52 protein-coding genes (2 of these 52 cut by a window edge) are annotated in these 57,671 nt (G+C 56.8%); 27 read left to right on the top strand and 25 right to left on the bottom strand.

Translation table 11 applies throughout. The features are described 5' to 3' along the window. The 5 genes from ispC to rpsB form a co-directional block, all read right to left on the bottom strand. Nucleotides 1-1,111: the 5' portion of a 1-deoxy-D-xylulose-5-phosphate reductoisomerase gene (gene ispC / locus ACVKSX_RS22170; RefSeq protein WP_022625453.1), read on the bottom strand. It extends 86 nt beyond the left edge of the window; only the first 1,111 of its 1,197 coding nucleotides appear in the window; its start codon is at nt 1,109-1,111; its stop codon lies off the left edge, out of view. A gap of 111 nt (nt 1,112-1,222) precedes the next feature. Further along, entirely contained in the window at nt 1,223-1,780 is a 558-nt protein-coding gene (frr, locus tag ACVKSX_RS22165; protein WP_010254103.1) for a ribosome recycling factor, read from the bottom strand. Between the two features lie 143 nt (nt 1,781-1,923). After that, nucleotides 1,924-2,649 carry a UMP kinase gene (gene pyrH / locus ACVKSX_RS22160; RefSeq protein ID WP_010254099.1) on the bottom strand — a complete coding sequence of 242 codons (726 nt, stop codon included), beginning with the start codon at nt 2,647-2,649 and terminating at the stop codon, nt 1,924-1,926. 157 nt (nt 2,650-2,806) lie between these two features. Then, a complete protein-coding gene (tsf, locus tag ACVKSX_RS22155) occupies nt 2,807-3,658 on the bottom strand; it encodes a translation elongation factor Ts (protein ID WP_010254097.1) in 852 nt (283 codons plus the stop codon). A gap of 181 nt (nt 3,659-3,839) precedes the next feature. Beyond that, entirely contained in the window at nt 3,840-4,565 is a 726-nt protein-coding gene (gene rpsB / locus ACVKSX_RS22150; protein WP_008925636.1) for a 30S ribosomal protein S2, read from the bottom strand. A gap of 318 nt (nt 4,566-4,883) precedes the next feature. Here rpsB and map point away from each other — a divergent pair, with 318 nt between their 5' ends. The 4 genes from map (at nt 4,884) to ACVKSX_RS22130 (ending at nt 9,924) form a co-directional block, all read left to right on the top strand. Then, the gene (gene map, locus ACVKSX_RS22145; protein ID WP_010254092.1) at nt 4,884-5,678 is read left to right on the top strand and encodes a type I methionyl aminopeptidase; all 795 of its coding nucleotides are present in this window, start codon (nt 4,884-4,886) and stop codon (nt 5,676-5,678) included. A 66-nt stretch (nt 5,679-5,744) separates the two neighbouring features. Next, the gene (gene glnD / locus ACVKSX_RS22140) at nt 5,745-8,399 is read left to right on the top strand and encodes a bifunctional uridylyltransferase/uridylyl-removing protein GlnD (protein WP_010671860.1); all 2,655 of its coding nucleotides are present in this window, start codon (nt 5,745-5,747) and stop codon (nt 8,397-8,399) included. 83 nt (nt 8,400-8,482) lie between these two features. Beyond that, the gene (gene dapD, locus ACVKSX_RS22135) at nt 8,483-9,307 is read left to right on the top strand and encodes a 2,3,4,5-tetrahydropyridine-2,6-dicarboxylate N-succinyltransferase (protein WP_010671859.1); all 825 of its coding nucleotides are present in this window, start codon (nt 8,483-8,485) and stop codon (nt 9,305-9,307) included. A 224-nt stretch (nt 9,308-9,531) separates the two neighbouring features. Next, on the top strand, nt 9,532-9,924 hold the full coding sequence (locus ACVKSX_RS22130) for a DUF3461 family protein (protein ID WP_010254085.1): 393 nt from the start codon (nt 9,532-9,534) through the stop codon (nt 9,922-9,924). A gap of 60 nt (nt 9,925-9,984) precedes the next feature. On the opposite strand, the gene ACVKSX_RS22125 is transcribed toward ACVKSX_RS22130, so the two are convergent. The 3 genes from ACVKSX_RS22125 to dgt form a co-directional block, all read right to left on the bottom strand. Next, the gene (locus ACVKSX_RS22125) at nt 9,985-11,142 is read right to left on the bottom strand and encodes a CdaR family transcriptional regulator (RefSeq protein ID WP_010254083.1); all 1,158 of its coding nucleotides are present in this window, start codon (nt 11,140-11,142) and stop codon (nt 9,985-9,987) included. A 184-nt stretch (nt 11,143-11,326) separates the two neighbouring features. Further along, nucleotides 11,327-12,772: a serine endoprotease DegP gene (gene degP / locus ACVKSX_RS22120; RefSeq protein ID WP_010671858.1), complete on the bottom strand. Its 1,446-nt coding sequence runs from the start codon at nt 12,770-12,772 to the stop codon at nt 11,327-11,329. Nucleotides 12,773-12,906: 134 nt separating this feature from the next. Beyond that, the gene (gene dgt / locus ACVKSX_RS22115) at nt 12,907-14,397 is read right to left on the bottom strand and encodes a dGTPase (RefSeq protein ID WP_354439063.1); all 1,491 of its coding nucleotides are present in this window, start codon (nt 14,395-14,397) and stop codon (nt 12,907-12,909) included. A 92-nt stretch (nt 14,398-14,489) separates the two neighbouring features. On the opposite strand from dgt, the gene mtnN reads away from it, so the two are divergent. The 3 genes from mtnN to ACVKSX_RS22100 all read left to right on the top strand — a co-directional run bounded on the left by mtnN (nt 14,490) and on the right by ACVKSX_RS22100 (nt 16,350). After that, nucleotides 14,490-15,188, top strand: coding sequence for a 5'-methylthioadenosine/S-adenosylhomocysteine nucleosidase (mtnN, locus tag ACVKSX_RS22110; protein ID WP_354439061.1), 699 nt, complete (start codon nt 14,490-14,492; stop codon nt 15,186-15,188). Further along, the gene (gene btuF, locus ACVKSX_RS22105) at nt 15,181-15,975 is read left to right on the top strand and encodes a vitamin B12 ABC transporter substrate-binding protein BtuF (protein ID WP_010671857.1); all 795 of its coding nucleotides are present in this window, start codon (nt 15,181-15,183) and stop codon (nt 15,973-15,975) included. The genes mtnN and btuF overlap by 8 nt, the downstream gene beginning before the upstream one ends. Before the next feature lie 123 nt (nt 15,976-16,098). Next, the gene (locus ACVKSX_RS22100) at nt 16,099-16,350 is read left to right on the top strand and encodes a hypothetical protein (RefSeq protein ID WP_010254068.1); all 252 of its coding nucleotides are present in this window, start codon (nt 16,099-16,101) and stop codon (nt 16,348-16,350) included. A 30-nt stretch (nt 16,351-16,380) separates the two neighbouring features. Here the strand turns inward: ACVKSX_RS22100 and erpA are convergent, their stop codons facing one another. After that, entirely contained in the window at nt 16,381-16,728 is a 348-nt protein-coding gene (gene erpA, locus ACVKSX_RS22095; protein ID WP_010254064.1) for an iron-sulfur cluster insertion protein ErpA, read from the bottom strand. 203 nt (nt 16,729-16,931) lie between these two features. Between erpA and hemL the strand changes: the two genes are divergently transcribed. Then, nucleotides 16,932-18,212: a glutamate-1-semialdehyde 2,1-aminomutase gene (gene hemL / locus ACVKSX_RS22090; RefSeq protein WP_010254062.1), complete on the top strand. Its 1,281-nt coding sequence runs from the start codon at nt 16,932-16,934 to the stop codon at nt 18,210-18,212. A gap of 355 nt (nt 18,213-18,567) precedes the next feature. On the opposite strand, the gene fhuB is transcribed toward hemL, so the two are convergent. The 6 genes from fhuB to hrpB form a co-directional block, all read right to left on the bottom strand. Continuing rightward, entirely contained in the window at nt 18,568-20,547 is a 1,980-nt protein-coding gene (gene fhuB / locus ACVKSX_RS22085) for a Fe(3+)-hydroxamate ABC transporter permease FhuB (protein WP_354439058.1), read from the bottom strand. Continuing rightward, on the bottom strand, nt 20,547-21,425 hold the full coding sequence (gene fhuD, locus ACVKSX_RS22080; protein ID WP_010671855.1) for a Fe(3+)-hydroxamate ABC transporter substrate-binding protein FhuD: 879 nt from the start codon (nt 21,423-21,425) through the stop codon (nt 20,547-20,549). The genes fhuB and fhuD overlap by 1 nt, the downstream gene beginning before the upstream one ends. Before the next feature lie 10 nt (nt 21,426-21,435). Further along, entirely contained in the window at nt 21,436-22,230 is a 795-nt protein-coding gene (fhuC, locus tag ACVKSX_RS22075) for a Fe3+-hydroxamate ABC transporter ATP-binding protein FhuC (protein WP_354439056.1), read from the bottom strand. Nucleotides 22,231-22,269: 39 nt separating this feature from the next. Then, on the bottom strand, nt 22,270-24,477 hold the full coding sequence (gene fhuA, locus ACVKSX_RS22070; protein ID WP_354439054.1) for a ferrichrome porin FhuA: 2,208 nt from the start codon (nt 24,475-24,477) through the stop codon (nt 22,270-22,272). Between the two features lie 199 nt (nt 24,478-24,676). Beyond that, nucleotides 24,677-27,217 (bottom strand): bifunctional glycosyl transferase/transpeptidase, encoded by a 2,541-nt coding sequence (gene mrcB, locus ACVKSX_RS22065; RefSeq protein ID WP_010671853.1) that lies wholly within the window; start codon nt 27,215-27,217, stop codon nt 24,677-24,679. A gap of 98 nt (nt 27,218-27,315) precedes the next feature. Further along, nucleotides 27,316-29,799 (bottom strand): ATP-dependent helicase HrpB, encoded by a 2,484-nt coding sequence (gene hrpB, locus ACVKSX_RS22060; RefSeq protein ID WP_167430610.1) that lies wholly within the window; start codon nt 29,797-29,799, stop codon nt 27,316-27,318. Nucleotides 29,800-29,835: 36 nt separating this feature from the next. Here hrpB and thpR point away from each other — a divergent pair, with 36 nt between their 5' ends. From thpR to panD, 9 genes are all read left to right on the top strand, one after another. Then, nucleotides 29,836-30,393 carry an RNA 2',3'-cyclic phosphodiesterase gene (gene thpR, locus ACVKSX_RS22055; protein WP_010671851.1) on the top strand — a complete coding sequence of 186 codons (558 nt, stop codon included), beginning with the start codon at nt 29,836-29,838 and terminating at the stop codon, nt 30,391-30,393. After that, nucleotides 30,371-31,075 carry a DNA/RNA nuclease SfsA gene (sfsA, locus tag ACVKSX_RS22050; protein WP_033780601.1) on the top strand — a complete coding sequence of 235 codons (705 nt, stop codon included), beginning with the start codon at nt 30,371-30,373 and terminating at the stop codon, nt 31,073-31,075. Before thpR ends, sfsA begins: the two co-directional genes overlap by 23 nt. A gap of 247 nt (nt 31,076-31,322) precedes the next feature. Continuing rightward, the gene (gene dksA, locus ACVKSX_RS22045) at nt 31,323-31,778 is read left to right on the top strand and encodes an RNA polymerase-binding protein DksA (protein ID WP_010254035.1); all 456 of its coding nucleotides are present in this window, start codon (nt 31,323-31,325) and stop codon (nt 31,776-31,778) included. Nucleotides 31,779-31,851: 73 nt separating this feature from the next. Continuing rightward, nucleotides 31,852-32,730: a tRNA glutamyl-Q(34) synthetase GluQRS gene (gluQRS, locus tag ACVKSX_RS22040; protein ID WP_010254032.1), complete on the top strand. Its 879-nt coding sequence runs from the start codon at nt 31,852-31,854 to the stop codon at nt 32,728-32,730. Between the two features lie 86 nt (nt 32,731-32,816). Next, nucleotides 32,817-34,235 (top strand): polynucleotide adenylyltransferase PcnB, encoded by a 1,419-nt coding sequence (gene pcnB, locus ACVKSX_RS22035; RefSeq protein ID WP_203583884.1) that lies wholly within the window; start codon nt 32,817-32,819, stop codon nt 34,233-34,235. After that, nucleotides 34,232-34,717, top strand: coding sequence for a 2-amino-4-hydroxy-6-hydroxymethyldihydropteridine diphosphokinase (gene folK, locus ACVKSX_RS22030; protein WP_045140766.1), 486 nt, complete (start codon nt 34,232-34,234; stop codon nt 34,715-34,717). Before pcnB ends, folK begins: the two co-directional genes overlap by 4 nt. A gap of 83 nt (nt 34,718-34,800) precedes the next feature. Next, complete coding sequence (gene panB, locus ACVKSX_RS22025) at nt 34,801-35,595, top strand: 3-methyl-2-oxobutanoate hydroxymethyltransferase (protein WP_346555596.1); 795 nt, start codon at nt 34,801-34,803, stop codon at nt 35,593-35,595. Between the two features lie 15 nt (nt 35,596-35,610). Next, nucleotides 35,611-36,465: a pantoate--beta-alanine ligase gene (gene panC, locus ACVKSX_RS22020; RefSeq protein WP_045140767.1), complete on the top strand. Its 855-nt coding sequence runs from the start codon at nt 35,611-35,613 to the stop codon at nt 36,463-36,465. A gap of 47 nt (nt 36,466-36,512) precedes the next feature. Next, complete coding sequence (gene panD, locus ACVKSX_RS22015; protein WP_010254022.1) at nt 36,513-36,893, top strand: aspartate 1-decarboxylase; 381 nt, start codon at nt 36,513-36,515, stop codon at nt 36,891-36,893. Nucleotides 36,894-36,958: 65 nt separating this feature from the next. On the opposite strand, the gene ACVKSX_RS22010 is transcribed toward panD, so the two are convergent. The 3 genes from ACVKSX_RS22010 to ACVKSX_RS22000 all read right to left on the bottom strand — a co-directional run bounded on the left by ACVKSX_RS22010 (nt 36,959) and on the right by ACVKSX_RS22000 (nt 40,093). After that, nucleotides 36,959-37,972, bottom strand: a complete 1,014-nt coding sequence (locus tag ACVKSX_RS22010) for an acyltransferase family protein (RefSeq protein WP_010671846.1) — start codon at nt 37,970-37,972, stop codon at nt 36,959-36,961. 424 nt (nt 37,973-38,396) lie between these two features. Further along, nucleotides 38,397-39,167 carry an ABC transporter permease gene (locus ACVKSX_RS22005; protein WP_010254018.1) on the bottom strand — a complete coding sequence of 257 codons (771 nt, stop codon included), beginning with the start codon at nt 39,165-39,167 and terminating at the stop codon, nt 38,397-38,399. Then, nucleotides 39,164-40,093 carry an ABC transporter ATP-binding protein gene (locus ACVKSX_RS22000; protein ID WP_010671845.1) on the bottom strand — a complete coding sequence of 310 codons (930 nt, stop codon included), beginning with the start codon at nt 40,091-40,093 and terminating at the stop codon, nt 39,164-39,166. Before ACVKSX_RS22000 ends, ACVKSX_RS22005 begins: the two co-directional genes overlap by 4 nt. 108 nt (nt 40,094-40,201) lie before the next feature. Between ACVKSX_RS22000 and can the strand changes: the two genes are divergently transcribed. Next, complete coding sequence (can, locus tag ACVKSX_RS21995; RefSeq protein WP_029519477.1) at nt 40,202-40,858, top strand: carbonate dehydratase; 657 nt, start codon at nt 40,202-40,204, stop codon at nt 40,856-40,858. A gap of 80 nt (nt 40,859-40,938) precedes the next feature. Here the strand turns inward: can and hpt are convergent, their stop codons facing one another. Continuing rightward, nucleotides 40,939-41,475 carry a hypoxanthine phosphoribosyltransferase gene (hpt, locus tag ACVKSX_RS21990; protein WP_010254010.1) on the bottom strand — a complete coding sequence of 179 codons (537 nt, stop codon included), beginning with the start codon at nt 41,473-41,475 and terminating at the stop codon, nt 40,939-40,941. Nucleotides 41,476-41,710: 235 nt separating this feature from the next. Between hpt and ACVKSX_RS21985 the strand changes: the two genes are divergently transcribed. Continuing rightward, on the top strand, nt 41,711-42,994 hold the full coding sequence (locus ACVKSX_RS21985) for a cystathionine gamma-synthase family protein (RefSeq protein ID WP_022625436.1): 1,284 nt from the start codon (nt 41,711-41,713) through the stop codon (nt 42,992-42,994). Here ACVKSX_RS21985 and cueO read toward each other — a convergent pair whose 3' ends face one another. Continuing rightward, nucleotides 42,995-44,593 carry a multicopper oxidase CueO gene (gene cueO / locus ACVKSX_RS21980; protein WP_346555597.1) on the bottom strand — a complete coding sequence of 533 codons (1,599 nt, stop codon included), beginning with the start codon at nt 44,591-44,593 and terminating at the stop codon, nt 42,995-42,997. A gap of 181 nt (nt 44,594-44,774) precedes the next feature. Here cueO and ACVKSX_RS21975 point away from each other — a divergent pair, with 181 nt between their 5' ends. The 3 genes from ACVKSX_RS21975 to speD all read left to right on the top strand — a co-directional run bounded on the left by ACVKSX_RS21975 (nt 44,775) and on the right by speD (nt 46,926). Then, complete coding sequence (locus tag ACVKSX_RS21975; protein WP_003854673.1) at nt 44,775-45,122, top strand: YacC family pilotin-like protein; 348 nt, start codon at nt 44,775-44,777, stop codon at nt 45,120-45,122. A gap of 102 nt (nt 45,123-45,224) precedes the next feature. Continuing rightward, nucleotides 45,225-46,088, top strand: a complete 864-nt coding sequence (gene speE / locus ACVKSX_RS21970; protein WP_191918796.1) for a polyamine aminopropyltransferase — start codon at nt 45,225-45,227, stop codon at nt 46,086-46,088. Nucleotides 46,089-46,116: 28 nt separating this feature from the next. Next, nucleotides 46,117-46,926: an adenosylmethionine decarboxylase gene (speD, locus tag ACVKSX_RS21965; protein WP_010253978.1), complete on the top strand. Its 810-nt coding sequence runs from the start codon at nt 46,117-46,119 to the stop codon at nt 46,924-46,926. Between the two features lie 248 nt (nt 46,927-47,174). Here speD and ACVKSX_RS21960 read toward each other — a convergent pair whose 3' ends face one another. From ACVKSX_RS21960 to dtnK, 3 genes are read right to left on the bottom strand one after another with little or no spacing between them, the layout of a single operon-like run. Beyond that, complete coding sequence (locus ACVKSX_RS21960) at nt 47,175-47,939, bottom strand: DeoR/GlpR family DNA-binding transcription regulator (protein WP_031292877.1); 765 nt, start codon at nt 47,937-47,939, stop codon at nt 47,175-47,177. Nucleotides 47,940-47,945: 6 nt separating this feature from the next. Then, on the bottom strand, nt 47,946-48,926 hold the full coding sequence (locus ACVKSX_RS21955) for a D-threonate 4-phosphate dehydrogenase (RefSeq protein ID WP_022625433.1): 981 nt from the start codon (nt 48,924-48,926) through the stop codon (nt 47,946-47,948). Next, complete coding sequence (dtnK, locus tag ACVKSX_RS21950; RefSeq protein ID WP_033780596.1) at nt 48,919-50,178, bottom strand: D-threonate kinase; 1,260 nt, start codon at nt 50,176-50,178, stop codon at nt 48,919-48,921. Before dtnK ends, ACVKSX_RS21955 begins: the two co-directional genes overlap by 8 nt. A gap of 187 nt (nt 50,179-50,365) precedes the next feature. Here dtnK and ACVKSX_RS21945 point away from each other — a divergent pair, with 187 nt between their 5' ends. From ACVKSX_RS21945 to ACVKSX_RS21925, 5 genes are all read left to right on the top strand, one after another. Beyond that, the gene (locus ACVKSX_RS21945) at nt 50,366-51,514 is read left to right on the top strand and encodes an iron-containing alcohol dehydrogenase (protein ID WP_354439044.1); all 1,149 of its coding nucleotides are present in this window, start codon (nt 50,366-50,368) and stop codon (nt 51,512-51,514) included. Nucleotides 51,515-51,525: 11 nt separating this feature from the next. Further along, complete coding sequence (locus ACVKSX_RS21940; RefSeq protein ID WP_187507808.1) at nt 51,526-52,410, top strand: dihydrodipicolinate synthase family protein; 885 nt, start codon at nt 51,526-51,528, stop codon at nt 52,408-52,410. 79 nt (nt 52,411-52,489) lie between these two features. Continuing rightward, on the top strand, nt 52,490-53,905 hold the full coding sequence (locus ACVKSX_RS21935) for a sodium:solute symporter family protein (protein ID WP_031292876.1): 1,416 nt from the start codon (nt 52,490-52,492) through the stop codon (nt 53,903-53,905). Nucleotide 53,906: 1 nt separating this feature from the next. Beyond that, nucleotides 53,907-55,103, top strand: a complete 1,197-nt coding sequence (locus ACVKSX_RS21930; RefSeq protein ID WP_354439042.1) for a sialidase family protein — start codon at nt 53,907-53,909, stop codon at nt 55,101-55,103. A gap of 8 nt (nt 55,104-55,111) precedes the next feature. After that, the gene (locus ACVKSX_RS21925; RefSeq protein ID WP_354439092.1) at nt 55,112-55,783 is read left to right on the top strand and encodes an SDR family NAD(P)-dependent oxidoreductase; all 672 of its coding nucleotides are present in this window, start codon (nt 55,112-55,114) and stop codon (nt 55,781-55,783) included. Nucleotides 55,784-55,844: 61 nt separating this feature from the next. Here ACVKSX_RS21925 and yacL read toward each other — a convergent pair whose 3' ends face one another. Together yacL and acnB are read right to left on the bottom strand one after the other, a co-directional pair. Continuing rightward, complete coding sequence (gene yacL, locus ACVKSX_RS21920) at nt 55,845-56,222, bottom strand: protein YacL (protein WP_010253973.1); 378 nt, start codon at nt 56,220-56,222, stop codon at nt 55,845-55,847. Nucleotides 56,223-56,412: 190 nt separating this feature from the next. Further along, nucleotides 56,413-57,671: the 3' portion of a bifunctional aconitate hydratase 2/2-methylisocitrate dehydratase gene (acnB, locus tag ACVKSX_RS21915; RefSeq protein WP_159226634.1), read on the bottom strand. Its footprint extends 1,339 nt past the window's final position; only the last 1,259 of its 2,598 coding nucleotides appear in the window; its start codon lies beyond the right edge, outside the window — the gene reads right to left on this strand; it ends in the stop codon at nt 56,413-56,415.

Below are 57,671 nucleotides of genomic sequence, written 5' to 3'. Positions count from 1 at the left end.
CCGGACACACTTGTGCCGCCATCACCTCACTATTAAGCGCGGCAATGTCGGTGAAGCGGATCTGGTGATTCAGGAAAGCCGCGACGGCAACCTCGTTGGCTGCATTCAGCGTGGTGGTCGCCGCCTGCCCTGCATCACAGGCATCAATGGCCAGTTTCAGACAGGGGTAGCGACTAAAATCAGGTTCTGCAAAGGAGAGCGCCGACATGCGGGTAAAATCCAGCGGCGTCACGCCTGCATTGATGCGCGAAGGCCAGGCCATGCTGTGGGCAATCGGCGTACGCATATCAGGAGAACCTAATTGAGCCAGCACGCTGCCATCGCAGTATCGCACCATGGAGTGAATCACCGACTGTGGGTGGAGTATCACTTCCATCTGCGCTGCGCTGGCATTAAACAACCAACGGGCTTCAATGTACTCAAGACCTTTATTCATCATGGTGGCCGAATCGACAGAGATTTTTCTCCCCATCGACCAGTTCGGATGTGCACAGGCCTGATCTGGCGACATGGCGCTGAGATCCGCTAAATCTGTGTCACGAAAAGGACCACCCGATCCCGTAAGGATAATCGACTCAATGCCATTATCCCGCAGGTCAGCGTAACCTAACTGATGCTGGATGGTAGCCGGTAAACTCTGAAAAATGGCGTTATGCTCGCTGTCGACCGGTAGTAACTGTGCGTTATGATGACGCACGGCCTCCATAAACAAACGGCCGCAGGTGACAAGCGATTCTTTGTTGGCCAGCAGCACCGTTTTTCCGGCGCGAATGGCCGCCAGCGTCGGCAGCAAACCCGATGCGCCAACGATCGCCGCCATCACCTGATCCACCTCATCCAGCGCGGCCAGCTCACAGGCTGCCTGAACGCCGGAGAGCACTTCAGTATTGACCCTGATTGCTCTCAGTCGCTCACGCAACGCAGCGGCGGATGCCTCGTCTGCCATGCAGGCGTAGCGCGGTGTAAAGGCCGCACACTGCTCGGCCATCAGCGCCACGTTATGGCCGGCAACCAGCGCCGTAATCTGATAAAGCGCCGGGTTGGCGCGCACCACCGCCAGCGTACTGGTGCCGATAGAGCCGGTGGATCCCAGCAGAGTTAATCGCTTCATGAAGCTATCCGTGTGAAGTCAGCGTGCCCACAGGCACAATGTAAAACGCCGCCAGATGTCGCATTCATACGAATACCTCTCTGTACGGCGTTTTGTCCGGCAGTGATGGGATTAGAAATCCATCAGCTCCGTCTCTTTTTCTGACAGTGCAGCATCAACTTTCTTGATGTACGCATCGGTCATTTTTTGCACTTCATCCTGCGCACGACGTTCGTCGTCTTCGCTGATCTCTTTATCTTTCAGCAGAGCTTTGATTTTATCGTTGGCATCGCGACGGACGTTACGTACCGACACACGGCCCTGCTCGGCTTCGCCGCGCACGATTTTAATCAGATCTTTACGACGCTCTTCTGTCAGCGCAGGCAGCGGAACACGGATGTCGGTACCGGCTGAACTTGGGTTCAGACCGAGATCGGACTTCATGATCGCTTTTTCGACTGCCGGACTCAGTGAACGATCAAACACGTTGATTTTCAGCGTGCGTGAATCTTCCACAGTGACAGAAGCCAGCTGACGCAGTGGCGTCGGCGTGCCGTAATATTCGACGACGATGCCGTCGAGCAGCGAAGGTGAAGCACGACCGGTGCGCACTTTGCTGATGGTGGTTTTGAATGCTTCAACGCATTTTTCCATGCGCGTGTCAGCATCTTTTTTGATGTCGTTAATCACGTTGAAACCCTTGGATTCGGTTTGACCTGGCCAGTTCCGGCGTAACCGGAAGCGGGATCGATAATCATCGATAATCCTGACTGGTGCGCGATGCATTATCATCGCGCTGACAGAATATACCTTATTTTATCTCGCCTCGGGTATTAATGCGTAATCAGGGTGCCTTCTTTTTCACCCATCACTACGCGACGCAGTGCGCCAGGCTTATTCATGTTGAAAACACGGATAGGTAATTTGTGGTCACGCGCCAGGGTAAAGGCCGCAAGATCCATCACTTTCAGCTCCTGATCCAGCACTTCAGCATAGGTCAGTTGCTCATACAGCGTTGCGTCCGGGCTTTTCACCGGATCCGCAGAGTAGACGCCGTCCACTTTGGTCGCTTTCAGCACGACGTCCGCTTCAATCTCAATGCCGCGCAGACACGCTGCAGAGTCAGTGGTGAAGAACGGGTTACCGGTACCGGCGGAGAAGATCACCACGCGGTTGTTACGCAGCAGGCTGATTGCTTCTGCCCAGCTGTAGTTGTCACAGACGCCATTCAGTGGAATCGCTGACATCAGGCGTGCATTCACATAGGCGCGGTGCAGTGCATCACGCATCGCCAGGCCGTTCATCACGGTTGCCAGCATACCCATGTGGTCACCCACAACGCGGTTCATGCCGGCCTGCTGCAGGCTCGCTCCACGGAACAGGTTCCCTCCGCCAATCACCACGCCAACCTGGATGCCCAGTTCAACCAGCTCTTTTACCTCTTGTGCCATGCGGTCAAGCACACTCGCGTCGATACCAAAACCTTCAGCGCCTTGCAGGGCTTCGCCGCTGAGTTTAAGCAGGATACGTTGATAAACAGGTTTTGCGTTGGTCGCCATGGTCAGTTCTTCCTGGAAGATTGGGTGTAAAGGAGAAGTAAATTCTGATCGATCATCCGCTTACCGCAATGAAATTGCTATTGGGATGAAACTGAAAACGTATCTGTTGCGATTCACAGACAAAAAAGAACCGCCATCTGGCGGTTCTTTCAAAGCATTAAGACTGTTTGGACATTGCTGCAACTTCTGCAGCGAAGTCAGACTCAACTTTCTCGATGCCTTCACCAACTTCGAAGCGGATGAAGTTGATAACGTCAGCGCCCTGCTCTTTCAGAGCCTGGCCAACGGTTTTGCTTGGGTCGATAACGAAAGCCTGACCAGTCAGAGAGACTTCGCCGGTGAATTTCTTCATACGGCCTTCAACCATCTTCTCTGCGATCTCTTTTGGCTTGCCAGACTGCATCGCGATGTCCAGCTGAACCTGGTACTCTTTATCAACTACGTCAGCAGAAACGTCTTCTGGCTTAACGAACTCAGGCTTGCTTGCCGCAACGTGCATCGCGATCTGTTTGATCAGATCTTCGTTAGCGCCTTTGGTTGAAACCAGAACGCCGATACGTGCGCCGTGCAGGTAGCTGCCCAGCTCTGCGCCTTCCAGGATAGCAACGCGACGGATGTTGATGTTCTCACCGATTTTAGCAACCAGTGCAACGCGCTCTTCTTCGAACTGCGCTTTCAGAACTTCAACGTCGGTAACGCGATCAGCTGCAGCCACATCCAGAACTTTGTCTGCGAACGCCTGGAAACCGCCATCTTTTGCAACGAAGTCAGTCTGGCAGTTTACTTCCAGAATCACGCCGTAGTCGCCAACGATCTTGGTTTTGATTACGCCATCAGCAGCAACGTTGCCTGCTTTTTTCGCTGCTTTGATTGCGCCAGACTTACGCATGTTCTCAATCGCCAGCTCAATGTCGCCATTCGCTTCAGTCAGCGCTTTTTTGCAATCCATCATGCCAGCGCCAGTACGCTCACGCAGTTCTTTTACCAATGCAGCGGTAATGTCAGCCATTCCAGAATCCTCGGTTCGTGCCTGTGTACGTTTGCACCAGCAGACACTTATTTGCGGAAAATTTACTCTGTCCCGCCGTCCGGTTGGGGGCGTAACAGACTTAGATAAAATAAAGGGGCCAGTATAGGCCCCTTACAGATCACATCTGAATGCTAAGGGCTCTTATGCAGAGCAAACCTTATTAAGCGTTTTCTAAAGACGCTTCTTCAGCTTGCTCAGCCAGGTCCTGAGAGCGGCCTTCGCGAACGGTGGTCGCAACGGCAGTCAGGTACAGGTTTACAGCACGGATCGCATCGTCGTTACCTGGGATAACGAAATCAACGCCATCTGGATCTGAGTTGGTATCAACGATAGCAAATACCGGGATACCCAGGTTGTTTGCTTCTTTGATTGCGATGTGTTCGTGGTCAGCATCGACAACAAACAGCGCGTCTGGCAGACCGCCCATATCTTTGATACCGCCCAGGCTGTTTTCCAGCTTGGCCAGCTCACGCGCACGCATCAGAGCTTCTTTTTTGGTCAGTTTGTCGAAAGTACCATCCTGAGACTGAATCTCCAGATCTTTCAGACGCTTGATTGACTGACGCACGGTTTTCCAGTTAGTCAGCATGCCACCCAACCAGCGGTGGTTTACGAAGAACTGGTCGCAGCTCAGTGCAGACTCTTTTACCGCCTGAGCAGCAGCACGCTTAGTACCTACGATCAGGATCTTACCTTTACGGGAAGAGATCTTGTTCAGTTCAGCCAGAGCTTCGTTGAACATAGGTACAGTTTTTTCCAGGTTGATGATGTGAACCTTGTTACGAGCACCAAAGATGAATGGCTTCATTTTTGGGTTCCAGTAACGGGTCTGGTGACCGAAGTGAACACCAGCCTGGAGCATGTCGCGCATGGAAACAGTTGCCATGATAAAACCTCTAAAGTTTGATTGGGGTTGGGCCTCCATGTATCCCATACGACCGACCTCTTTCAAGGCACCCCGGCGTATGTGTCGATACATGTGTGTTTTATTACACATAATGAGAGTTATGCGTTTCCTGCTGACCGAAACGGCCATACAGAGAATCGTCGGCGCGCTTTATACCACAACCAGCCCAGGGACGCCAATAAATGATCGCTGACGGAGGTCAGCGCGTTCTCTATTTGGCAGCCCATTTGCTGGCTGCTAACATGACAGCACAGAACTTATTATTGTCGAAAATTTCGACAACTGCGGATTAATTTAATGGCAATTTCAATTAAAACCCCTGAAGAAATCGAAAAAATGCGCGTCGCGGGCCGACTGGCCGCCGAAGTGCTGGAGATGATCGAGCCTTACGTAAAACCGGGTGTGACCACCGGTGAACTGGACCGCATCTGCCACGATCACATTACTCAAAAGCAACAGGCTGTATCCGCCTGCCTCGGCTATCACGGCTTTCCGAAGTCAGTCTGCATCTCGGTGAATGAAGTGGTGTGCCACGGGATCCCCAGCGATGATCGTCCGTTAAAAGATGGCGATGTAGTGAATATCGATGTCACCGTAATTAAAGATGAATACCACGGCGATACCTCAAAGATGTTTATCGTCGGTAAGCCGACCATTCAGGGCGAACGCCTGTGCCGTGTCACGCAGGAGAGCCTCTATCTCTCACTGCGTCTGATCAAGCCCGGCATCCGCCTGCGCGAACTGGGCCGCGCCATCCAGAAATATGTTGAAGCCAACGACTTCTCTGTGGTGCGCGAATATTGCGGCCACGGTATCGGCAAGGGTTTCCATGAAGAGCCTCAGGTGCTGCATTACGATGCCGATGATGGCGGCGTGGTACTCCAGGCGGGTATGACCTTTACGGTAGAACCGATGGTCAACGCCGGGGATTACCGCATCCGCACCATGAAAGATGGCTGGACGGTAAAAACCAAAGATCGCAGCTTGTCCGCGCAGTATGAGCATACTATTGTGGTGACGGAGAACGGCTGTGAGATTTTAACCCTGCGCAAAGACGACACGCTGCCCGCTGTGCTCGTCGCCGAAGGGTAATTCCCCCATTACAGATCAAGCCGGCGCTGAGCCGGCTTTTTTTTGGCTAAAAAAGAGAAGAGCTGCATGAGCGTGAGTCTGTCAGAAGATGTGAAAAACGGTCTGGTCGATTCGCCAGCCGAATGGGGTGACGACCAGCTGACGCGTGACATTCTGAAGCCGCGGCTGGAGCAGTTTCAGCAACATCTGGCCGCCGCTTTTGATGCCGGTGAACCCGTTGAGCCGCTGATTGATGCCCGCACGCTGTTTATCGATCGGCTGCTGCGTCGCCTGTGGCGCTTTTTTGGCTTTGATGAGATGCCGGCTATCGCGCTGGTCGCCGTTGGCGGCTATGGCCGTGCCGAGCTGCATCCACTCTCTGATATTGACGTCCTGATCCTGAGCCGCCAGCCGCTGAATGAACAGGCTGCGCAGCGCACCAGCGACCTGTTAACGCTGATGTGGGACCTTAAGCTGGAAGTGGGTCACAGCGTCCGCACGCTGGAAGAGTGCCTGCTGGAGGGGTTATCTGACCTGACCGTTGCCACCAATCTGATTGAGTCACGCATGCTGACCGGCGATGTGGCGCTGTTTCTGGAATTACAGAAAAACATCTTCAGCGATGGTTTCTGGCCCTCATCCTGCTTTTTCGCCGCCAAAATTGAAGAGCAGCAGGAGCGCCACAAGCGTTATCACGGCACCAGCTATAACCTCGAACCGGACATTAAAAGCAGCCCAGGTGGCCTGCGGGACATTCATACGCTGCAGTGGGTCGCCCGACGCCATTTTGGCGCCACCACGCTGGATGAGATGGTCGGCTTTGGTTTCCTCACCGACGCGGAGCGCAGCGAACTCAACGAATGTCAGGCATTTCTCTGGCGCATCCGCTTTGCCCTGCATCTCTCCCTGCCCCGTTACGATAATCGCCTGCTGTTTGATCGCCAGCTCAGCGTGGCACAACGCCTGAATTATCAGGGCGAGGGCAATGAGCCGGTCGAGCGGATGATGAAAGATTTCTATCGGGTCACGCGGCGTATCGGCGAACTGAATCAGATGCTGCTGCAGCTGTTTGATGAGGCGATTCTGGCGCTCTCCACCAGCGAAAAGCCCAGGCCTATTGATGACGATTTCCAGCTGCGTGGCGATTTGATCGACCTGCGCGACGAAACGCTGTTCCGGCGAGAGCCGCAGGCGATTCTGCGCATGTTCTACGTCATGGTGCGTAACGACAGCATCAAAGGGATCTACTCCACCACTCTGCGTCACCTGCGCCATGCGCGTCGTCATCTTAAACAGCCGCTGTGTCAGATCCCGGAAGCGCGCCGCACCTTTATGTCGATTCTGCGACATCCCGGCGCGGTCAGCCGGGCGCTGGTGCCGATGCATCGCTACAGCGTGTTGTGGGCTTATACGCCGCTGTGGGGCCATATCGTCGGACAGATGCAGTTCGATCTGTTTCACGCCTACACCGTGGATGAGCACACCATTCGGGTGTTGCAGAAGCTGGAAAGTTTTGCCAATGAAAGCACTCGTCCGCAGCATCCACTGTGCGTCGAGTTATGGCCGCGCCTGCCGCAGCAGGAGCTGTTGCTGATGGCCGCGCTGCTGCATGACATCGCCAAAGGGCGCGGCGGCGATCACTCTATTCTCGGCGCGCAGGATGCGCTCGACTTTGCTGAAATGCACGGCCTCAACTCACGTGAAACCCAGCTGGTGGCCTGGCTGGTGCGTCATCATCTGCTGATGTCGGTGACAGCACAGCGGCGCGATATTCAGGACCCGACGGTGATACAGCAGTTCGCCGAGGTGATGCAGAATGAGAACCGGCTGCGCTATCTGGTTTGCCTGACCGTAGCCGATATCTGCGCCACCAATGAAAGTCTGTGGAACAGCTGGAAGCAGAGCCTGTTACGCGAGCTCTTTTTCGCCACCGAGAAGCAGTTGCGACGCGGCATGGAAAACAGTCCGGATCTGCGTGAGCGGGTGCGTCATCATCGCCTGCAGGCGCTGGCGCTGCTGCGGATGGACAACATCGATGAAGAGCGTCTGCACCAGATCTGGAATCGCTGCCGCGCTGACTACTTCCTGCGCCATACGCCGAATCAGATCGCCTGGCATGCCCGTCACCTGCTGGTTCACGACCTGAAAAAACCGCTGGTGCTGGTCAGTCCGCAGGCCACGCGCGGCGGGACCGAAATCTTTATCTGGAGTCCCGATCGCCCGCACCTGTTTGCCGCCGTGGCAGGTGAACTCGATCGCCGTAATCTCAGCGTGCACGATGCGCAAATCTTTACCAGCCGCGACGGCATGGCGATGGATACCTTTATTGTGCTGGAGCCGGATGGCAGCCCGCTCTCTCCGGATCGCCATCCGATGATCATTCAGGCGCTGGAGCAGGCGATAACCCAGTCAGAGTGGGCGCCGCCGCGTACCCGCCGTCCGTCGGCCAAACTCAGGCATTTCAGCGTCGATACCGAGGTCAATTTCCTGCCGACGCATACCGATCGTCGCAGCTATCTGGAACTGGTGGCGCTGGATCAGCCAGGCCTGCTGGCGCGGGTTGGTGAAGTCTTTGCCGATCTCGGGGTTTCACTGCATGGCGCACGCATCAGCACCATCGGCGAGCGGGTCGAAGATTTGTTTATTCTGGCCAACAGTGAACGTCAGGCACTGGACGAAGAAATGCGAAAAGCGTTGCGACAACGGTTGACAGAGGCCCTTAATCCAAACGATAAAGTGTGACCAGACTCGATTTGTAAACATTAATCTCTTTACTTGTGTCGGGATATTGCCCGGCATCGCACATGACAGATCAGGAAAAAAATATGCAACAGTTACAGAGCGTTATTGAATCCGCCTTCGAACGTCGCGCTGACATCACACCCGCCAGCGTCGACAGCGAAACCCGTGATGCCATCAACCAGGTGATCGCCCTGCTGGACAGCGGTGCACTGCGCGTTTCTGAGAAGATCGACGGCGAGTGGGTAACGCATCAGTGGCTGAAGAAAGCCGTACTGCTCTCTTTCCGCATCAATGACAATCAGGTGATGGAAGGTGCAGAAACCCGCTTTTACGACAAAGTGCCGATGAAGTTTGCAGGCTGGGATGAAGCGCGTTTCAAAGAAGCCGGTTTCCGCGTCGTGCCGCCTGCGGCTGTGCGTCAGGGTGCCTATATCGCCCGCAACACGGTGCTGATGCCTTCTTACGTCAACATTGGCGCCTTTGTGGATGAAGGCACCATGGTGGACACCTGGGCGACCGTTGGCTCCTGTGCACAGATTGGTAAAAACGTTCACCTTTCTGGCGGCGTGGGTATCGGTGGCGTGCTGGAGCCGCTGCAGGCGAACCCGACCATCATCGAAGATAACTGCTTCATTGGCGCGCGCTCTGAAATCGTTGAAGGCGTGATTGTTGAAGAAGGTTCCGTGATCTCAATGGGCGTTTACATCGGTCAGAGCACCAAAATCTATGACCGCGAGACCGGCGAAGTGCATTACGGCCGTGTTCCTGCGGGATCCGTGGTGGTCTCAGGTAACCTGCCCTCTAAAGATGGCAGCTACAGCCTCTACTGTGCCGTAATCGTGAAGAAAGTGGATGCGAAAACGCTGGGCAAAACCGGCATCAACGAACTGCTGCGCACCATCGACTGATTTAAGTGACGGGCTGGTTTCCAGCCCGTCATCTTTTCTTTACAGTGATTCCCAAATAACATGCTTCGCGTCGCGAATTAACTGGTGCGTTTAGTTTTTATCCAGGTCATAATCCGCGCCAGTTAAATCCTGTCGCGCAATGTTCATCCCGCTTATTTATGTCTACAGTTGACGGACGTCATGAACAAGTCTGCGCGCTTCTCACTTTTGATGGAAACAACGCTATGTATGACAATCTGAAAAGCTTAGGTATCAGTAACCCGGACGACATTGACCGCTATAGCCTGCGTCAGGAAGCCAATAACGACATTCTGAAAATCTACTTCCGCAAAGATAAAGGTGAGTTTTTCGCGAAGAGCGTCAAATTTAAATATCCGCGCCAGCGCAAAACGGTTGTTGCCGATCACGCGACCCAGGGCTACAAAGAAGTTCAGGAAATCAGCCCGAATCTGCGTTATGTCATCGATGAACTGGACCAGATTTGCCAGCGCGATCAGGTTGAAGTGGATCTGAAACGCAAAATTCTGGATGACCTGCGTCACCTGGAAAGCGTGGTTTCTCACAAGATCACTGAAATTGAATCGGATCTGGAAAAATTAACCCGTAACGGTCGTTAATTCCCTGCCCGACCAGAGAGGCCAGCATTGCTGGCCTTTTTTATGCCGCAAATCTGCACTTCAGCCCTGCTCATCCAGTTGCAAAGCGACATAGAGCAACAGCCTGTCATCAAAATGGCCAAGATTCAGTCCGGTCAGTTCAGAAATCCGGTTCAGGCGGTATTCCAGCGTATTACGATGAATGAACAGCGCACGCGCGGTGGCGCTCGGCTGGACGTTGTGGGTGAACCAGGCGATCAGCGTACGGCGCAGCAAGCCGTTGTTATCCATGCTCTTGAGCTTCGCCAGTGGCCGGGCGAGCTCATTGGCCTGCCAGCCACCCCGCAGGCTGTCGAGCAGCACGGGCAGCACCAGATCCTGATAAAAATAGCTGCGCACCTCGGGCATACGTTGCTTGCCCACCATCATGGTGGTGCGCGCCGTCCGGTAAGATCGTGCGATGCTGCCGGGTCCGGTAAAGAAGTTGCCCAGCGCGATACGCATCCGAAGATGACCGCTCTCTTTCATCCGCTGTAGTAACTGCTCTACGCGGCGGCGATGATCTTCCTGATCGTGACGCCCATGCCCATTAAGGGCCGGTTTCAGCACCACCATTTCGGTCAGTGACACAATCGCGATCAGATTGTCCCGCTCCGGCGTGGTCAGCAGCGTTTGCAGCTGCTGTAACTCTGACATCGCGCTGTCTACCCCGAGCTGACCACTATCCACTTCCACCACGGCGACCACACGCGGCTGATTGAGATCGATACCGAGCCGCTGCGCCCATTCGGTCAGCTGTGGCGACAGGGTATCGCTGCGGATCAGGTTCAGCACCAGCTCTTCACGCAGACGGCTGTCCTGCGCCAGCATATGCAGCAGCCGGGCTTGCTCCAGCATCATCTCCGCGGTCATGCAGACCAGCTCGCCATAATGCCGCAGCGCCAGCGGCTCGCCGGTCAGGCCGATCACCCCGACGATGTCACCATCAATGCGCAGCGGCAGGTTAATGCCAGGCCGCACGCCATGAAGATGTTTAGCCACGGCCTCATCGATGTCGACAACGCGCCCCTGAGAGAGCACCAGCAATGCACCTTCGTGCAACTCCCCAATACGTTCCCGGTCACCGCTGCCGATAATCCGGCCCCGCGCATCCATCACGTTGACATTGCTGTCAATAATTTTCATGGTGCGCGCCACGATATCCTGTGCCAGCCGGGCATCAAGGTGATAGGTAGCCATCCATTACTCCTGAAAAAGAGGGGGAGAAACAGAATACGCATGCACAGCACGCAGAACATTGTGCAATTGCACAGAGCCAGGCCGTCATTTGCCGGATTTGCGGTGAGCATCACACTCTGAGGAGGCAGAGAGTGGACATAAAAAAGGCGGACCGCAGTCCGCCTCTTCATCCGTTGCTGTTCGCTTACTGCATCAGCAGATAGATACTACTGTCGCCGCGTTTCACATTCAGCGCCAGAACGGACGGCTTGCTGTCGAGAACTTTGCGCAGCTCACCCAGGTTGGTTACCACCTGCTGGTTAACGCCCTGAATCACATCGCCCTTTTTCAGGCCGATACGCGCCGCAGCACTGCCCGGTTTCACGTTATCAACCCGGACACCTTTGGTACCCGCTTCGATATTGCTGAGATCGGCGCCTTCAATACCGGTGTAGATGGTCGCGGACTGCACTTTTGACTGGCTGCTCTGCTGCAACTTAACAGAGACATCGACCGGTTTGCCGTCACGCAGCAGCCCCAGTTTCAGGGTGGTGCCAACCGGAAGTGAGCCCACTTCCGCACGCAGCGAAGCAAAGCTGCTCAGCGGTTTACCGTTCATCGAGACAATGACGTCGCCCGCCTTAATACCGGCTTTGGCGGCCGCTGAGTCTGGCAGCACCTGGCTTACAAAGGCACCACGTTGTGCGTCGACCTTCATCGCTTTTGCCAGCTCGGAGTTCAGCTCAGTCCCCTGCACGCCCAGCTCGCCGCGTTTCACCTGACCAAACTCGACCATCTGTGCCGTCAGGTTTTTCACCATGTTGCTGGGGATAGCAAAGCCGATACCGATGTTGCCGCCATCGGGCGCCAGAATGGCGGTGTTAATCCCAATCAGTTCACCGTTGAGGTTAACCAGCGCACCACCGGAGTTGCCCCGGTTAATGGCCGCATCCGTCTGGATAAAGTTTTCGTAGTTTTCCACGTTCAGACCACTGCGTCCCAGCGCGGAGACGATACCAGAGGTGACCGTTTCACCCAGACCATAAGGGTTGCCAATCGCCACGGTATAATCGCCGACGCGCAGGTTGTCAGAGTCAGCGATTTTGACTGCGGTAAGATTTTTGGCTTCCTGCAGCTGAATCAGGGCAATGTCAGAGCTGGGATCTTTACCGATGACTTTGGCGTCATAGCGACGACCGTCGCTGAGCTGTACCTGAATTTTGGTGGCATTATTCACGACGTGGTTATTAGTTACTACATAGCCTTTGTCAGCGTTAATAATGACGCCCGATCCCAGAGCACGGAATTTTTCCTGCTGGGTATCAGGCACTGGCGCGCCGCCGTTACCGCCTGCACCGTCGCCGTTCTGGCACATCGGTGAACCCTGGAACGGGGAACCATCCTGGCAGAATGGCGAATTGTCGCCAAAGAATTGCTGAAATTGCTGCGGCATACGCGGGGTTTTCACCGTGGTGGTCCCCTCGACGCTGATACTGACCACAGACGGCATCACCTTCTCCAGCATCGGTGCCAGACTTGGCTGTTGCAGGCTATCGGAAGAGGCCGTTTGCGCAGCAGAAACAGTAACAGGGGCGAGCGCCATGCTCAGGCTCAACGCCAGCGCACTTAACATTAAGGTCTTTTTTTTCATTTTTCGTTTCTCAATAAGATTACTGTTCAGACCATTGCTGTGGTCGAAAGGTGAGATAAATGTTTTAGCGCGAAGTTCCTTTAAAAGTTTAAGGCAAAAGTAAAAATTTATTCGCGCTCTTTACAATTGGCGGCTTATTCTACCGCCATCAGTCGTCGGTACTCATCCCAGGCATAGAGATCGGTCATACCACTGATATAATCCTGAATGAGCCGGAAGCGATAATAACGTTCCCACAACAGACGCTGATATTTATGTTCTACAACCAGATTACGCATCTTATGCAAATAGGCTTTACGGTGTTTACCCGAGAGCTTATGAAAAAGCCGGGTTTCGATCGGATGCTGACGCAGGAAATCTTCATTTATCAGCGTGGTAAAGGCTTCGTAATTAAGGCGCATCAGCGGCTGATAGATCTCCAGCAGCCCTTTAATCACCCGGTAACCCTGCAACTCCAGCTGCTCTACTTCAGAATGATTAAAGACCTGCTGGCGCGCAACGGTTTTAAACAATTGCAGTAAGCGGCCCTCTTCACCCTCATCTTCCAGTAGTGCATGGTTAAAACTTCCATCGAATATAGCAGGGAGATTATCAACAAAACGTTTCACCGCATAGCTTACCAGCACGCTCTGAACATTTACGCGGAGTGACATAAAAAATTGATCGCTGCGGCTTCGGCGTTTTTTACTGCAGGCTTCACGCCAGGCTTCGCCAATAGTCCGGCTGAAAGCGTCATTATTTTTAAACGGCCCCCAGGCTTTATTGAGAAACTCATACAAACTTTCAACATTAAAGATATCTTTTTCTACAGCGTCGTCCAAATCGGCAATACAATAGGAGATATCATCCGCAGCTTCCATTATATAAGTCAGCGGAAAACGGTGGTGTTCTTCCATATTGGTGGCAGCACGCAGGTCGGCAATATAATCCTGCTCAGAGAGATAAAACCCAGGCTTTTTCATGAGTACGCTAAATTCGGCGGGCTTTTCCCCCTGCCACCAGGCAGGCGCGGTATATTTCAGGATGCAGGCGACCTGAGAATAACTGAGATTCAGTTGCAGCAGCGTATGCACCATCCGGATCGCCTGCGCATTGCCTTCAAAGTGACAGAGATCCTGGCGGATCATGGCGTTGAGTTGATCAAAGGCTTTACGCTGTGCTTCTCCTTCCACGCCGGCCACCAGCGGATCCACCAGCTCGGCAGAGAGGTTCTCTTCAAACCAGTCGTTAATCGCCGCCTCGCCAAAATGGCCAAAAGGTGGATTACCGACATCATGCATCAGACAGGCCATCTCAATCAGACTTTCAAACGCGCCTTCCAGCTCATCAAGACCATACTGCGCCAGCCCGCCCTGCATCTTCAGGGTTTGCAGGATCTCTTTGGTGATGTAACGCCCGGTCTGCTGCACCTCCAGCGAATGCGTCAGGCGGGAACGAACGGCAGCGTTACGCTCCAGCGGAAACACCTGCGTTTTTTGCTGCAAACGCCGGATTGCGGCGGAGTTTATAATCCGTCCGCGATCGCTCTCAAAATGGCGCGTAATGTAATATTCGCCTTCCGGTTCCTTGCCGCTGTTATAAGGGCGCGAGAAGCTGATCTTCTTCCTGAAATTGATCGCTGACATGGATTACCCCTTATTTTTTCGTGAATTAATCCCCTGAATGCCATGGTAGACTATGCCCTAAATTTTGATTCTTTACATTAGCGGAACTCACTATGAAAGCAGGCATTATTGGCGCGATGGAGCAGGAAGTCACACTGCTGCGCGACAAAATTGAAAACCGTCAAACGCTGTCGCTGGCGGGTTGTGAAATTTATACCGGCACCCTGCAGGGCGTTGAGGTGGCTCTGCTGAAATCTGGCATCGGTAAAACCTCTGCCGCGCTGGGTACCACGCTGCTGCTGCAGCTCTGCAAGCCGGATGTGGTGATCAACACCGGTTCGGCTGGCGGTTTAGCGCCGTCGCTCAGCGTCGGTGATATCGTGGTGTCAGAAGAAGTGCGTTATCACGATGCTGACGTCACCGCTTTTGGTTATGAGCCGGGTCAGATGGCGGGTTGTCCGGCCGCGTTTGTGGCAGACAGCAAGCTTATCGCCGCTGCAGAAGCCTGTATTAAGCAGCTGGATCTGAATGCCGTACGCGGTCTGGTGGTCAGCGGTGATGCCTTTATCAATGGTGCCGAACCGCTGGCGCGCATTCGTAATCTGTTCCCGCAGGCGATTGCCGTTGAGATGGAAGCCACCGCTATCGGCCATGTCTGTCATCAGTTCCAGGTGCCTTTTGTGGTCGTTCGCGCCATTTCCGACGTGGCCGATAAGCAATCTCACCTCAGCTTTGATGAGTTCTTAAGCGTTGCGGCGAAGCAATCTTCGCTGATGGTGAAGAACCTGCTGGCGCATCTGGCGCGTGGCTAAAACGCTACTCCTCTGCTGGCTGCTGCTGCTGAGCGGCAGCCTGCTGGCTTCACCGCCACGCGTGATTACCCTCTCCCCTCACCTTACCGAACTCGCCTTTGCTGCCGGGATTACCCCGATTGCGGTCAGCGCCTGGTCCGACTATCCGCCGCAGGCGAAACAGATTGAGCAGGTCGCAAACTGGCAGGGCATCAAGGCTGAACGTATTCTGCAGCTTAAGCCGGATCTGGTATTAGCCTGGCGAGGCGGTAATCCGCAGCGGCAGATTGACCAGCTACAGCAGCTCGGCGTGCCGGTTAAATGGATTGATCCGCTGACGCTGGATGAGATGTTCACGGCGCTGGCCGATCTGGGCCACTGGAGTCCCAGACCGGAGCAGGCAACTCGCGCTGCCCGCCAGTTACGTCAGCAGGAAGCCGCGCTGCGTCAGCGCTATGCTCATCTGACTGCGGTTCCGCTTTTTTTGCAATTTGGTCAGCAGCCCCTGTTTACCGCCGCCAGAGCCACGCTGCAGAATGAAATTATTACGTTATGTGGTGGCAGGAACATCTTTGCTGACAGCCGCGTCAGCTGGCCGCAGGTCAGCCGTGAGCAGGTGCTGATGCGCCATCCTCAGGCCGTTGTGACGGGTGGCAGTGCGCAGCAGGCGGAAAACATCCGGGTGTTCTGGCGACCGCAGCTGGATGTACCGGTGATTGCCATCAACGAGGACTGGCTTAGCCGGCCAGGCCCGCGACTGCTGCTGGCCGCGCAGCAACTCTGTGCGGCCCTGCATCCCGATGAATAAATCAGCGAATTGATTAAAGTCACTGCGATTTTTGCCGTTGATCAATACCAGAGACGAACGCGCCACGTATGCTCGCCGTCCTTTTAGCGCTCCGGCGCTTTTTTAAAACACCAGGAACCTTATATGACCAGAGCACTGCTGCTGGCCATAGGGCTGTCGATCGCCGGTTCTGCCTTTGCAGGATCGATAAATGGCTCTATTGGCGCCAGACTTGTCATCTATTCACGCTGTGAAATCAACACGGCTAACGGCCAGCCCGCACCGCAGATCAACTGCGGCAGACAGGCAAGCGCGCAGCCGCGCGTAACAAACGGCCAGATTCAATCGCAGGGAAGTGTGAAGCAAAGTAACCGGCTGGTCACAATAGAATGGTAAACGAGGCCGTCTGTATGACGGCCTGCATTATCAGATACTGAAGGAAGAGCCACAGCCACAGGTGGTTTTGGCATTCGGGTTGGTCACGATAAAGCGTGAGCCTTCCAGACCTTCCGTGTAATCCACTGAACCGCCCACCAGATATTGCAGGCTCATCGGATCAACCACCAGTGAGACGCCCTGCTTTTCAATCGTCATGTCGCCATCATTCATCTGGTCATCAAAGGTGAAGCCGTACTGGAAACCACTGCAACCGCCACCGGTGATATAGACGCGAAGTTTCAGCGCCGGGTTCTCTTCGTCGGCAATCAGGTTCTTCACCTTGGTGGCTGCGGCGTCGGTAAACTGCAACGGCAGTGCTACTACTTCATCACTCATGTTTTACTCCGGTAAACGCCCAGGTCAGAAAACGACCTTAATTACGCTATTATCAGCCAGCACCTCAGCGCAATCAAGCTCTGCCCTTCGCACTCTGTGCCGCTTTCGCTCCTGTTAAGGGCACAGGGGGTGAATCCACCTTTCGTCTGCTGCCCCTCTTCCGTAGAATGGCGCAATATTTTTATGAACCGCTGGAGCCGAAAATGAGTAAGTCCGAACAACTGTTTGCCGAGGCACAACGCCTGATCCCGGGTGGGGTAAACTCGCCAGTACGCGCATTTACCGGTGTGGGCGGCGTTCCGCTGTTTATTGAACACGCTGATGGCGCCTATCTCTATGACGCTGACGGCAAAGCCTATATCGACTATGTCGGCTCATGGGGTCCGATGGTGCTGGGTCATAACAACGCGGCGATCCGTAACGCCGTGATTGAAGCGGCACAGCGCGGCCTAAGTTTTGGCGCACCGACCGAAATGGAAGTGACCATGGCGCAGCTGGTGTGTGAGCTGGTGCCGAGCATGGAGATGGTGCGGATGGTCAACTCCGGCACCGAAGCGACTATGAGCGCTATCCGTCTGGCGCGTGGCTTTACCGGCCGCGATAAAATCATCAAGTTTGAAGGCTGCTACCACGGCCACGCCGATCATCTGCTGGTGAAAGCCGGCTCCGGTGCGTTAACACTGGGTCAGCCGAACTCGCCGGGCGTACCGGCCGATTTCGCTAAACATACCCTGACCTGCACCTTTAACGATCTCGACTCAGTGCGCAGCGCTTTTGAGCAATATCCCGAGTCGATTGCGGCCATCATCGTTGAGCCGGTGGCTGGCAACATGAACTGCATCCCACCGCAGCCAGAGTTCCTGCCGGGTCTGCGTTCACTGTGTGATGAGTTCGGCGCACTGCTGATTATTGATGAAGTGATGACCGGTTTCCGTGTCGCGCTGGGTGGCGCGCAGGCTCATTACAATGTGCGCCCTGATTTGACCTGTCTCGGGAAAATCATTGGTGGCGGCATGCCAGTCGGTGCATTCGGTGGGCGTCGCGAAGTGATGGCAGCGCTGGCCCCGACCGGTCCGGTTTATCAGGCGGGAACGCTCTCTGGTAACCCAATCGCCATGGCGGCGGGTTTCGCCTGCCTGACGCAGATCGCGCAGCCGGGTACCCATGAGAAGCTGGATGCCCTGACCCGCAAGCTGGCAGAGGGTCTGCGTGAAGCAGCACAACAGCAAAATATCCCGCTGGTGATTAACCATGTTGGCGGGATGTTCGGTCTCTTCTTCACCGATGCTGACAGTGTGACCTGTTACGCCGATGTGACCCGCTGCGATGTGGAGCGCTTTAAAACCTTCTTCCACCTGATGCTTGAAGAGGGCGTTTACTTTGCGCCTTCAGCCTATGAAGCGGGCTTTATGTCGCTGGCGCACAGCGAAGAGGATATTCAGCGCACTGTCGACGCCGCGCGTCGTTGTTTCGCGAAGCTGTAATTGCGGCAGCGTTAAAGATGAAGACCGGCAGCAGCCGGTCTTTTGTTATTGATGAGGCTTGCCCCGCTCTGTTGTGAGAGGGTGCACGCACAGGAAACAGGGTCAGATCGGAAAGGCGCGAAAGCCGTCATCCATGACTCGCTCGGCCCGCGCGATTACGCACCTCATCCATGAGGTGCGCCCGTTGCCGGGCCAACGCTTCGCGTTGTTCAAAAACGCTCCCGGCGTTTTTGTCCCTGGCGCGGGACGCTTTCCTCCTCTGACCCAATTTCCTGCGCATTGAGCTTCTTCGTTGTTGTCAGATTCACCCTACTTTGGATCTGGCCGGCGTCTGAAACCAGCCTGCTTTTTCCTCTTAACCTGAACGCCGCAGCAGCCAGATAAAGTAAGGCGCGCCTAAAAAGGTCGCCATCAGCCCGGCTGGGATCTGATCCGGGAATGCCAGCATTCGTCCGCACCAGTCAGCCAGCACCATCAATCCCGCCCCCAGTAATCCTGACAGCAGCAGTTGCGGCAACGCCCGCCGGAATCCCAGCATGCGTGCCATATGGGGTGCCATTAGTCCGACAAAACTCAGCGGGCCGATAGTCAGTGTCGCGCTGGCGGTCAGCGCGGCCGCCAGCAGCAGCAGACTCAGCCGCGCAGGCGTCAACGCCATACCGGCCGAGCGTGCGGTAGCGCTTCCCAGCGGCAGCAACGTCAGCCAGCGACTGGCCAGCGGTGCCAGCGACACCAGCACCAGCGCGCAGACTGCGCTCTGAATCGCCTGAGTGCCGCTGATGTTATAGGTCGAGCCGGAGATCCAGCTCAGCAGCCCGCCCATACGCGGATCGCCACTCGCCAGCAGTAGCATCAGCAGGGTGACAAAGGCGCTGTTAAGCGCCATGCCCGCCAGCAGCATTCGTTCAGGTGAAAAGCCACCCCGACTGGCTACCGCCATGATCACCAGCAACGTCAGCGCCGCGCCCAGCGCACCGGCGGGCAGCAGCCAGGCCAGCGCATCGCCCGGCACAAAGAACATCATCATCACCACGCCAAAAGCGGCACCCGAACTGATGCCCAGCACTTCCGGGCTGGCCATGGGATTGCCGGTCAGCCGCTGAATCAGACTCCCCGCCACGCCCAGCATCAGGCCGGTCACCAGCGCGGCCAGCACGCGCGGTGCGCGCCACGGCAGCAGCGATTGCAGCATCTCACCCGCAGACCAGACCCAGCCCTGCGCATCACGGCCAAACGCCAGACCACCCCACCCCAGCAGCGCCAGGATGGCAAGTCCGGTCAGCGCCCAGCGCAGCAGGTTCTGTCGCTCGGCGGGCACCTTATCACCCTGATTCAGCGCGGGCGGCACCGAACCGGTGCGCAGTCGCGGCAGCAGCCACAGCAGAATCGGGACGCCGAGCAGCGCCGTGGCGGTGCCGGTCGGGATATCGCGCCAGTGAGTGCTGAGCCACAACACGCAATTGTCCGCCAGCCACAGCAGCAGCGCGCCAGTCAGCGGAGCCAGCAGCATCCGGGTGATGAGCCGTCGTCCACCCAGCATCTTCGCCAGCAGCGGCGCAAACAGCCCGATAAAGCCGATGATACCGGCGACGTTGACCAGCTGTGCGCTGAGCAGGATCGCCAGCCCGAGGCCACCGACACGCGCCACGGAGAGCGCAAGGCCAAGGTTTTTCGCTACGCCATCATCCAGCCCCATCAGCGTCAGCGGACGCAGCAGCGCCAGCGCCAGCACAAACGCCAGCAGCAGGCGCGGCCAGAGTTGCTGCACATTTTCCCAGCTCATCTGATTCAGCGCGCCGGTGCTCCACAGAAACATGTTCTGCAGCTGATCGTGATTGAAGATAGCGAAGATTTGATTCACCGCGCCGCTGTAGAGGCTCAGCACCAGCCCGGCCAGAATCAGCGTTACCGGCGACAGACGTTTGCCCCAGGCCACACCAAACACCAGCGCGCCCACCAGCAGCGCGCCACTGAGCGCGGCAAACTGCTGTGTCAGCGCCCCGCCCGGCAGATGCCACAGCGTCGCCACGGTAATGCCCAGCTGTGCGCCGGAAGAGACGCCCAGCGTGGTTGGCTCCGCCAGCGGATTACGCAATATCTGCTGAAACAGCAGACCGGCTAAGCCCAGACCACTCCCCACCAGCAGCGCCAGCACGATACGCGGCAGCAGGCTGTGGTGAAACACCATCTGCGGCAGGCTATCGACCGCCGGTGACCAGAGTGCCTGCCACCATTCAGCCTGTGGCAACGCCTGATGCAGATTGACCAGCGTCAGGCTGAGCGCCAGCAGAAACAGCAGGCTGAGGAGGCCTGAGGGAAACAGAGCATGGCGCATCAGTGCGTCTCCAGCGCGCGTTCCAGCACGCGAACAAAGTGCAGCGCCGAGAGCGTCGCACCGTAATACCAGACGGCCGGGACGCGCTGAAAGCGTCCGGTGCGTACAAACGGCAGCGACTGCCACAGCGGGCTGCGCATCAGTTGCTGCATCTCCGCATCGTTATCATGATCAAAGCAGATGACATCCACTTCCCCGACCTGCGCCAGCTTTTCAATGCCGATCACCGCGCTGCCCCAGAAATTTGTTTCGCCCTGCCAGCCATTTTTCAGGCCAAGCAGAGTCATCACTTCCAGAAACAGACTGTTTTTGCCGAAGGTAATGGCGTGACGACTGTCGAGCAGCGACATCAGCAGGATAGTGCGTCCGGCATAGGGCGCCAGCCGCTGGCGCGCCGCCGCCAGCTGATCATCGACCTCGCGCAGATGCTGTTCCGCTCGCGCGCTTAATCCAAGGCGCGCCGCCAGCTGACGCAGCGATGCGCGCGCGGCAGTGAGAGGTTTCCCGTCGCCGCTGTGGAGGTCGAAGCCCATAATGGGCGCGATGCGCGTCAGTTTCTCTTTAGGCGGGCCGTAGCCGTTGGAGCAGAGGATCAGCGACGGCTGCATTTGCGCCATCAGCTCAAGATTGGGTTCAGTGCGCAGACCTACATCGATCACGCCTTCAGGCAGCGGCGGCTCCCCTACCCAGATGTTGTAGTTGTGCAGATCGGCCACGCCCCAGGGCGTGACGCCTAGTGCTATCAGCAGTTCGGTGGGTAACCACTCCAGTGCAATAATCCGACCCGGATTTGGCGTGGCGGCACGCAGGGGAAGCGCACAAAACAGCGGAGAGACTGCCAGCGCCAGCATCAGTCGGCGGCGATTAAGATCGGGCATCATCCTCTCCTTAACAGACAAAACTGACCGGCGCGCCGCCCTGCGGGTGCGGTAAAATGCCCATCGGAATGCCATAAATCGCACCGAGCACCTCAGGCTGCATAATCGCCTCTGCGTCACCTTCGGCAATCATCGCGCCCTGACGCAGCGCCACCAGATGATCGCAGTAGCGTGCTGCCATATTAATATCGTGCAGCACCGCAATCACGGTTAAGCCGCGCTGCTGGCTCAGCGCTTTTATCAACGCCAGCACCTCAACCTGATGGGCAATATCCAGCGCCGACGTCGGTTCATCCAGCAGCAGACAGCGGCTGTTCTGCGCCACCATCATCGCCAGCCAGGCGCGCTGACGCTCGCCGCCCGACAGGCTATCTACCAGCCGTCCGGCAAAGGCATTAAGCCCGACCTGGGCAATCGCATCCTCTACCCGGTCGCGATCTTCCTGACCAAAGCGCCCCAGCGCGCCGTGCCAGGGATAGCGGCCAATCGCCACCAGTTCACGCACCGTCATCCCTTCGGCTGCCGGTAACTGCTGCGGCAGATAGGCCACCTGACGGGCAAAGGCTTTGCTGTTCCAGCGTCCGACGGGCTGCTGATTCAACAGCACCTCTCCGCTGCTGGCCGCGTGGTGACGACCCAGCATTTTTAACAGTGTTGATTTGCCCGAGCCGTTGTGACCGATCAGCCCGGTCACTTTTCCCGGCGGAAAGGTCAGCGACAGTGGCTGAAGGAGCGTCCGGCCCGGCACTTCAAAACTGGCGTTTTTCAGCGTAAAGGTCACCTCTTCTGCGTGCGGATACGGCATGGTTATCCCTGTGAACGGGCGCCGAAGCGCCCGGTTAAATCAGAATCTGAAGGTTGCGGTGCCGACAATCTGGCGCTCCGCACCCCAGTAGCAGGCGTATTCACGATAGCAGCTGGCGACGTAGTCGCGGTCAAACAGATTGTTGACGTTGACGCCCACAGTCGAACCCGGCAAACCGAAACGACCCAGATCATATTTCAGCGCCGCATCCACCGTGGTGTAACCGGCAACTTTAAAGTTCTGGTTCTGCTCAGTGCCAGTGCTGTAAAGGCCCTGACTCTCACCGACATAACGCACACCCGCGCCCAGCGTTACGCCCGAAAGGGCTGTCTCGTGGAAGGTGTAGTCGCTCCACAGTGAGGCCATGTGCTTCGGCACCTGCACCGGCGTTTTGCCTTTGAGCTGGGTGTCTTCGGTATATTCCGCATCGGTGTAGGTGTAGGACGCCGTCAGGTTAACGTTGGCATTCAGCGCCGCTTTAGCTTCCAGCTCTACGCCCCGTGACCGGATTTCACCGCTCTGCACGCTGGCAAACGGATGATTAAACGTATCAGGGTCCGCGGTCAGGTTTTTGGTTTTGGTCAGCTGATAAAGCGCGGCGGTGAGCACCACCGGACGATCTTTCGGTACATATTTCACGCCCGCTTCATACTGCTTAGCGCGTGACGGATCAAATGCCTGACCCTCATAGGTCGAACCTGCATTCGGAATAAAGGCTTCGCTGTAGCTGAAGTAAGGCGCGATGCCGTTATCAAACACATAGTTCAGGCCGCCGCGCCAGGTAAAGGCCTGATCGTTCTGACGATCAACGCTATCCGCTACCCGATCGTAAACCGAGTTCATGGCATAGTCGTAGCGGCCACCCAGCGTCAGCACCCAGCGGTTCCACTCCATCTGATCCTGAGCATAGAGGCCGGTCTGACGCTGCTTGTTGAGATGCTGATAGGGATCGGCAAATGGCGTTACGCTGTTATCGCCATATTGCGGATTAACCGCATTCAGGCTGGAGGCAGTGCCAAACTGTGCATCGATATCATTGCGGGTACGCTGGAAGTCCACGCCCAGCAGCAGCGTATGATCAACCTGGCCGGTGGCGAATTTCGCCTGCGCCTGGGTATCGACCGCCAGTTGGTTGAGTTTCTCTTCTGAAACCGCCGAACCGCGCGTGATTTCCTGAGTCGCCGGCAGGAAACCATTGCCATAAATGCTGCGGTAATCGGTGCGCAGATCGGCATAACGCAGGTTCTGGCGCAGCGTCCAGGTGTCGTTAAAGCTGTGCTCGGCGTTATAACCGACCATTTTGGTGTTGCGTGAAATCTTGTTGCTCTGCTCGCCTTCATCGAAGTTGGTCGGCAGTTTGTACTGGCTGCCATCAGCGCGGGTGATCGGTACCACCGTGCCCTGACGCGGCAGCCAGCCGTAATAACCGGTTTCTGGCTCGTTCTGGAAATAGGTCAGCAGGTCAATGCGGGTGCGATCGTCGGGACGCCAGCTGAAAGCCGGTGCGATGGTGTAGCGCTTCTCTTTGTTCATCGCCTGCTGCGCATCCTGACTGCGCGCCTGGCCGGTCAGGCGATAGCTGTAGACGCCGTCGTCGTCCAGCGCGCCGCCAAAGTCAAAGCCGGTCGAGAAGAGGTTGTCGTTGCCCATCTGGAACTGCACTTCGCGCAGGGTTTCCTGGGTCGGACGCTTACTCACCAGCGAGACCACGCCGCCGGGATTGCTCTTACCGTAGAGCACCGAAACCGGGCCGCGCAGCAGTTCAGCGCGTTCCAGGAAGTAAGGATCGATGGCAAACTCAGAGTAGTTATCACCCTGCAGTTTCAGACCATCCAGATACTGATTGGTGTTGGTTTCGCTGAAACCGCGAATCGACAGCGCATCAATCACGTCTGAGCTGCCCCGGTTACCGGTCAGCACGCCAGGCGTGTAGTTAAACGCCCCTTTCACGCTGGTTACGTTACGCATCTCCATCTCTTCACGGGTGACCACGGAGATGGACTGCGGATTTTTTTCAATGGGGGTATCAGTTTTGGTCCCGGTGGCGCTGCGTTTCGCTGCCACGGTGGGTGCTGGTCCCCAGGCGCTTTCCGCCTCGACGCCGCTGCCGCCCTCAGCCGAGACGACCATCGTCTCCGCCTGCGCGGCGTAAAGAGAGGAGCTCAGGCTCAGTGAGATCATGATACCCAGAAGCGGTCGGGAAAATGTTTTTTTGGTGTTGTCAGAAAAAGTCGTTCGCGCATTCATAAAAGTGTCTCTTAACAATAGGCTCAGGCAGGCGAATCGAAACGATAATGATTATTATAACGCTTAGATAATATGCGAAATTCAGCAGGCACTGCAAGAAGAAATCCCAGTAGTGACGCCGTTTGCAGGCCGATTGACGCGTATTGATCAGGAACAAAAAAAGGGCGCCGAAGCGCCCTTTTTAACCTGTCTGACTGATTTATTTGCCAAACATATCTTTTATCCACCCTGCTACGCCGTCGCTATCTTTCTGCTCCTGCTGTTGCTGGGCCGGTTGTTGCGGCTGCTGCTGTTGCTGTTGTTGCTGCTGCTGATCGAAGAGCTGTTGTTGCTGCTGAACCTGCTGTTGCTGTTGCTGACACAGCGCATTCGGATCCAGCGCCCACACCGGCAGAGAACGCCAGGTGCTGCTGCCCGTGCCGCAGACAAAGTTACCGGCAGAATCCACATTCATCAGCGACACATCTTCCGGCGGCGTCAGCTGTAACGGCATCGGGGCCTGAATGTCCAGGTAGCGACGGTAGAGCTGCATCGCGCCGCTGGCACCATAGAGTTTGGTCGGCTGGTTGTTATCGCGTCCCACCCAGGTGATCGCCACTTCTTTGCCATCAATACCGGCAAACCAGCTGTCCACCAGATCGTTGGTAGTACCGGTTTTGCCCGCCAGATGCGCATTCGGGAAACGCGCGCCCAGCGCACGGGCGGTACCGTGGTCAGCTACCTGTTGCATGGTGTAGAGCGTCAGATAAGCGGCCTGCGCCGGCTCAACACGCTGCGCCTGCGGATAGCTCTGATAGAGCACGCTGCCATCTTCCGCAATCACCGAACGCACCGCTGACAGCGACGCGCGGTTGCCGCCGCTGGCAATCGACTGGAACGCCTGAGCCACTTCAACCGGCGTCAGGTTTAAGGCACCCAGCAGCATCGATGGCACCGGATGCAGCTGCTCTTTCGGCACGCCCAGTTTGTTCCAGGTATCCACCACCGCATCCAGCCCCAGCGTCATGCCGAGGTTTACGGTCGGCACGTTCATTGAGTTGGTCAGCGCATCCACCAGCATCACTTTGCCGCTGAAGCGACGATCGTCGTTCATCGGTTTCCAGATGCTGCCGTTTGGCTGTTTCAGCGCAATCGGCTCATCGGCGATCCAGCTGTTCAGCCGGTAGCTGTTTGGCTGGCTCAGCGCGGTCAGGTAAGTCGCCGGTTTCGCCAGTGAGCCGATAGAGCGGCGTGCCTGCAGCGCGCGGTTGTAACCGGCATACTGCGGATCGGCACCGCCGACCATAGCGCGGACTTCGCCGCTGAAACGGTCAACCACCACCATCGCGGTTTCCAGATCTTTCAGACCACGCTGTTTTTTCAGCGTCGGAATGCCATCGATCACCGCCTTTTCGGCCGCATCCTGCGACACCGGATCCAGCGTGGTGAAGATTTTCACCCCGGAGAGATCTTTCACCTTGTCGCCCAGTTTTGCCTGAAGCTCGTTACGCACCATCTGCATAAAGGCCGGCTGCGGCGTAATCACGCCGCCTTTCGGCTGCACGCCCAGCGGACGGGCCGACAGCATGTCATACAGCTCCTGGTCGATTACTTTCTGCTGCTGCAACAGGCGCAGCACGAGGTTGCGTCGTTCCAGCGCCAGTTTCGGGTTACGCCACGGATTATAGAGCGACGCACCTTTCACCATGCCGACCAGCATCGCCTGCTGATCCAGACTCAGCTCATCAACCGGACGGCCAAAGTAGTAGAGGCTGGCCAGCGGGAAACCGCGGATCTGATCGCTGCCAGCCTGACCGAGATAGACCTCGTTCAGGTAGAGCTCCAGGATGCGATCTTTGCTGTAGCGCGCATCCATGATCACCGCCATGTAGGCTTCACGCGCTTTACGCCACAGCGAACGCTCGTTGGTGAGGAACAGGTTCTTCACCAGCTGCTGCGTCAGCGTACTGCCGCCCTGCACCGCTTTCCCGGCCGTGATGTTCGCCAGGAAGGCGCGGCCAATGGAGTAAGGGCTGATGCCATCATGCTCATAGAAATGGCGATCTTCGGTGGCGATCAGCGTATCGACCAGCAGATCCGGGAAACCGGCGCGCGGTACGAAGAGTCGCTGTTCACCGTTCGGCGACTGCAGCATGGTGATCAGGCGCGGATCGAGGCGGAAAAAGCCAAAATCACGACCGGTTTCAAGGTTTTTAATCTCGCTCAGCTCATCTTTACTGAAGCTCATGCGCGCGTGGATCTGCCCCTCTTTACTGTCGGGGAAATCAAACGGGCGACGCAGCAGATCGATGGTGTTGCCCTTCACCGAAAACTCGCCAGGGCGGGTAATACGGGAGACTTCGCGATACTGAGTACCTTCCAGCAGCGCCACCATTTCACTTTTGTTGTAGGCCATGCCGGGTTCCAGGCTGACCATGCGGCCATAGACGGTGGCGGGCAGTTGCCACACTTTACCGTCAATCCGGCTGCGAATTTCCGAGTCGAGGTAGATGCCCCACGCGGCCATGACCACCACAAACACCAGGAACAGTTTGATTACCCATCCCAGCCAACGGCGTTTGCCGCGCGGCGGTTTTCCACCTTTACCTTTACGTGGCACCGGCGCTTCCTCCTCGTCATCATTAAAATCGTCCTGATCGATATCCTGTTCGATATCCCTGCGTCGTCCCCGGCCCGCACTGCTGCGCGGCGGCAACGGTTTACCTTTGCGCCCTATTGGTTCGCGATCGTTCCCAGACATTACTTTTCTTCTCCAGGCAGTGCTTACGGCAGCGCCGCTACTCTAACTGCTTTCTCGCGTGCCGCATGGCAGAACCCTCTGAATTCGATCCAGCGGACTCAACCCTGCGGGGACATTTTTTTGGTTCGCCTTGTTGGCAAGGCGGTGGCCGGATCCTCGGGCCAGGGATGTTTAGGATAACGTCCCTTCATCTCTTTCCTGACCTCCGGCCAGGCACCGCGCCAGAACGCCGCCAGATCGCGGGTGATCTGCAACGGGCGCTGGGCGGGCGATAACAGCTCCAGCACCAGCGGAATTCGTCCTTCCGCCACGGTGGGATTCTGCGCCTCGCCAAACATCTCCTGAATCCTTACCGCCAGCGCGGGCGGCTTCTCCGCATCGTAGCGGATTGGCAGCCGGCTTCCGGTGGGCACAGTGTAATGAGTTGGCAGCACAGTATCCAGCCGCTGACGCTGTGACCATGTGAGTAAATGTAAGAGTGCCGTGGTCAGGTTCACCGCCTGCAGGCTGCGGAGATCGCGTACCGCTGACATCTGCGGCAACAGCCACTGCGACAGGCTCTCAAGCAGCGTTTCATCGTCGGTCGCGGGCCAGCTCTCTTCCGGCAGCCACCGGGCCGCACACTGGATTCGCAGACGCAGCTGTTCGGCCTCCGGCGTCCAGCCCAGTACCGACAGACCTTTTTCGACGATCCAGCGCAGCATGGCCGCGTGCAGCACCTCCGGTTCCGGGCGCGCCATCGGCTGGGTTTTCAGTATCAGCGCGCCAATCTGCTCACGTCTGAAAGCACGCAGCGTGCCTTTCTCTTCGTCCCACTCTACTTCGGTCCGGCGCTCAATCAGGGCGGGCTGCTGCTGGCACAGCGTTTCAATATCGACCGGCAGTGCCAGCAACATCCGGGCATCCGGTGTGGCACTGCCCTGCAACAGAGCAGGCGCAATCAGCCACTCATTACGCGTCAGGCCATCCTGCTCATCGAGTCTGGCGCCCAGCCCGTTGGCCAGCTGATAGCGACCGCTCTGATCGCGTCGCCGCGCCAGCCGATCGCCAAAGCCCACCGCCAGCAATCCGGCGAAACGATCTTCATCGATGCGCCCGCCACGGATTTTAAGCCGCTGCTGCCACTGCTGCGCCCGCCGCTGCCATTGCGCCTGCGGCCGATGCAGCGCATCACGCAGGTCGGTGCTGCCGCTGCGGGGAGGATCTTCCAGAATCGCCACCAGCAGCGCGGCGCTGGCGACCGCATCCGGCTCATCGCTTGCGGCACACAGTATGGCGGCGAGTCGGGGATCGCATCCCAGCTGCGCCATGCGCCGTCCCAGCGTGTTGAGCAGGCCGTTGTTGTCCAGTGCTCCCAGTCGGGTCAGCTGCTGCTGCGCCGCATCCAGATTTCTGGCGGGCGGCTGGTCCAGCCACTGCAGCTGTTGCGGCTGGGTACAGCCCCACTGCAGCAGATCCAGCCACAGTGACGAGAGATCGCTGTTAACGATTTCCGGTTCGCTCTGCGCCGCCGCTCGTGATGCCTGCTCCTGCGGCACCAGATGCAGGCAGAGTCCCGGCATCAGTCGCCCGGCGCGACCCGCTCGCTGGATCATCGATGCCTGGCTGATTCGCTGGGTCTGCAGACGCGTCACGCCGCTGCGGGCGTCAAACAGAGCGCTGCGTTCCAGCGCACTGTCGACCACCAGCCGAATCCCCTCAATGGTCAGGCTGGTTTCGGCGATATTGGTGGCAAGCACCACTTTGCGGCGGCCGTCGGCGGCAGGCAGAATTGCCCGGCGCTGCGCCGCCAGCGGCAGTGCGCCATAGAGCGGCGTCAGATCAACGTCGTCACTGATGCGTGATTCCAGCTCGCGCTTCACCCGTTCGATCTCCGCCACACCCGGCAGAAACAGCAGCAGCGAACCGCTCTCATCCCGCAGCAGCTGGGCGACTTCACGCGCGACCGCCTCTTCAAAACGCACATTCTGATTCAGTGACGCGTAACGCCGCTCAACCGGATAGCTGCGCCCTTCTGAGACGATCAGTGGCGCATCCGGCAGCAGCGCCGCCAGCCGGGCGTTGTCCAGTGTGGCGGACATCAGCATGATTTTAAGGTCGTCGCGCAGCCCCTGCTGTACATCAAGCAGCAGCGCCAGCGCCAGATCGGCCTGCAGGCTGCGCTCGTGAAATTCATCGAGGATCACCAGCGACACGCCTTCCAGCATCGGGTCGTGCTGAAGCATGCGCGTGAGCATGCCTTCGGTCACCACTTCCAGCCGGGTCTGCGGCCCGACGCAGCTTTCGCCACGCATCCGGAATCCCACCGTGCCACCCGGCTGCTCGCCGAGTTGCTCCGCCAGCCGCTGCGCCACATTACGCGCCGCCAGCCGACGTGGCTCCAGCATGATGATCCGTCCTGGCAGCGCCGCCTGCTGTAACAACTGCAGCGGCAGCCAGGTCGATTTGCCCGCGCCGGTTGGTGCAGCCAGCAGGATTTGTGGGGCGTCACTCAGCGCCGCCAGGATGTCAGGCAGCACCGCGCTGACCGGTAAATCGCTCACAGCAAACTCCGCTTCTGCCTGTGCTAAGATGGCGCGCATTGTAGCATCCATCCGTGATATTTGCCGGAGAGCGCCATGGCGACACAACGCTTATTTTTTGCCATCAGCCTGCCTGACGAGATGCAGCAAGAGCTGGTGCGCTGGCGGGCCGATACCTTTCCTGCGGAGGCGGGCCAGCCGGTGGTCGCGGCGAATCTGCACCTGACGCTGGCGTTTCTGGGTGAAGTTGCGCCGGAAACCTCACAGCGCCTGCAGACGCTGGCCTCCCGTATTGTGCAGCCCGGTTTTGATCTCGACCTGGATGATGCCGGACACTGGCCGCGCCCCGGCGTGGTCTGGCTCGGCTGCCAGCGCGCGCCACGCGGTCTGTTGCAGCTCGCCAGCCTGCTGCGGGCCCAGGCCGCCCGGCATGGCTGTTACCAGAGCCCCCAGCCGTTTCATCCGCACATCACGCTGTTACGCCACGCCACGCAGCCGGTGACGTTACCGCCGCGCGGCTTTCACTGGCGTTTTCGCGTCTCTACCTTTTCTCTGTTCGCCTCTGAATATGCCCGGGGCCGCACCCGCTATCGCGCCCTGGCTAGCTGGCCATTACATTCTCAGGATCCACATGCACTTCTCTCCGCCCCTTAAACCCGCCCGTCTGATTGCCCGTTACAAACGTTTTTTGGCCGATGTGGTGACGCCAGAGGGCGACGTTCTGACGATTCACTGCGCCAATACCGGCGCCATGACCGGCTGCGCCACGCCGGGCGATCGGGTCTGGTATTCGACGTCCGACAGCCTGACGCGCAAATACCCCCACAGCTGGGAGCTGACCGAAACACAACAGGGCCACTGGATCTGCGTGAATACGCTGCGCGCCAACCAGCTGGTGGCTGAGGCGCTGGAGCAGGATCGGCTGCCGGCGCTGGCCGGTTATACGCATCGTCAGGCGGAAGTGAGATATGGCACTGAAAAAAGCAGAATTGATTTCCTGCTCAAAGCAGAGGCCCGGCGCAACTGCTATATTGAGGTGAAATCCGTAACCCTTCTGCATGAAGGAAAAGGGTATTTTCCGGATGCGGTGACGATTCGAGGACAGAAACACCTGCGTGAACTGGCAACAGTTGCGGCAGAGGGTCATCGGGCCGTTTTGTTGTTTGCCGTTTTGCACTCGGGGATTGAGGACGTTTCTCCGGCACGTCACATTGATGTGGCGTATGCAGAACAACTGGCTCAGGCGCAGCAGGAGGGCGTAGAGGTTTTAGCGTATCAGGCAGACTTATCGGCGGAGGGAATGTTTCTTAAATCGCCGATCAACGTAACCTTGTAATATCTTTTGCAATTTTATGTGTTAAGAATGTTCTGAGCTAAGGGCCAATTACGCTGTTCCTCACAGGCTTGTCAAGGTGTGTTCATGAAGAATTGCCAACCCTGACTGCTTCTGTTATTTATAGCGGCCTGTTTTTTTCCCCAATGGGGGATCGATGTACCCCGCAGACGTCAAATGCAGGCTGGCAGCAAGGCCCCTGCGAGACGAAATTCGAAGGGTATAGTGCGTGTTATCCAGGAGAAGCAACATGCAAGAAGGTCAAAACCGTAAAACATCGTCCCTGAGTATTCTCTCTATTGCTGGCGTCGAACCTTATCAGGTGAAGCCTGGCGAAGAGTATATGAATGATGCGCAGCTGACCCATTTTCGCAAGATTCTGGAAGCCTGGCGTAATCAATTACGGGACGAAGTCGATCGTACCGTTTCTCATATGCAGGATGAAGCCGCTAACTTCCCGGACCCGGTTGACCGTGCCGCGCAGGAAGAGGAGTTCAGCCTGGAGCTGCGTAACCGCGATCGCGAACGTAAACTGATCAAAAAGATCGAGAAGACGCTGAAGAAAGTTGAAGATGACGACTTCGGCTATTGCGATTCCTGTGGCGTTGAGATTGGTATCCGCCGTCTCGAAGCCCGTCCTACTGCCGATCTCTGCATCGACTGTAAGACGTTAGCAGAAATTCGTGAGAAACAAATGGCCGGCTGATGCCGCGTCCAGCCTGTTACCACGCAGTGGAACAACTGCTGTTTTGTCCGCTGCGTGGTCACTTCTGAAACCTATGTCATCCTCCTGTATCGGTCGCTTCGCCCCTTCTCCCTCTGGTGAACTCCACTTCGGATCGCTGATTGCTGCCCTGGGCAGTTACCTGAGCGCGCGTGCGCAAAACGGCGTCTGGCGGGTGAGAATTGAAGATATCGATCCGCCACGGGAAGTACCGGGTGCCGCCAGCCGTATCCTGCATCAGCTGGAGCACTACGGTTTAGAGTGGGATGGCGAGGTTCTGTGGCAGTCACAACGTCATGAGGCCTACCGTGACGCGCTGGCCTGGCTGCAGCAGCATCGTCAAAGCTATTACTGCACCTGCCCCCGGCGTCGCATTCAGCAGATTGGCGGTTTCTATGATGGTTACTGCCGTGAACGGCAACGCGGACCGGAGAATGCCGCGCTGCGTTTACGCCAGCATGCGCCGGTCTTTGCGTTTGACGATCGTCTGCGTGGCCGTGTGGAGGCGGACAGGCGTCTGGCACAGGAAGATTTTATTATTCACCGCCGTGATGGCCTGTTTGCCTATAACCTGGCGGTCGTTGTCGATGATCATTTTCAGGGCATTACCGAAGTGGTTCGCGGCGCAGATTTGATTGAGCCGACGGTGCGACAGATTGCGCTCTGCCAGCAATTTGGCTGGCCGGTGCCTGACTGGCTGCATCTGCCGCTGGCGCTTAACCACGATGGTCATAAGTTGTCGAAGCAGAATCATGCACCTGCGCTGCCGGATGGCGATGCCAGACCCCTGTTGGTGGCGGCGTTACGCTTCCTCGGACAGCCGGTTTCAGGCGGCTGGCAGGACTTAACGCAGGACAAACTGCTGTCTGATGCGGTGTCGCAGTGGAATATCGCTTTGATGCCGCAAGAGAACGCCCTGAAACCGGATGCATAGACAACAGCATTCTCAAACGGTTCTCAACAGGCTATGATTAGCCGCTGATTTTACCTACACCCTAATTGCCACTGTCGAGGTGTCCCATTTTTACCCGAGTAGCTAATTTTTGCCGGAAAGTCCTGAAGCGTGATGAAGAGGAAGCCCCAGCAGAGGTTGAACCAGAGCGTCTGATGACCATCATTCCTCGTGAAAGCCATACCATCTCACGTAAAGACATCAGCGAAAATGCCCTCAAAGTGCTCTATCGCCTGAACAAAGCCGGTTATGAAGCCTATCTGGTAGGCGGTGGCGTGCGCGATTTGCTACTGGGGCAAAAACCCAAAGATTTCGACGTGACCACCAATGCCACGCCTGAGCAGATGCGTAAGTTGTTCCGCAACTGTCGCCTGGTTGGCCGTCGTTTCCGTCTGGCGCACGTGATGTTTGGCCCGGAAGTGATCGAAGTCGCCACCTTCCGTGGACATCATCAGGCGGAAGAGCCGGAAGAGGATCGCAACAGCTCGCAGCGCGCCCAGAGCGGCATGCTGCTGCGCGACAATATCTTCGGCTCTATCGAAGATGATGCCCAGCGACGCGATCTCACCATCAACAGCCTCTACTACAGCGTGGCTGATTTCAGCGTGCGTGACTATGTCGGCGGCATAAGCGATCTCGAACAGGGCATCATTCGCCTGATTGGCGATCCGGAAACTCGCTACCGCGAAGATCCGGTCCGCATGCTGCGCGTCGCGCGCTTTGCCGCCAAACTCAATATGAGCATTGCGCCGGAAACCGCCGAGCCGATTCCACGTCTGGCCTCGCTGTTGCGTGATATTCCGCCTGCTCGCCTGTTTGAAGAGTCGCTGAAGATGTTGCAGGCTGGCTACGGCTACAGCACATATCTCAAGCTGTGTGAATATCAGCTGTTCCAGCCACTGTTCCCGACGCTGGCGCGTAACTTCACGGAAAACAGCGACAGTCACATGGAGCGGATGCTGGCGCAGGTGCTGAAAAACACAGATAACCGCATTCACAACGACATGCGCGTTAACCCGGCGTTCCTGTTTGCCGCGATGTTCTGGTATCCGCAGCTTGAAACGGCAGAACGCATTGCGCAGGAGAGTGGCCTGACCTACTTCGAAGCTTTTGCGATGGCGATGAATGATACGCTGGACGAAGCCTGCCGTGCGCTGGCGATTCCGAAACGTATTACGTCGCTAATCCGCGATATCTGGCTGCTGCAGTTACGCATGTCCCGCCGTCACGGTAAACGCGCCTGGAAACTGATGGAGCATCCGAAATTCCGCGCCGCTTACGATCTGCTGGCACTGCGTGCAGAAGTGGAAAATAACCCGGAACTGCTGCGCCTGAGCCAGTGGTGGGGTGAATTCCAGGTGGCTGCGCCGCCGCATCAGAAAAACATGCTCAATAACCTGGGTGACGATCCGGTGCCGCGTAATAAATCGCGTCGTCCGCGCCGCCGTCCTTCCGCACCGCGTCGTGACAACCAGAACGTCTCATGACACGGGTTTACCTCGCGTTAGGCAGTAACCTGGCCGATCCGCTGCATCAGGTTGATGCAGCGCTGACCGCACTGGATGCGTTGCCGCAGACGCAACGCATCGCTACCTCGCCGTTCTACCGCACGCCGCCTTATGGCCCGCCCGATCAGCCCGATTTTCTCAATGCCGCCGTGGCGCTGGAGACCGATCTCAGTGCAGAAGCGCTGCTTGACCATACCCAGCGGATCGAGCAGGAGCATGGCCGGGTGCGCAAGGCAGAACGCTGGGGTCCGCGCACGCTGGATATCGATCTGATGCTGTTTGGCGAGGCGCACATCAACACGGAGCGGCTGATCGTGCCGCACTATGATCTGCTGAATCGCGCGTTTATGCTGGTGCCCCTGCTGGCGATTGCGCCAGACGCCCGCCTGCCCGACGGTCGCGCACTCAGCACAATCCTGGCTGCCCTCGACAGTAGCAGCATCGTGCTGTGGCACGGCTGAGCAGACAAACGCACATCTCTGATTCCGCTCTTTCACGCTATCCAGTAAACTGCGCCCATCAGAATTCCTGAGTTGAGAGCGCCATGAAACCCACCACGATTTCACATCTGCGTCAGGCGAAAGCCAGCGGTAAAAAATTCGCGACCCTGACCGCCTACGATTTCAGTTTCGCCCGCTTGTTTGCCGATGAAGGCATTCAGATGCTGCTGGTTGGTGATTCTTTAGGGATGACGGTGCAGGGGCATGATTCCACCCTGCCGGTCACGGTCAGCGACATCGCCTATCACACCGCCGCCGTGCGCCGTGGCGCACCACAGGCACTGCTGCTCGCCGACCTGCCGTTTATGAGTTATGCCACGCCACAGCAGACCTTTGACAACGCCGCGCAGCTGATGCGTGCCGGTGCTAACATGGTGAAGCTGGAAGGCGGCAGCTGGCTGGCTGAGACCGTGCAGATGCTGACCGAGCGGGCCGTTCCGGTATGTGGTCATCTGGGCCTGACACCGCAGTCGGTCAATATCTTTGGCGGCTATAAAGTACAGGGCCGGGATGAAGCCGGTGCAGAGCAGTTGCTGGCCGATGCGCTGGCGCTGGAAGCCGCAGGTGCACAGCTGATGGTGCTGGAGTGTGTGCCGGTGTCGGTAGCGCAGCGGATTACCGACGCGCTCACCATCCCGGTGATCGGTATCGGTGCCGGCAATGTCACCGATGGTCAGATTCTGGTGATGCATGACGCGCTGGGCGTGACCGGCGGCCACATTCCCAAATTTGCCAAAAATTTCCTGGCGGAGACCGGCGATGTTCGCGCGGCGATTCGCCACTATATCGCCGAAGTCGAGGCCGGAACCTATCCGGCGGCAGAGCACAGTTTCCAGTAATCCAGGAGAGTCACCGTGTTGATCATTGAAACGCTGCTGATGCTGCGCCAGGAAGTCCGACGCTGGCGCCAGCAGGGTAAACGCATTGCGCTGGTCCCGACCATGGGCAACCTGCATGAAGGTCACCTGACGCTGGTGGATGAAGCACGGGCGCGCGGCGACATCGTGATTGTCTCGATCTTTGTCAATCCGATGCAGTTCGATCGCGCCGATGATTTAGCGCGCTACCCGCGCACGCTGCAGGAAGATTGTGAAAAGCTGAATCGCCACCAGGTTGACGTGGTCTTCGCCCCCTCACCTGCTGAAGTCTATCCGCAGGGCGCGCAGAATCAGACCTTTGTTGAGGTGCCGGTGCTCTCTTCCCTGCTGGAAGGGGCCACACGTCCAGGTCATTTTCGCGGTGTGGCCACTATCGTCAGCAAACTGTTTAATCTGGTACAGCCCGATATTGCCTGTTTCGGTGAAAAGGATTTTCAGCAGCTGGCTATCATTCGTAAGATGGTGGCCGATATGGGCTTCGACATTGAGATTGTTGGTGTGCCTACGGTGCGCGCTAAAGATGGCCTGGCGCTGAGTTCGCGCAACGGCTACCTGACGGCAGATGAGCGTAAGCTGGCACCGGTCCTGAGCCAGGTGATGCATCAGATGGCGACGCAGCTGGAGAATGGCGAGCGTCATATTGACGAGATCATTGAGGCAGCCAGTGAGGCTCTGCTGGCGCAGGGATTACGCCCTGATGGCCTGGCGATCTGTGATGCGGAAACGCTGCAACCGCTGACGGTGGACAGCCAGCGCGCGGTGGTGCTGATGGCCGCCTGGCTGGGCAAGGCCCGCCTGATTGATAATCAAACCGTTGACCTGACGCAGTAATTAATCCCGCTGCAGGTTATTTTATTTCTCTGACAAGGTTTCTGGCTATGATTCGCACAGTTCTGCAAGGCAAATTGCACCGCGTGAAGGTGACGCAGGCGGACCTCAATTATGAAGGTTCCTGCGCTATCGATCAGGATTTCCTGGATGCTTCCGGCATTCTGCAATATGAAGCGATCGATATTTATAACGTCACCAACGGTCAGCGCTTTTCCACCTACGCTATCGCGGCTGAGCGTGGCTCGAAAATCATCTCGGTCAACGGTGCGGCCGCCCGCTGCGCCTGCGAAGGCGATATTTTAATTATCTGCTCCTATGTGCAGGTAGACGATGCCGAAGCGCGTCAGTGGCAGCCTAAGGTCGCCTATTTTGAAGGTGACAACCAGATGAAGCGTCTGGCGAAAGCGCTGCCGGTGCAGATCGCCTGATTAAAACCTGATTAAAAAAGGGCCGCCGGTAAAACGGGCGGCCCTTTTTATTTCTGCTGCAGTAATTAAACCGGTTTGGTTGTCATCGGCTTCGATGACTTTTTCATCGTAAAGAGGAAATTAAACCAGCCGCGTTTTCTCATCAGACATAATGTCCACGGTAACGCCAGCGCCACCAGGAACGCCGAAATAAACTTCAGGTCATTTACCCAGGCTGACGGGCTTTCAAACTTCACAATCTTACTGAAGAACTGAATCGCCAGATAATGCGACAGATAGAAGACGATAGAATTGACGCCTATGTAGTAGACCAGTTCAGACTTCAGTTTCAGCGCAATCCAGACAAAGAACGGAACCGATAATAGTGCCAGCGGTGACAATAACGCTTGGGAATGACGCTCCAGTACAAAGATATTCAGGCAGGAGAGCAGCACAAAACTAATTACCGAGATAAACAGCGTTGGGCCATGCTGCACTTTCTCCGCGATATCCACCTGCTTCCTCACGACGTAATCGCCGAGATAGAAGAATACAAACAGATAAAGCGATTTATTGATGTGGGTATTGTCGAAGCTGGCAAACACCCCATCCGCCTCAATCGCTGGCAGCGCCCAGCTCAGCGTCATACAGATGGCAAACACCAGCAGGAACGGCAAGTGACGGGCAAAGATAATCACAATAAAGAAGATAAACAGCGAATGCAGGAACCAGGTCATATCACCGCCACCGGTCAGGTGGGAGAGAATAATATTCATCGGTGATTGCGGCGTATTAGCCATTGAGCTGAACAGGATTTTCAACCCGCCGTAGACTGCAACCCAGACCACAAATGGATAGAGAATACTGCGCACCTTGTTATTAAAAAAAGGACCCAGGCCTTTTCTTAACCCGGCATCGACAAATAAACCCGAAACAAAGAACATCAGCCCCAGCCTTACCGGTGCCAGCATCTCATTTAACAGGCCGCTGAAGGCGGTAAAATGTCCGGCGTTGTTATGTACGGCAATAGTGCTGTGCAAAAAAATGATTGCGAGAATACTCAATCCCCGCAGGTTATCGATCCACGTTATACGATTCATCTTTTCCTGCCTTTGATTAAAAACTGGCCCTGATTCGGTTGCCATTTTTCTTATTAAGAAGACTCTTAGCCTACTCATTCGTCCCTGAGCAGAGGAATGACCTTATTCCGGCGCTATTCTGATAATTCATAATCAAATAAACAACAGCCAGACTTTAAGGCTATTCTTAAAAAATATTTAATAGTTAAGAATCATTCAGATAGCGAAAGATGTCAGAGTATTATCAGATAATACTTAGGGTTATTTTTTGTGAGTAAGGATGTAAGCGAGGCGTCAGGCGGCTTCAGAGGCAAAATATAACGAATGAGGCGGGTTTTAAGGTGATTTTTAAGGCCAGGCAGAACCGTAGTCAGCGTGATTTGCTCTCCACCCAAAAAAAAGCCACGCCCTTATCGCAGCGTGGCCCTTACCATTCAGCTTAACGTCAGGTGCGTAATCCGCGCCCGCGCTGTATCAGCGCATAGACCAGCCAGTAGAACACCAGAATAAAGGCCACCAGCACCGAGAGGGTAAACACCAGCGGCACATCATTAATGCCGAGGAAGCCATAACGGAATCCGCTAATCATATAAACGATTGGATTGAGTTTAGAGACAGCCTGCCAGATCGGCGGCAGCAAACTCAATGAATAGAATACGCCGCCCAGATAAGTCAGTGGCGTCAGCACAAAGGTCGGGATCAGGCTGATATCGTCAAAGGTGCGCGCAAAGACAGCGTTCAGCAAACCTGCCAGTGAAAACAGAATCGCGGTCAGCAGCAGCGTGACCGCCACCATCGTCCAGGAATGCACGTGGAACGGCACAAAGAACAGCGAGATGGCCGTCACCAGAATACCCACGCAGACACCACGCGCCACGCCGCCGCCAACATAGCCGGCAATGATGATGTGGGTCGGCACCGGCGCGACCAGCAGCTCTTCAATGTTGCGCTGGAACTTGGCGCTGAAGAACGACGACGCCACGTTGGCATAGGCGTTAGTGATGACCGCCATCATGATCAATCCCGGCACGATGAACTGCATATAGCTGAAGCCGTGCATTTCACCGATGCGCGACCCGATCAGGTTGCCAAAAATGATGAAATAGAGCGTCATGGTGATGACCGGCGGCACCAGCGTCTGGATCCAGATGCGGGCGAAACGGTTAACCTCTTTGGCCCAGATGCTCTTCAGCGCCACCCAGTAGAGATGTGTCATGCTTTTGCTCCTGTTTTTCCCTGCGTCGTCAGACCCACAAACAGCTCTTCAAGACGGTTGGCTTTATTGCGCATACTCAGCACCTGCACACCCTGCGCGCTAAGCTGGCTGAAGACGCTGTTGAGCCCCTGCTCACGCAGCACTTCCACTTCGAGCGTTGAGGTATCGGTCAGCCGGTACTGGAACCCTTCCAGCGAGGGCAGCGGACTGCGGGGTGCCAGATCCAGGATAAAGGTTTCTGATTTGAGCTTGGAGAGCAGCCCTTTCATTGAGGTGTTCTCCACCAGCTCACCGCTCTGGATGATGCCGATGTTGCGGCACAGCATCTCCGCCTCTTCCAGATAGTGGGTAGTGAGAATAATGGTCGTGCCTTTGGCATTGAGATCTTTCAGGAACACCCACATTGAGCGTCGCAGTTCGATATCCACGCCAGCGGTGGGTTCATCCAGAATCAGCAGCTTAGGCTCATGCATCAGCGCACGGGCGATCATCAGGCGACGCTTCATCCCGCCGGAAAGCATGCGTGCACGTTCAGCGCGTTTTCCCCACAGATCGAGCTGCTTCAGATACTTTTCTGCCCGCTCATTGGCTTCACGACGCTCAACGCCATAGTAACCCGCCTGATTAACGACGATTTGCATCACCGTCTCAAACGGGTTGAAGTTAAACTCCTGCGGCACCAGGCCGAGCTGGCGCTTGGCATTCACCACATCTTTTTCAAGATCGTAGCCAAACACCCGCACGCTGCCCTCGGATTTATTAACCAGCGAACTGATAATTCCGATGGTGGTCGATTTACCGGCACCGTTTGGCCCCAGCAGCGCATAAAAGTCACCCGCTTCAACGTTAAGATCGATGCCCTTCAGCGCCTGCACGCCGCCGGGATAGGTCTTGGTCAGCCGGGAAAGTTCCAGTGCATAAGTCATTCTGCATCCATACCCTGTTTTGATGGCATTGCAATGCCGTTTAAATTTATCAGGCCCTGTCATATAGTACGCGCGCGCACTCTGCGCAGTAACCGGTCGCTCAACACCATGACAGATATCAACACCCTGATCAGAAACAACCGCGAATGGTCAAAATTACTGGTTGAAGAAGATCCCAGCTTTTTTGAGCGGCTCGCCCAGGCACAAAAACCGCGCTTCCTGTGGATTGGCTGTTCTGACAGCCGTGTTCCTGCCGAACGTCTGACCGGACTGGAACCCGGCGAACTCTTTGTTCACCGCAACGTGGCCAATCTGGTGATCCACACCGACCTGAACTGTCTGTCCGTGGTGCAGTACGCTATCGAAGTGCTGGAAGTGGAACACGTTATCGTCTGCGGCCATTACGGCTGCGGCGGCGTGCAGGCGGCGATGGATAACCCGGAACTGGGATTAATCGACAACTGGCTGCTGCACATCCGCGACCTCTGGTACAAGCATAGCGTGTTGCTGGGGGAACTCCCGCCGGATAAGCGCCTGGACAAACTGTGCGAAATCAACGTTATTGAACAAGTCTATAACCTGGGACACTCCACCGTACTGCAATCTGCCTGGAAACGCGGAAAGGATGTCTCCCTGCACGGCTGGGTATACGGCATTCAGGACGGCTGTCTGCGTAACCTTGATGTGACGGCAAACAGCCGGGAGATCCTCGAACAGCGCTACCGCCACGGCATTGCTAATCTGCGGAAGAACGGCGAGGCCTGAGCCGATCGCAGCGTAAAGCGCGGCATAGCCTACACCAGGCAACAGGTGCAGGCCTTGGAAGAATGTGCGGTAGAGCGGTATCAGGATTCCAGCGGCACCACTTTGCCAATATAAGGCAGATGGCGATAGTGCTGAGCATAGTCGATACCAAAGCCCACCACGAACTCATCCGGAATCGCAAAGCCGACATATTCGACGTTCACTTCGACTTCACGGCGCTCTGGCTTATCCAGCAGCGTACAGATCGCCAGGGATTTTGGCTGACGCAGTTGCAGAATCTCTCGCACTTTGCTCAGGGTGTTGCCGGAGTCGATGATATCTTCGACGATTAGCACATCCTTGCCACGAATGTCTTCATCCAGATCTTTCAGGATTTTCACATCACGCGTGCTGGACATCCCGCTGCCGTAACTGGAAGCCGTCATAAAGTCGACTTCATGCGGCACATCGATGGCGCGACAGAGATCAGCCATGAACATAAAGGAGCCGCGCAGCAGCCCCACCAGCACCATATCGCTGCCGCTGTCGCGGTAGTGGTCGTTAATCTCTTTGCCCAGTTCAGCGATGCGCGTGGCGATTGCCTGTTCAGGGATCATCACTTCAACAGTGTGTTTCATTGCGTTCAGCCCGGTTACGTCAGAAAAGCCCCGGAGTCTATCACAGACGCAGCAGCGACGGCTGCGCGGCCCCATAAGCAAACGATTACGTCGCGAAAATTATTACCCGCCGCCTGCGGCTCGCTGAAATGCGCATTACCTTAGAACATTCTGGCATTTACCAGCATGATTCGCTGCATGGTAGCCTTTATCCAACAGATCGTTACCCTACTCGCGCCGCTGGCCGGAGATCACAATGACTTCATCTTCAAGCAAAAAAACGCATATCGGCGACAGGCCGCTGCACCCTGAAACCCAGATGCTGAACTATGGCTACGATCCCCGCCTCTCTGAGGGTGCGGTGAAGCCGCCGGTATTTCTGACCTCGACCTTTGTCTTTGACAGCGCCGAAGAGGGACGGGATTTCTTTGATTACGTCTCTGGCCGACGTGAGCCGCCGGAAGGCAAATCGGGTGGGCTGGTCTATTCCCGCTTTAACCACCCTAACAGCGAAATTGTAGAAGATCGGCTGGCGGTCTATGAGCAGGCGGAGAGCTGTTCGCTCTTCTCTTCCGGTATGGCCGCCATCTCCACTGCCCTGCTGACGTTTGCCCGTCCGGGCGAGGTGATCCTGCATTCCCAGCCGCTGTATGGCGGCACCGAAACCCTGCTTAGCAAGACGCTGCACAATCTGGACATCAAAGCAGTGGGTTTCAGCGACGGCAATGATGAAGTCAAAGTGCGTGAAGCCGCTCAGCAGGCGATGGCCCAGGGCCGGGTAGCGGTGATCCTGATTGAAACGCCAGCGAATCCCACCAACAGCCTGGTTAATATCCGTCTGATGGCGCGTATCGCTGATGAGATTGATCAGCAGCAGGGTTCACGACCGATTATCGCCTGTGACAACACGCTGCTCGGCCCGCTGTTCCAGCAGCCGCTGACGCTGGGCGCTGATCTGTCGCTCTACTCGCTGACCAAGTATGTTGGCGGTCACTCTGACCTGATTGCAGGCGCGGCGATGGGCAGTAAAGCGCTGATGGCGAAAGTACGCGCCCTGCGCAGCGCTATCGGCACGCAACTGGATCCACACTCAAGCTGGATGCTCAGCCGCTCGCTGGAAACGCTGTCGCTACGTATGGAGAAAGCCTGGCAGAATGCGGAAGCGGTCGCGGCGTTTCTGCGCGATCACCCGAAAGTGGCGAAGCTGCACTGGCTGCCCTATCTGGATGCGGAGAGCGCCGAAGGGAAAACTTATCGCGAGCAGTGCAGCGGTGCCGGTTCGACCTTCTCATTTGATATCGTCGGCGATCAGCCCGCTGCGTTCCGTTTTCTTAATGCGCTGTCGCTGTTTAAGCAGGCGGTAAGCCTGGGCGGGACCGAGTCGCTGGCCAGCCATCCTGGCAGCACCACCCACTCCGGTGTTCCGCAGGCGGTGCGTCAGCGTATTGGGATCACTGACGCCACGGTGCGGCTATCGATTGGCATCGAAAACGCCGGCGACCTGATTGAAGATGTGAAGCTGGCGCTGGATCAGGCGTAATCAACTGACGGTAAAGCCCAGCATCATGCCGGTGTCTTCATGCTCCAGCAGATGGCAGTGGGCCATGTAAGCGTGTTCTGCGGCGGCGACATAGTTGAAGCGTACCAGCACTTCACTGCGCCAGCCGTCGACATTCACTATATCTTTCCAGCCCTGCCGGTGCGGGGCTGGCGGTTTGCCGTTTTCTGAAAGAATACGGAACTGGGTGCCGTGAATGTGGAACGGGTGCAGCATCGCATCGCCTTCACCTGAAATCGTCCACTTCTCGTAATCACCCAGCTTCACCGCAAACGACGGCTTCGTCATATCAAAGGCCTGGCCATTAATCTTATTGCCGTTGCGGAAATCGTAACCGGCGGGCGGCGTATTGCCGTGCATGCTGTGATCCATGCTTTCCATAGGCGGCATCGGCTCTGCCGTCGTTTTCTCCTCCGGCGTCTGCGACATCGTGTGATGACCGCCCTTGCCCATCGCTTTCTCGCCGTAGCGCTGCATCAGCGCCTGCATGCCCTGCTGGTCCAGCTGCGGGTCCATCATCAGCTGCAGCCAGCGTGTCGTCAGGCCGTCTGTTGAGGGTAGCGCTGGCAGCGTCGCCAGCTGATCCGGCAGCGTGGCGCTGGCCATCACCCGCAGCGGCAGGATCTGCACCAGCGGCAGCGGCTGGTCAAACGGCGGCAGCGTCATGCCCATCTGCTCTGTCGGCAGCGTCACCAGATCGAAGCTCTTACCGTCAGAAGTATCGATCATCACCTCAAAACGCTCGCCCGGCAGGATCGGCAGCGAGTCGAGCTTTACCGGCTCGGCCAGCAGGCCACCATCGCTGGCGATCACGTAGAGAGGACGTTTATCACTGGCGGCAACATGCAGCGAACGGGCATTGCAGCCGTTGAGCAGGCGCAGACGCAGCCAGCCGCGCGGCACCGCATGCTGCGGATAGTGCATGCCGTTGGTCAGCATCATGTCGCCAAACCAGCCCACCGCGGCGCGCATCACGTCGAGCTGATAATCAATGCGGCTGCCATCTTTGGTCAGTTGCTTATCCTGAAAAATCAGCGGCACATCATCCACACCCCACTGCGAGGGCAAACGCAGCGTTCCGCTCTCTTTATCTTCCAGCAGGATCAGTCCCGCCAGCCCCTGAGCCACCTGATGCCCGGTCTTGCCATGCAGATGCGGGTGATACCAGCAGGTTGCGGCGGGTTGATCGGGCGTAAAAGAGACCTGACGCGAGCCGCCAGGCGCAATCACCGCCTGCGGGCCGCCATCCACTGCGCCGGGGATTTCCAGCCCGTGCCAGTGCAGGGTGGTCGCTTCGCTGAGCCGGTTATGGATGTTCACCGTCACCGGTTTACCACTCTGCATCTTCAGCACCGGCCCCAGCAGGCTGCCGTTATAGCCCCAGGTCGGCACCGCTTTGCCGTTCCACTGGGTGGTACCCTGCATCGCGGTGAGGCTGTAGCTGCCCCTGGCATCGGGTTCCAGCAGAGACGGAATCGGCAGCAGCGGACGGGTGGCTGCCATCAGCGAACGGCTCCAGAGCGGTAATGCTCCGGCTGCACTCAGTGCGGCAGTGAGTTTCAGGAAATGGCGACGTTGCATGGTGATCATCCTTGTGGCATCAGAGCGCACAGCCTAAACCCTGACCTTATGGGAAGGTCAAGTCCTGACCGCGCGAATCTGACGAAAAAAGGCGGTGCAGCGGCCCACAGCGGCAAATTAATCGAAAACCTGAGAGCAACTGTGCTAACGTCATTAGCAATATCCATTGAAGAGAACGACTATGAAGCAAAGTATCAGGATCCTGCTGCTGACGGGACTCCTTGGCTTCTCCTCCACCAGTTTTGCCCTGAGCGAATCCGAAGCGGAAGATCTGGCCGATCTCACGGCGGTTTTCGTCTATCTGAAAAATGATTGTGGCTATCAGGATTTACCGGACGCGCAGATTCGCAAAGCGCTGGTCTTTTTTGCTCAGCAGAACCGCTGGGATTTAAGCAACTACAGCAACTACAACATGAAAGCGCTGGGTGAAGATAGCTATCGCGATCTCAGCGGCATCGCCATCACCAACGACAAAAAGTGCAAGTCACTGGCCCGCGATTCGCTGAGCCTGCTGGCCTACGTCAGGTAACGATTCTTCCCTCTGCAGCCGGACATTGACCGTGCAACCACGGTCAGTGTTAGCTATCATATGCCGCCCATCTTCATGGCGATGTCATCAGAGGAGAGCACCATGGCCCACAATGAAACGTGGTATGAAACCCTTCATGCCGGTTTTGGCCAGTATTTCACGGTCGATAAAGAGCTGTACCGTGAGAAGACTGCGCATCAGGATTTAATCATTTTCGAAAATGCCGCGATGGGCCGCGTAATGGCGCTGGACGGCGTCGTTCAGACCACCGAACGCGACGAATTTATCTACCATGAAATGATGACCCACGTTCCGCTGCTGGCGCACGGCGCGGCGAAGAGCATTCTGATTATCGGTGGCGGTGACGGTGCAATGCTGCGTGAAGTGTCACGTCATCCCGGGATCGAAAAGATTACCATGGTGGAGATCGATGCGGGCGTGGTGACCTTTTGCCGCCAGTATCTGCCGAACCACAGCGCGGGTGCCTATGACGATCCGCGCTTTACGCTGGTGATTGATGACGGGGTGAACTTCGTTAATCAGACGCAGGAAAAGTTTGATGTCATTATCTCCGACTGCACCGATCCGATTGGTCCGGGCGAGAGTCTGTTTACCTCGGAATTTTATGCCGGGTGCAAAGCGGCCCTTAATGAAAATGGCATCTTTGTGGCGCAGAATGGCGTCTGCTTCCTGCAGCAGGATGAGGCCGTTAACAGCCATCGCAAGCTGGGACATTACTTTGCGGACGTCAGTTTCTATCAGGCGGCGATTCCGACCTACTACGGCGGCATTATGACCTTTGCCTGGGCGAGTGATAATCCGGCGCTGCGCCAGCTCGACACCGCGACTTTAAAGGCGCGTTTCGAGGCCGCTGGCCTGACCTGCCGTTATTACACGCCAGCAATCCATACCGGCAGCTTTGCCCTGCCGCAATATCTGTTGAATGCGTTATCCGCCGCGTGCTGATAGTGCATTTCTAAGGGGGTGAACGAAATTGCAAAAGCTAAAACTACATGGCTTCAACAACCTGACGAAAAGCCTGAGTTTTTGTATTTACGATATTTGCTATGCGAATACTGAAGCTGAACGCGATGGTTACATCGCCTACATTGACGAACAATATAACGCTAACCGTCTGACGGAAATCCTGACTGAGACCTGCTCCATTATCGGGGCTAACGTGCTCAACATTGCGCGCCAGGATTATGAACCGCAGGGAGCCAGCGTCACGATTCTGGTCAGCGAAGAGCCTATCGATCCGAAAGATATCGATAACTCAGAGCACCCCGGTCCGCTGCCCAACTCGGTGGTGGCTCATCTCGATAAAAGTCATATCTGCGTGCACACCTATCCGGAGAGCCATCCGGCAGGCGGCCTGTGCACCTTCCGTGCGGACATTGAAGTCTCAACCTGTGGCGTCATTTCGCCACTGAAAGCGCTGAACTATCTGATCCACCAGCTGGAGTCAGATATTGTCACCGTCGATTACCGGGTGCGCGGTTTTACCCGTGACGTGAAAGGGATGAAGCACTTCATCGATCACGAGATCAATTCGATTCAGAACTTCATGTCTGAAGATATGAAAGCGATGTATGACATGGTGGATGTGAATGTCTATCAGGAAAACATCTTCCATACCAAGATGTTGCTGAAAGAGTTCGACCTTAAACACTACCTGTTTAACACCCGCCCGGAAGATCTCACTCCGCAGGAGCACAAGCGCATTACCGATCTGCTCTGGAAAGAGATGCGCGAGATCTACTACGGCAGAAATATCCCCTCAGTGGGCCTGAAGACCCTCTGATTATCAGGCGCGCAGCGTTATAGCCCATAACCTGCGCGTCTCCTTCCCTCTTGTTCCCCCTGCTTTTTCATCACGGCAACCGCCTGACTGAGGTTTGAACGGGTTTCGGTAGACGCACCCGTGACTTCGCGCGAAGAGAATGATGCGTACGCGCGTTAACGGCGCGTTTTAACGGCGAGAGATAAAGATAAACGCGCGGTGCTGCTCTCGTCCTGCTGATCAGGTCAGAGCAACATGGCGCGTTCTGTTCAGGCGGAGGTCAGCGCCAGCGTAATCCCGCGCTCGCGCAGCGTGCGGCAGACAGCCTCCTCTAACCGGCTATCGGTCACCACATCCGTCAGGTCATCCACCGCAGAAGCGCAGAATAGCGACCAGGAGCCATATTTACTGCTGTCCGCCAGCAAGACCCGGCGAGCCGCATTGGCCAGAAGATCGTGTTTCAGCCCCGCTTTCTCCTCAGTCGGCGTGGTAATGCCGCGCTCAAGGCTCCAGGAGTTACAGCTGACAAAGGCGATATCAGGATTGATGCTGCGCAGCAACCGCCGTCCATGTTCGCCTACACAGGACTGACTGGAGTCGTCGATACGTCCGCCGATAATCGTCACTTCGATCTGCTTAAACTCAGACAAAAACAGTGCAATGTGCAGATCGGCAGTGATCACACGCAGCGGCAGATGCGTGAGCTGTCGCGCCAGCTCCAGCATGGTGGTACCCGCATCCAGCACGACCGCATCGCCCGCCCGGACAAAGCTGGCGGCACATTCTGCAATCGCCTGCTTCTCGACCAGGTTACGCTGCATCTTCTCCAGCGTGGTCGGCTGGGCAGGAATAAAACGATTCAGGGTAACGCCGCCATGACTGCGGCTGATCACGCCCTCTTTATCCAGCTTAATCAAATCACGGCGAATCGTGGCGGGTGAGGCGGAAATCGCACTGACCAGTTGCTCAACAGTCACCAGATTATGGCTTTTCAGGTAATCCATAATCTGGTCAAGACGGCTCTGTCCCTTCATATATCCCTATGCGAGCTGCATCGCGAGTTTAATAGAGATCGCCATGCTGTCAGACTTCGCTTTACCTGTCCAGGCGATATCAAATGCGGTGCCATGGTCAGCAGAGGTACGGATAAACGGCAGGCCTGCGGTGATGTTGACGCCATCATAAAAGCCCAGCAGTTTAAGCGGAATATGCCCCTGATCGTGGTACATCGCCACCACCATGTCATACCGTCCATCCTGGCACTGCAGGAACACCGTGTCCGGCGGACAAGGCCCGTAGACATCAATCCCCTGCGCTTTCATCGCCTCAATAGCGGGTGCCACGGTGGTGATCTCCTCATCGCCAAACAGGCCGTTCTCTCCGGCGTGCGGATTTACGCCCGCTACGGCGATACGCGGGGCGCTGTAACCGACACGACGCAGGAAAGTGTCCGCCATACCAATCACGGTTTTGATGCGCGTCTGGTTCAGCGTATCGAGGAACTTACGCAGCGCAATGTGGGTCGTGACATGAATCACTTTCAGCTTATCGGTGTAGAGGACCATGGCGTAATCTTTGGTTCCGGTAAGATGCGCCAGCAGTTCGGTGTGACCAGGATAGAGATGGCCCGCCGCATGCAGCGCCTCTTTGTTCAGCGGCGCGGTGGCAATGGCATGCACGTCGCCCGCCAGTGCCAGCTCTGTAGCACGCTTCACGCAACGCCACGCCAGATCTCCCGCCTCTTTCTGCACCACGCCAGGTTTCAGCGCGTCGGGATCGGCCAGGGGCTCATCGATGACGTTGATGATGCCGGGCGCAAACCGGGCATCCTGCACCCGGTCCAGCACCCGCAGCTCGGCCTGTGGCGTAATGTTCATTGCCATAATGCGGCGCAGCGTACTGGCACAGCCAATCACCACCGCCGGGATGCCATTCAGCTCACCTTCAGAGAGTGACTTAATGATGATTTCCGGGCTGATGCCCGCCGGATCGCCCATGGTGATCGCAATAATTTTACTCACTCGACTTCTCCTCAATAAAACCAATGGCTGCTACCAGGGTATTTTCATCACCAAAGCCACCCGCTTTGGTCATCACCGGCAGAGTAAATTCACTGTTAAGCAGAACCCCGTGCGGCACACAGCCCGCCACCAGACCCTGAATTTTAAAGCCGCTGGCCCCCAGTGCCTGGGCAACGGCAATCGCCACGTCGCCTCCCGACAGATAGAGCGCATGCGGCAGCTGTGTCCGGCACAGGCTGTGGGTCATTTCGCCCAGCAACTGACTGATCGCTTCGCCCAACTGCTGGCGGGTCACGCTGTGCTGCTGGCTGAGATGCTCAATGTCGTGACGCTGGGATTCATGCTGGCAGGTGCGGATCACCGTATGGCGACCAGCACGCAGTGCGGCGGCAGCCTGTTCGATCCAGCGATCCCGGTCAGGCCAGGCGGGCTGCTGAAACAGCTGACGGATATCGACATCCACGATCTCAACTGCCCGCTGGTTAAGCAGCGTGGCGATCTGCTGCTGCGCGCTGCTGCTCATCGATCCCACTACCGCCAGCACGGGCCGCGACGGGCGAACAGAGAGCGCTGCGCCCAGCGCATCGCTTAACCCGGCTGCTCCCACCAGCAGCGGCTTCTCTGTCAGCCGCGCCGCAGCGATTATCAGTCGCGCCAGATCGGCTTCATTTTCGGCATCCACCACCACCACGCCGTGCGCCGCCGCTAACACCGCATCAAGCCGATCGCTGCGCAGCGTCGGGAGATCGATCTCCGTGCCGTCGATCTGCATCTGATCGAGTACACGAGCGCTGAGGATCGGGGTTTTCGGATCGCTGGCAAATTCGGTGTCTGTCAGTAACCGCTGATTGACCCACACTTTACCTTCGTGTGTGGTGCGGCCCAGTCGTGGCACGGCCGGTGCCACCAGCGCCAGCCTTTTGCCGCTGGCCCGCAGCGCAGCCGCGGTTTCAGCACCGACGTTGCCGCGCAGCGTGGAGTCGATCTTTTTAAACAGCCAGCCCTGCTGAAGCTGTGCGGCGAAGTGCTGCACCACCTGAGCCACGCGCTCTGCGGCCTGGCTGGCGCTGACTGCCCGACTGTCGGTGCTGATAACCAGCACATCCGCAGCGTCCTCTGGCAACGGCGCCTCAGTGCCAAACAGCACATGTACGCGGGCGCCAGCCTGTGCCAGTCCGCTACCCGCATCGTTGGCACCGGTAAAGTCATCGGCGATGACCAGCACCGGGGTTTTCCATAATGATGAGCCCATCCTCACTCCTGTCAGGCGATTGCCGCTGCATTTGATTATATTCAATCATGATTGATTATATGTGAGCAAGTTCAAATTAATCGAAATCGATATGCCTTATAAAATTAGCCACAGAGAGTGACTGACTTCGCATTGCGCTGAGCAAGATTAATCATCCGCTCAGACAGGACAGAAATAAGGGTATGAAATGAACATTAACAGCACGGTGATTAGCGGTTATCAGGCGTTAAACGACATGCGCTATCTGCTGAAGGGGATATCGACAGCAGTCGTGGTCACTGACCGGAACATTGAGGCGATTCCGGCAGTGCAGGCGCTGATGGGTCAACTTCGGGATCAGATTCCGGGTATCAGCGTGGTCAACAGCGTTCCGCCTGAACCAAGCCAGCATGATGTGGCAGCGATTATCGCAACGCTCTCCCGGCCCCATGTCGATATGGTGATTGGCATCGGCGGCGGCAGCGTGCTGGATGTGGCGAAGCTACTCTCAGTGCTGTGCATCGACGCCGCGCCTTCGCTGGACGCCCTGCTGGCAGGCGAAAAACCGCAGCGCCGTACCCGTTCAATACTGATCCCTACCACCGCAGGCACGGGTTCTGAGGCGACGCCCAATGCGATCCTGGCGATCCCGGAGAAAGAGACCAAAGTCGGCATTATTTCACCGGTGATGCTGCCCGATGTGGTGGCCCTGGTGCCGGAACTGACCACCAGCATGCCGCCACATATTGCCTCTTCAACCGGTATTGACGCCCTCTGCCATCTGATTGAGTGCTTTACTGCCAATGTCGCCAACCCGGTCAGCGACAACTATGCGCTGACTGGGATGAAGAAACTGTTCGCTAATCTCGAAACCACCCTGCGCGAGCCAGAAAATTTGCAGGCACGCCTGGAGATGCTCTGGGCTTCTTATTATGGCGGTGCATCGATTGCCCATGCCGGGACACATCTGGTGCATGCCCTCTCTTACCCGCTCGGCGGCAGATATCATCTGCCACACGGCGTCGCCAACGCCATCCTGCTGGCTCCCTGCATGCGCTTTGTCCGTCCGGCGGCGGTGAGCAAATTCGCTCAGGTCTATGATCTGCTGCCCGACGCCGACGTCCGTTTAAGCGATGAAGAGAAATCACACGCGCTGGTCGACTACTTCACCGCGCTGGTAGCGCGGCTGCAGCTGCCTGCCAGCCTGGAAGCCCTGGGCATCAGCCCGGATCACCTGCCCTGGTTAGTGGAAGCCGCGCTCGACGTCCAGCGTCTGATGAACAACGTGCCGATGGCGGTCACCGCCGACGATGTGCGCGCCGTCTACCTGACGCTTTTCCCTTCCTGCCAGGCGTAATGAGGATTGTCATGAATAAGAAAATAAACGGCGTACTGACCGCCATCGTCACCACTTTTGACCGGGAAGGTGCCTTTGATCCGGAGAGGCAGCGCGAACAGGTCAGACGCCAGATCAACGCCGGTAACGGCATCTTCTGCGGCGGAACCAACGGCGAATTCTTTGTGCTGAACGAGCAGGAGAAGATCGCGGTTACCACCACCTGCGTCGATGAAGTTAACGGCCAGGCGTCGGTGGTGGCGCATATCGGGGAGATTTCGACCCGTGAAACTATCCGGCTCGGCAAACAGATTGCCCGCCTTGGCGTAGATGCTGTTTCCGCGATCACGCCGTGGTTTGTTCCGCTTAAGCAGCAGGAGCTGATCGACCACTATCAGCGCGTGGCTGATGCGCTTACGGTGCCGCTGTTCCTCTACAACATCCCGGCGCGTACCGGCAATACCTTGCAGCCAGAGACCGTTCGTACGCTGGCCGCGCACCCGAACATCATCGGCATTAAAGATTCAGCAGGCAGCTATGAAAGTCTGAGCGGCTTTCTGCAGGCTACCGCCGACTGTCAGGACTTTGATGTGCTGAACGGCCCGGATTCGCTGATCCACCAGGGGTTCGTGGATGGCTGCTCCGCCTCAATTTCCGGGCTGGCAAACGTGGCACCGGAGGCGATTAACGCCATCTGGGCGCGCTTCCATGCGGGCGATATTGCCGGTTCGCATCAGGCACAGGAGAACGTCACCGGCCTGCGCACCGCACTGTACAGCATCGGTTTCTCACCGGCCGCCGTGAAAAAAGCGGTCAGCCTGCAGGGCTTTGAGGTGGGTGAAAGCCGCTATGCGGTGCAGTTCAGCGCCGAAGAGCAGCAGCAGATCCGTCAAATCGTGAACCACTACCTGCAATAACGTCCATCACCTTTGCACCCTACCGGTCAGATGAGAACGAACCTGATGGTCGCCATCTGCCAGAACAATCGAGGTCATGATGAAAGCATTTTCAACTGAGAGCACCTTACTGATCGTCGGCATGGTGGTCGCCTACATCCTGTTCACCACCTGGCTCACCTGGCGGCTGCGCAGTAAAACCAGCGGCGACTTTATGGAAGGCTCGCGCGCCATGCCTGCTTTTATCGTCGGCATTATGCTGATGTCTGAATATATCGGGGCAAAATCCACCATCGGCACCGCGCAGGCGGCCTTTGAAGATGGCTTCGCCGCCTCATGGTCGGTGATTGGCGCGGCAATTGGCTTCCCGCTGTTTGGCCTGATACTGGTCAAACGCATCTACAACACCGGAAAGATCACTATCTCCGGTGCTATCGCCGAGAAATATGGCAGTTCGACCAAAAATATTATCTCGCTGATCATGATCTATGCGCTGTTGCTGGTAAACGTCGGTAACTACATCAGCGGCGCGGCGGCGATCTCCACCGTACTCAAGATCGATCTGACCCAGGCGGCTTTTATCACTGCGGTGGTCAGCACCTTCTACTTTGCATTTGGCGGCATGAAAGGCGTGGCCTGGGTCACGCTGCTGCACAGCGCCATCAAGTATATGGGGATCCTGATTATCCTCTATGTGGCGCTGAAGATGACCGGCGGCGTCGCCCCGATGATGGAAAAAATGCCGGCGTTCTACTGGACATGGGATGGTCACGTCGGTGCCAGTACCATTGTGGCCTGGCTGATCGGGACCGTAGGTTCGATCTTCTGTACCCAGTTTGTGATTCAGGCGATCTCCTCCACCAAAGATGTGAAGTCAGCGAAGCGCGCCACCTGGGTCGCCTTCTTCTTCTGCCTGCCGATTGGTCTGGCGATGGCGCTGATTGGCGTGGCAGCGAAGTTTGCTCACCCGGATATCAAGAGCCTCTATGCGCTGCCGGTGTTTCTGCAGGATATGTCACCGTGGCTGGCGGGCATTGTCACCACCTCGCTGGTGGCCTCGATTTTCGTCAGCGTCGGTACCGTGGCGCTGGCCATCGCCTCGCTGGTGGTGAAAGACTTTTACGTGCCTTATCGTAACCCGACCCCAGAGCGCGAATTTAAAATGACGCGCTGGATCTCGATTGGCATCGGCTTCTTCCCGCTGCTGTTTGTTCTGTTCTTCCCGGAAGTGCTGAAGCTCTCGTTCTTTACCCGTGCGATTCGTCTGTCGATTACCGTTGTAGCGATCATGGCATTTTACCTGCCGTGGTTTAAGAGCACACGCGGCGCCAATGCCGGTCTGATTGGCGCCTGCGTTGTCACTTCCGTCTGGTTCCTGATGGGTAACCCGTTTGGTATCGACAATATGTACGTGGCGCTGATCACCCCGGCAATTATTATGGTAATTGACCGCTGTATCCCGTCACGCCAGTCTCAGCCTCAATCGCAACACAATGCACAAAACAGTGGAGCCTAAAATGACTCAGGAAACCGTCACCGCAGAACGCACCGGCCTGCTTGCGCCTCACCCGCAGGATAGCGCGCAGCAGGTTGCGATGCTGCCCTCCTCCTGCCCGCAAAACCACGCGGCTAACCTGCTGCCGCTGCCCGATGGCGATCTGCTTTGCGTCTGGTTTGGCGGCACGCAGGAAGGGATTGCCGATATCTCTGTCTTGTGTTCACGGCTGCGAAAAGGCAGCGATCGCTGGAGTGAAGCACAAAAACTCTCTGACGATCCGGGCCGTTCAGAACAGAATCCGGTGCTGTTTCTCGATCCCGACCAGGTGCTGTGGCTGCTGTGGACGGCGCAGAAATCGGGCAATCAGGACACCGCGATAGTTCGCTATCGCCAGTCTCACGATCTGGGCCAGAGCTGGGGGGAGATCAAAACGCTGCTGGATAAGCCCGGCACCTTTATTCGCCAGCCGATTGTGGTGCTGCCCAACGGTAACTGGTTGCTGCCGGTGTTTTACTGCCTGACGCAGCCCGGCGAAAAGTGGGTCGGCAGCTATGACGTGAGCGCGGTAAAAATCTCAGAAGATAAAGGCCAGAGCTGGCGCGACGTCAGCGTGCCTGACAGCACCGGCTGCGTCCATATGAACGTTACCCTGCTGGATGATGGCTCGCTGCTGGCGCTCTACCGCAGCCGCTGGGCCGACCACATCTATCAGAGCCGCTCGTTTGATCAGGGTGAAAGCTGGAGCGCGCCACAGCCGTTGTCGCTGCCCAACAATAACTCCTCAATTCAGGTCACAACGCTGCGCAATGGTCATCTGGCGCTGGTGTTCAATGCCATGAGCGCCGAAGGTGCCAGCGAACGCCGGTTGTCGCTGTATGACGAAATTGAAGACGATGAAGAGGAAAGTGATGTTGCCGTCGCCGCTGAGCCGGTGGTGCACAGTGGTCGCACCGCTTTCTGGGGTGCGCCACGTGCGCCGATGACGCTAGCTATCTCAACGGATGGCGGTAAAAGCTGGCCGCTGCAGCGCAATCTGGACGAGGGCGATGGCTACTGCATGACCAATAACTCCCAGCAGAAATTAAACCGTGAGTTCTCCTATCCCAGCATTAAACAAGGCCTGGATGGCGAACTGCATATCGCCTACACCTGGTATCGTCAGGCGATTAAGTATGTGCGGGTCGCGGAGTCATGGGTGAAGGGAGGTGATGCGTGATTGAACGGATGGTGCTGGTGACCGGGGCCAGCTCCGGCATCGGTCAGGCGATTGCTGACCGTTTACTCGATGAGGGCTGGCAGGTTATCGGCCTGAGCCGCTCGGCGATAAGCCGGGCAGAAGCGGGCTGGCAGAGTCATCAGATCGATATCAGCGACAGCGCCGCACTGCAGGCTTTACTGGACGCGCTACCGGTGCCGCAGGCGGTGATCCATGCAGCCGGTATGATGCAGGCCGCGCCGCTTGGGGAGCTGGATCTGAACGCCAGCACACGCTTATGGCAACTGCACGTTGCCGCTGCTGAGCAGCTGGCGAATCATTTTGCACCGCGGATGCGTGTGGGCGGCAGAATTGTGCTGCTGGGCAGCCGGACATCAGGCGGTGCGGCGGGCCGCAGTCAGTATGTCGCCACCAAATCGGCGATGATCGGTATGGTGCGCAGCTGGGCGGCGGAACTCGCTCCGCGCGGCATTACCGCCAATATTGTGGCGCCAGGCGCCACCGAAACGCCGATGCTGCAACAGCCGGGCCGTGCCAGTTCACCGCCCCGTCTGCCTCCCATTGGCCGCTATATTCAGCCGCAGGAAGTGGCCGGGCTGGTCGATTTCCTGCTCTCCCCTGCGGCGGCGGCGATCACCGGCCAGCAGCTGGTAATGTGTGGCGGTGCATCGCTGAGTTAGTTAACAGGCCGGGCTGCTGAGTTCGCCCGGCCTTATAACCGTAAAGGATTGCCTTACTGTCTTACCGTACGGGTTTGCCGTACTGGTTCATAAACTGGCGATAAGCAGCGATCACCAGCTGAAAATCTTCAATGCCGCAGAATGAGAGGCTCTCTTCGTCGTAGTAGTTCATCCCCTCTTCCATACCGTCATCTTCCAGAGCCAGCAGGTTGGCGCGGATCATCACCTCCTCTTCATCCAGCAGAATGGTGTACTCGCTGCCGATCCGCTGCCACTGACGTACGCTGCCTTTGACATCTTCAATGGCGGCTTCAACTTCATCCAGCAATCCCGGATCGTTTTTGACCTCTTCGTTGAACCAGTGGCCGACCGCTTCATGATCCATCGACATGCGAACCTTAATCTGTCCGGTCACATCGCGTAAAAATTCATATTCCATCGCCCGTTCCTCTCAACGTCGTCGTCTCACCTGGTAAGTGTCCGTGCTGCTCTCGCGGCAAAGTGTGACACGTCGCGCATTATTACAGGCTGTCTGCCGAAAGCCAGCTTTTGATCGTCTCTCTACCCCATGCTGAGACGAAAAAAAGGGGCGAATCATCGCCCCTTATTCATGCCTGCAAGGTGAAGAATCAGACCGCGGTCTGGAAAATCACACCATCAGCTTTGTCGGTGTACTGCGTCAGCTGGTCGAAGTTGAGATAGCGATACGTGTCGCTGGCCGTTTTATCGACCTGCGCCATGAATTGCTGATACTCATCAGGCGTTGGCAGTTTGCCAAGCAGAGACGCGACCGCAGCCAGCTCCGCTGACGCCAGGTAGACGTTAGCGCCGTTACCCAGACGGTTCGGGAAGTTACGGGTCGAGGTAGAGACCACCGTCGAACCATCTGCAACACGTGCCTGGTTACCCATGCAGAGTGAACAGCCCGGGATCTCGATACGCGCACCGCTTTTGCCGAATACGCTGTAGTAGCCCTCTTCGGTCAGCTGTGCCGCATCCATCTTGGTTGGCGGTGCCACCCACAGACGGGTTGGCAGCTGGCCTTTGTGACTATCCAGCAGTTTACCCGCAGCACGGAAGTGACCAATGTTGGTCATGCATGAGCCGATAAACACTTCGTCGATCTTCTCACCCTGAACGTCAGAGAGCAGACGTGCATCGTCCGGATCGTTTGGCGCACAGAGGATTGGCTCTTTGATTTCAGCCAGATCGATTTCGATCACGGCGGCATATTCAGCATCGGCATCCGGCTCAAGCAACTGAGGATCGGCCAGCCATTTCTCCATACCGTCAATGCGACGCTCCAGCGTACGACGATCGCCGTAGCCTTCTGCGATCATCCACTTCAGCAGCACGATGTTAGAGCTGAGGTATTCGATAATCGGCGCTTTATCCAGCTTGATGGTACAGCCCGCAGCGGAACGTTCTGCTGACGCATCGGACAGCTCAAACGCCTGCTCGACTTTCAGATCCGGCAGACCTTCAATCTCCAGGATGCGACCAGAGAAGATGTTTTTCTTACCTTTCTTCTCAACGGTCAGCAGACCCTGTTTGATGGCATACAGCGGAATGGCGTGAACCAGATCGCGCAGGGTAATGCCCGGCTCCATCTTACCTTTGAAGCGCACCAGAACCGATTCCGGCATGTCGAGCGGCATTACGCCAGTCGCGGCGGCAAACGCCACCAGGCCTGAACCCGCCGGGAAAGAGATGCCGATAGGGAAACGGGTGTGCGAGTCACCACCGGTACCGACGGTATCCGGCAGCAGCATACGGTTCAGCCAGCTGTGGATAATGCCGTCACCCGGACGCAGTGACACACCACCGCGGTTCATGATGAAGTCTGGCAGCGTATGGTGCGTGCTCACATCCACCGGCTTCGGATACG

The organism is Pantoea sp. PvP021 (genome assembly GCF_054056055.1).
Note: the sequence above shows the minus strand (reverse complement) of the source record. Positions and strands in the feature narration are given on the sequence as shown.

Excerpts from the sequence above, each read along its gene's own strand:
- thpR (WP_010671851.1), top strand. The coding sequence starts at position 29,836 with ATGGCGACACAACGCTTATTTTTTGCCATCAGCCTGCCTGACGAGATG.
- fhuA (WP_354439054.1), bottom strand. The coding sequence starts at position 24,477 with ATGAATGCGCGAACGACTTTTTCTGACAACACCAAAAAAACATTTTCC.
- hpt (WP_010254010.1), bottom strand. The coding sequence starts at position 41,475 with ATGAAACACACTGTTGAAGTGATGATCCCTGAACAGGCAATCGCCACG.
- pyrH (WP_010254099.1), bottom strand. The coding sequence starts at position 2,649 with ATGGCGACCAACGCAAAACCTGTTTATCAACGTATCCTGCTTAAACTC.
- rpsB (WP_008925636.1), bottom strand. The coding sequence starts at position 4,565 with ATGGCAACTGTTTCCATGCGCGACATGCTCCAGGCTGGTGTTCACTTC.
- hemL (WP_010254062.1), top strand. The coding sequence starts at position 16,932 with ATGAGTAAGTCCGAACAACTGTTTGCCGAGGCACAACGCCTGATCCCG.
- glnD (WP_010671860.1), top strand. The coding sequence starts at position 5,745 with ATGAGCGTGAGTCTGTCAGAAGATGTGAAAAACGGTCTGGTCGATTCG.
- dksA (WP_010254035.1), top strand. The coding sequence starts at position 31,323 with ATGCAAGAAGGTCAAAACCGTAAAACATCGTCCCTGAGTATTCTCTCT.
- degP (WP_010671858.1), bottom strand. The coding sequence starts at position 12,772 with ATGAAAAAAAAGACCTTAATGTTAAGTGCGCTGGCGTTGAGCCTGAGC.
- ACVKSX_RS21960 (WP_031292877.1), bottom strand. The coding sequence starts at position 47,939 with ATGAAGGGACAGAGCCGTCTTGACCAGATTATGGATTACCTGAAAAGC.
- cueO (WP_346555597.1), bottom strand. The coding sequence starts at position 44,593 with ATGCAACGTCGCCATTTCCTGAAACTCACTGCCGCACTGAGTGCAGCC.
- folK (WP_045140766.1), top strand. The coding sequence starts at position 34,232 with ATGACACGGGTTTACCTCGCGTTAGGCAGTAACCTGGCCGATCCGCTG.
- ACVKSX_RS22100 (WP_010254068.1), top strand. The coding sequence starts at position 16,099 with ATGACCAGAGCACTGCTGCTGGCCATAGGGCTGTCGATCGCCGGTTCT.
- fhuC (WP_354439056.1), bottom strand. The coding sequence starts at position 22,230 with ATGCCGTATCCGCACGCAGAAGAGGTGACCTTTACGCTGAAAAACGCC.
- yacL (WP_010253973.1), bottom strand. The coding sequence starts at position 56,222 with ATGGAATATGAATTTTTACGCGATGTGACCGGACAGATTAAGGTTCGC.
- ACVKSX_RS21940 (WP_187507808.1), top strand. The coding sequence starts at position 51,526 with ATGAATAAGAAAATAAACGGCGTACTGACCGCCATCGTCACCACTTTT.
- mrcB (WP_010671853.1), bottom strand. The coding sequence starts at position 27,217 with ATGTCTGGGAACGATCGCGAACCAATAGGGCGCAAAGGTAAACCGTTG.
- panB (WP_346555596.1), top strand. The coding sequence starts at position 34,801 with ATGAAACCCACCACGATTTCACATCTGCGTCAGGCGAAAGCCAGCGGT.
- ACVKSX_RS21925 (WP_354439092.1), top strand. The coding sequence starts at position 55,112 with ATGGTGCTGGTGACCGGGGCCAGCTCCGGCATCGGTCAGGCGATTGCT.
- dapD (WP_010671859.1), top strand. The coding sequence starts at position 8,483 with ATGCAACAGTTACAGAGCGTTATTGAATCCGCCTTCGAACGTCGCGCT.
- ACVKSX_RS22010 (WP_010671846.1), bottom strand. The coding sequence starts at position 37,972 with ATGAATCGTATAACGTGGATCGATAACCTGCGGGGATTGAGTATTCTC.
- mtnN (WP_354439061.1), top strand. The coding sequence starts at position 14,490 with ATGAAAGCAGGCATTATTGGCGCGATGGAGCAGGAAGTCACACTGCTG.
- dgt (WP_354439063.1), bottom strand. The coding sequence starts at position 14,397 with ATGTCAGCGATCAATTTCAGGAAGAAGATCAGCTTCTCGCGCCCTTAT.
- ACVKSX_RS22125 (WP_010254083.1), bottom strand. The coding sequence starts at position 11,142 with ATGGCTACCTATCACCTTGATGCCCGGCTGGCACAGGATATCGTGGCG.
- map (WP_010254092.1), top strand. The coding sequence starts at position 4,884 with ATGGCAATTTCAATTAAAACCCCTGAAGAAATCGAAAAAATGCGCGTC.
- ACVKSX_RS21985 (WP_022625436.1), top strand. The coding sequence starts at position 41,711 with ATGACTTCATCTTCAAGCAAAAAAACGCATATCGGCGACAGGCCGCTG.
- can (WP_029519477.1), top strand. The coding sequence starts at position 40,202 with ATGACAGATATCAACACCCTGATCAGAAACAACCGCGAATGGTCAAAA.
- hrpB (WP_167430610.1), bottom strand. The coding sequence starts at position 29,799 with ATGCGCGCCATCTTAGCACAGGCAGAAGCGGAGTTTGCTGTGAGCGAT.
- dtnK (WP_033780596.1), bottom strand. The coding sequence starts at position 50,178 with ATGGGCTCATCATTATGGAAAACCCCGGTGCTGGTCATCGCCGATGAC.
- ACVKSX_RS21945 (WP_354439044.1), top strand. The coding sequence starts at position 50,366 with ATGAACATTAACAGCACGGTGATTAGCGGTTATCAGGCGTTAAACGAC.
- ACVKSX_RS21975 (WP_003854673.1), top strand. The coding sequence starts at position 44,775 with ATGAAGCAAAGTATCAGGATCCTGCTGCTGACGGGACTCCTTGGCTTC.
- erpA (WP_010254064.1), bottom strand. The coding sequence starts at position 16,728 with ATGAGTGATGAAGTAGTAGCACTGCCGTTGCAGTTTACCGACGCCGCA.
- ACVKSX_RS21930 (WP_354439042.1), top strand. The coding sequence starts at position 53,907 with ATGACTCAGGAAACCGTCACCGCAGAACGCACCGGCCTGCTTGCGCCT.
- fhuD (WP_010671855.1), bottom strand. The coding sequence starts at position 21,425 with ATGCCCGATCTTAATCGCCGCCGACTGATGCTGGCGCTGGCAGTCTCT.
- ACVKSX_RS22000 (WP_010671845.1), bottom strand. The coding sequence starts at position 40,093 with ATGACTTATGCACTGGAACTTTCCCGGCTGACCAAGACCTATCCCGGC.
- fhuB (WP_354439058.1), bottom strand. The coding sequence starts at position 20,547 with ATGCGCCATGCTCTGTTTCCCTCAGGCCTCCTCAGCCTGCTGTTTCTG.
- ACVKSX_RS22130 (WP_010254085.1), top strand. The coding sequence starts at position 9,532 with ATGTATGACAATCTGAAAAGCTTAGGTATCAGTAACCCGGACGACATT.
- panD (WP_010254022.1), top strand. The coding sequence starts at position 36,513 with ATGATTCGCACAGTTCTGCAAGGCAAATTGCACCGCGTGAAGGTGACG.
- sfsA (WP_033780601.1), top strand. The coding sequence starts at position 30,371 with ATGCACTTCTCTCCGCCCCTTAAACCCGCCCGTCTGATTGCCCGTTAC.
- tsf (WP_010254097.1), bottom strand. The coding sequence starts at position 3,658 with ATGGCTGACATTACCGCTGCATTGGTAAAAGAACTGCGTGAGCGTACT.
- ACVKSX_RS21935 (WP_031292876.1), top strand. The coding sequence starts at position 52,490 with ATGAAAGCATTTTCAACTGAGAGCACCTTACTGATCGTCGGCATGGTG.
- ACVKSX_RS22005 (WP_010254018.1), bottom strand. The coding sequence starts at position 39,167 with ATGACACATCTCTACTGGGTGGCGCTGAAGAGCATCTGGGCCAAAGAG.
- speE (WP_191918796.1), top strand. The coding sequence starts at position 45,225 with ATGGCCCACAATGAAACGTGGTATGAAACCCTTCATGCCGGTTTTGGC.
- gluQRS (WP_010254032.1), top strand. The coding sequence starts at position 31,852 with ATGTCATCCTCCTGTATCGGTCGCTTCGCCCCTTCTCCCTCTGGTGAA.